At 64.2% G+C, this 55,710-nt stretch carries 53 protein-coding genes, 1 tRNA gene, 1 other RNA gene and 1 riboswitch (1 of these 56 only partly in view); of the genes, 33 read left to right on the plus strand and 22 right to left on the minus strand.

Annotated features, from left to right (window positions below; genetic code table 11):
- Positions 1–348: 348 nt before the first annotated feature.
- The 7 genes from B5E66_RS02100 to B5E66_RS02130 all read right to left on the minus strand — a co-directional run bounded on the left by B5E66_RS02100 (position 349) and on the right by B5E66_RS02130 (position 7,132).
- Complete coding sequence (locus tag B5E66_RS02100) at positions 349–1,143, minus strand: DUF7402 domain-containing protein (RefSeq protein WP_087228330.1); 795 nt, start codon at positions 1,141–1,143, stop codon at positions 349–351.
- A gap of 18 nt (positions 1,144–1,161) precedes the next feature.
- Positions 1,162–3,270, minus strand: a complete 2,109-nt coding sequence (locus B5E66_RS02105; protein ID WP_087228331.1) for a heparinase II/III family protein — start codon at positions 3,268–3,270, stop codon at positions 1,162–1,164.
- Positions 3,271–3,338: 68 nt separating this feature from the next.
- Complete coding sequence (locus B5E66_RS02110) at positions 3,339–4,151, minus strand: PTS system mannose/fructose/sorbose family transporter subunit IID (RefSeq protein ID WP_087228332.1); 813 nt, start codon at positions 4,149–4,151, stop codon at positions 3,339–3,341.
- Complete coding sequence (locus B5E66_RS02115; RefSeq protein ID WP_087228333.1) at positions 4,141–4,914, minus strand: PTS mannose/fructose/sorbose/N-acetylgalactosamine transporter subunit IIC; 774 nt, start codon at positions 4,912–4,914, stop codon at positions 4,141–4,143. The genes B5E66_RS02110 and B5E66_RS02115 overlap by 11 nt, the downstream gene beginning before the upstream one ends.
- Before the next feature lie 14 nt (positions 4,915–4,928).
- On the minus strand, positions 4,929–5,417 hold the full coding sequence (locus tag B5E66_RS02120; RefSeq protein ID WP_087228334.1) for a PTS sugar transporter subunit IIB: 489 nt from the start codon (positions 5,415–5,417) through the stop codon (positions 4,929–4,931).
- Between the two features lie 55 nt (positions 5,418–5,472).
- A complete protein-coding gene (locus tag B5E66_RS02125) occupies positions 5,473–6,663 on the minus strand; it encodes a glycoside hydrolase family 88 protein (protein ID WP_087228335.1) in 1,191 nt (396 codons plus the stop codon).
- A gap of 25 nt (positions 6,664–6,688) precedes the next feature.
- On the minus strand, positions 6,689–7,132 hold the full coding sequence (locus B5E66_RS02130; protein WP_087228336.1) for a PTS sugar transporter subunit IIA: 444 nt from the start codon (positions 7,130–7,132) through the stop codon (positions 6,689–6,691).
- Positions 7,133–7,622: 490 nt separating this feature from the next.
- Between B5E66_RS02130 and B5E66_RS02135 the strand changes: the two genes are divergently transcribed.
- The 11 genes from B5E66_RS02135 (at position 7,623) to B5E66_RS02180 (ending at position 17,872) form a co-directional block, all read left to right on the plus strand.
- Positions 7,623–8,390, plus strand: a complete 768-nt coding sequence (locus B5E66_RS02135; RefSeq protein ID WP_087228337.1) for a peptidoglycan DD-metalloendopeptidase family protein — start codon at positions 7,623–7,625, stop codon at positions 8,388–8,390.
- Between the two features lie 180 nt (positions 8,391–8,570).
- Positions 8,571–9,857 (plus strand): NAD(P)/FAD-dependent oxidoreductase, encoded by a 1,287-nt coding sequence (locus B5E66_RS02140; protein WP_087228338.1) that lies wholly within the window; start codon positions 8,571–8,573, stop codon positions 9,855–9,857.
- Complete coding sequence (locus tag B5E66_RS02145; RefSeq protein WP_087228339.1) at positions 9,854–10,174, plus strand: putative heavy metal-binding protein; 321 nt, start codon at positions 9,854–9,856, stop codon at positions 10,172–10,174. Before B5E66_RS02140 ends, B5E66_RS02145 begins: the two co-directional genes overlap by 4 nt.
- Before the next feature lie 56 nt (positions 10,175–10,230).
- Entirely contained in the window at positions 10,231–10,899 is a 669-nt protein-coding gene (cmk, locus tag B5E66_RS02150; protein ID WP_087228340.1) for a (d)CMP kinase, read from the plus strand.
- Between the two features lie 2 nt (positions 10,900–10,901).
- The gene (locus B5E66_RS02155) at positions 10,902–11,546 is read left to right on the plus strand and encodes a lysophospholipid acyltransferase family protein (RefSeq protein WP_242955938.1); all 645 of its coding nucleotides are present in this window, start codon (positions 10,902–10,904) and stop codon (positions 11,544–11,546) included.
- A gap of 27 nt (positions 11,547–11,573) precedes the next feature.
- Positions 11,574–13,487, plus strand: a complete 1,914-nt coding sequence (locus B5E66_RS02160; protein ID WP_087228342.1) for a bifunctional 4-hydroxy-3-methylbut-2-enyl diphosphate reductase/30S ribosomal protein S1 — start codon at positions 11,574–11,576, stop codon at positions 13,485–13,487.
- Between the two features lie 200 nt (positions 13,488–13,687).
- The gene (locus tag B5E66_RS02165; protein WP_087228343.1) at positions 13,688–14,254 is read left to right on the plus strand and encodes a GtrA family protein; all 567 of its coding nucleotides are present in this window, start codon (positions 13,688–13,690) and stop codon (positions 14,252–14,254) included.
- A 15-nt stretch (positions 14,255–14,269) separates the two neighbouring features.
- On the plus strand, positions 14,270–14,410 hold the full coding sequence (locus B5E66_RS13175; RefSeq protein ID WP_164474857.1) for a hypothetical protein: 141 nt from the start codon (positions 14,270–14,272) through the stop codon (positions 14,408–14,410).
- A 16-nt stretch (positions 14,411–14,426) separates the two neighbouring features.
- A complete protein-coding gene (gene deoC / locus B5E66_RS02170) occupies positions 14,427–15,092 on the plus strand; it encodes a deoxyribose-phosphate aldolase (RefSeq protein ID WP_087228344.1) in 666 nt (221 codons plus the stop codon).
- A gap of 82 nt (positions 15,093–15,174) precedes the next feature.
- A riboswitch (SAM riboswitch) is annotated at positions 15,175–15,273 on the plus strand.
- Between the two features lie 81 nt (positions 15,274–15,354).
- Positions 15,355–16,506 (plus strand): methionine adenosyltransferase, encoded by a 1,152-nt coding sequence (gene metK / locus B5E66_RS02175; protein WP_087228345.1) that lies wholly within the window; start codon positions 15,355–15,357, stop codon positions 16,504–16,506.
- Between the two features lie 205 nt (positions 16,507–16,711).
- Positions 16,712–17,872: a ribose-phosphate pyrophosphokinase gene (locus B5E66_RS02180; RefSeq protein WP_087228346.1), complete on the plus strand. Its 1,161-nt coding sequence runs from the start codon at positions 16,712–16,714 to the stop codon at positions 17,870–17,872.
- Positions 17,873–17,969: 97 nt separating this feature from the next.
- Here the strand turns inward: B5E66_RS02180 and B5E66_RS02185 are convergent, their stop codons facing one another.
- The 5 genes from B5E66_RS02185 to B5E66_RS02205 form a co-directional block, all read right to left on the minus strand.
- Positions 17,970–18,779: a gluconate 5-dehydrogenase gene (locus B5E66_RS02185; protein WP_087228347.1), complete on the minus strand. Its 810-nt coding sequence runs from the start codon at positions 18,777–18,779 to the stop codon at positions 17,970–17,972.
- A gap of 246 nt (positions 18,780–19,025) precedes the next feature.
- Positions 19,026–20,612 carry a mannitol dehydrogenase family protein gene (locus tag B5E66_RS02190; protein ID WP_087228348.1) on the minus strand — a complete coding sequence of 529 codons (1,587 nt, stop codon included), beginning with the start codon at positions 20,610–20,612 and terminating at the stop codon, positions 19,026–19,028.
- A 45-nt stretch (positions 20,613–20,657) separates the two neighbouring features.
- Entirely contained in the window at positions 20,658–21,761 is a 1,104-nt protein-coding gene (uxuA, locus tag B5E66_RS02195; RefSeq protein WP_087228349.1) for a mannonate dehydratase, read from the minus strand.
- Positions 21,762–22,046: 285 nt separating this feature from the next.
- Positions 22,047–22,721: a GntR family transcriptional regulator gene (locus B5E66_RS02200; protein WP_087228350.1), complete on the minus strand. Its 675-nt coding sequence runs from the start codon at positions 22,719–22,721 to the stop codon at positions 22,047–22,049.
- 118 nt (positions 22,722–22,839) lie between these two features.
- Positions 22,840–23,484, minus strand: a complete 645-nt coding sequence (locus B5E66_RS02205) for a phosphatase PAP2 family protein (RefSeq protein WP_206393023.1) — start codon at positions 23,482–23,484, stop codon at positions 22,840–22,842.
- Positions 23,485–23,696: 212 nt separating this feature from the next.
- Between B5E66_RS02205 and B5E66_RS02210 the strand changes: the two genes are divergently transcribed.
- From B5E66_RS02210 to B5E66_RS02235, 6 genes are all read left to right on the plus strand, one after another.
- Positions 23,697–24,542 carry a Cof-type HAD-IIB family hydrolase gene (locus tag B5E66_RS02210; RefSeq protein WP_087228351.1) on the plus strand — a complete coding sequence of 282 codons (846 nt, stop codon included), beginning with the start codon at positions 23,697–23,699 and terminating at the stop codon, positions 24,540–24,542.
- Entirely contained in the window at positions 24,539–25,450 is a 912-nt protein-coding gene (locus B5E66_RS02215; protein ID WP_087228352.1) for an HAD hydrolase family protein, read from the plus strand. The genes B5E66_RS02210 and B5E66_RS02215 overlap by 4 nt, the downstream gene beginning before the upstream one ends.
- A 226-nt stretch (positions 25,451–25,676) precedes the next feature.
- Complete coding sequence (eda, locus tag B5E66_RS02220) at positions 25,677–26,645, plus strand: bifunctional 4-hydroxy-2-oxoglutarate aldolase/2-dehydro-3-deoxy-phosphogluconate aldolase (RefSeq protein WP_087228353.1); 969 nt, start codon at positions 25,677–25,679, stop codon at positions 26,643–26,645.
- A 97-nt stretch (positions 26,646–26,742) separates the two neighbouring features.
- Positions 26,743–27,768 carry a sugar kinase gene (locus tag B5E66_RS02225; protein WP_087228354.1) on the plus strand — a complete coding sequence of 342 codons (1,026 nt, stop codon included), beginning with the start codon at positions 26,743–26,745 and terminating at the stop codon, positions 27,766–27,768.
- A 24-nt stretch (positions 27,769–27,792) separates the two neighbouring features.
- Positions 27,793–28,641 (plus strand): 5-dehydro-4-deoxy-D-glucuronate isomerase, encoded by an 849-nt coding sequence (gene kduI, locus B5E66_RS02230; RefSeq protein ID WP_087228355.1) that lies wholly within the window; start codon positions 27,793–27,795, stop codon positions 28,639–28,641.
- Positions 28,642–28,784: 143 nt separating this feature from the next.
- Complete coding sequence (locus B5E66_RS02235) at positions 28,785–29,585, plus strand: gluconate 5-dehydrogenase (RefSeq protein ID WP_087228356.1); 801 nt, start codon at positions 28,785–28,787, stop codon at positions 29,583–29,585.
- 282 nt (positions 29,586–29,867) lie between these two features.
- Here the strand turns inward: B5E66_RS02235 and B5E66_RS02240 are convergent, their stop codons facing one another.
- Both B5E66_RS02240 and B5E66_RS02245 read right to left on the minus strand, forming a co-directional pair.
- The gene (locus B5E66_RS02240) at positions 29,868–31,196 is read right to left on the minus strand and encodes an MATE family efflux transporter (RefSeq protein WP_087228357.1); all 1,329 of its coding nucleotides are present in this window, start codon (positions 31,194–31,196) and stop codon (positions 29,868–29,870) included.
- Between the two features lie 35 nt (positions 31,197–31,231).
- Positions 31,232–32,143 carry a pyridoxal-phosphate dependent enzyme gene (locus B5E66_RS02245; RefSeq protein WP_087228358.1) on the minus strand — a complete coding sequence of 304 codons (912 nt, stop codon included), beginning with the start codon at positions 32,141–32,143 and terminating at the stop codon, positions 31,232–31,234.
- Positions 32,144–32,404: 261 nt separating this feature from the next.
- Between B5E66_RS02245 and B5E66_RS02250 the strand changes: the two genes are divergently transcribed.
- The 8 genes from B5E66_RS02250 to uvrC all read left to right on the plus strand — a co-directional run bounded on the left by B5E66_RS02250 (position 32,405) and on the right by uvrC (position 38,666).
- On the plus strand, positions 32,405–32,770 hold the full coding sequence (locus tag B5E66_RS02250) for a sigma factor-like helix-turn-helix DNA-binding protein (protein ID WP_087228359.1): 366 nt from the start codon (positions 32,405–32,407) through the stop codon (positions 32,768–32,770).
- A gap of 43 nt (positions 32,771–32,813) precedes the next feature.
- Entirely contained in the window at positions 32,814–34,154 is a 1,341-nt protein-coding gene (gene ffh / locus B5E66_RS02255) for a signal recognition particle protein (RefSeq protein ID WP_087228360.1), read from the plus strand.
- Between the two features lie 109 nt (positions 34,155–34,263).
- Positions 34,264–34,506 carry a 30S ribosomal protein S16 gene (gene rpsP / locus B5E66_RS02260; protein WP_087228361.1) on the plus strand — a complete coding sequence of 81 codons (243 nt, stop codon included), beginning with the start codon at positions 34,264–34,266 and terminating at the stop codon, positions 34,504–34,506.
- 15 nt (positions 34,507–34,521) lie between these two features.
- Positions 34,522–34,755 (plus strand): KH domain-containing protein, encoded by a 234-nt coding sequence (locus B5E66_RS02265; protein ID WP_087228362.1) that lies wholly within the window; start codon positions 34,522–34,524, stop codon positions 34,753–34,755.
- 63 nt (positions 34,756–34,818) lie between these two features.
- Positions 34,819–35,355, plus strand: a complete 537-nt coding sequence (gene rimM, locus B5E66_RS02270; protein WP_087228363.1) for a ribosome maturation factor RimM — start codon at positions 34,819–34,821, stop codon at positions 35,353–35,355.
- A 2-nt stretch (positions 35,356–35,357) separates the two neighbouring features.
- Positions 35,358–36,197 (plus strand): tRNA (guanosine(37)-N1)-methyltransferase TrmD, encoded by an 840-nt coding sequence (gene trmD / locus B5E66_RS02275; protein WP_242958059.1) that lies wholly within the window; start codon positions 35,358–35,360, stop codon positions 36,195–36,197.
- 234 nt (positions 36,198–36,431) lie between these two features.
- Positions 36,432–36,695, plus strand: a complete 264-nt coding sequence (locus B5E66_RS02280) for an HPr family phosphocarrier protein (RefSeq protein ID WP_087228364.1) — start codon at positions 36,432–36,434, stop codon at positions 36,693–36,695.
- Positions 36,696–36,824: 129 nt separating this feature from the next.
- Positions 36,825–38,666 carry an excinuclease ABC subunit UvrC gene (uvrC, locus tag B5E66_RS02285; protein ID WP_087228365.1) on the plus strand — a complete coding sequence of 614 codons (1,842 nt, stop codon included), beginning with the start codon at positions 36,825–36,827 and terminating at the stop codon, positions 38,664–38,666.
- Positions 38,667–38,719: 53 nt separating this feature from the next.
- Here uvrC and B5E66_RS02290 read toward each other — a convergent pair whose 3' ends face one another.
- The 3 genes from B5E66_RS02290 to B5E66_RS02300 form a co-directional block, all read right to left on the minus strand.
- Positions 38,720–39,394 carry an AhpC/TSA family protein gene (locus B5E66_RS02290; RefSeq protein ID WP_087228366.1) on the minus strand — a complete coding sequence of 225 codons (675 nt, stop codon included), beginning with the start codon at positions 39,392–39,394 and terminating at the stop codon, positions 38,720–38,722.
- A gap of 150 nt (positions 39,395–39,544) precedes the next feature.
- A non-coding RNA gene (ssrS, locus tag B5E66_RS02295) (6S RNA) lies at positions 39,545–39,749 on the minus strand.
- 28 nt (positions 39,750–39,777) lie between these two features.
- The gene (locus B5E66_RS02300) at positions 39,778–40,092 is read right to left on the minus strand and encodes a DUF1292 domain-containing protein (RefSeq protein WP_087228367.1); all 315 of its coding nucleotides are present in this window, start codon (positions 40,090–40,092) and stop codon (positions 39,778–39,780) included.
- 229 nt (positions 40,093–40,321) lie between these two features.
- Between B5E66_RS02300 and B5E66_RS02305 the strand changes: the two genes are divergently transcribed.
- Positions 40,322–41,038 (plus strand): peptidylprolyl isomerase, encoded by a 717-nt coding sequence (locus B5E66_RS02305; RefSeq protein WP_087228368.1) that lies wholly within the window; start codon positions 40,322–40,324, stop codon positions 41,036–41,038.
- Between the two features lie 7 nt (positions 41,039–41,045).
- Here B5E66_RS02305 and ruvX read toward each other — a convergent pair whose 3' ends face one another.
- The gene (ruvX, locus tag B5E66_RS02310; protein WP_087228369.1) at positions 41,046–41,477 is read right to left on the minus strand and encodes a Holliday junction resolvase RuvX; all 432 of its coding nucleotides are present in this window, start codon (positions 41,475–41,477) and stop codon (positions 41,046–41,048) included.
- Positions 41,478–41,579: 102 nt separating this feature from the next.
- Between ruvX and B5E66_RS02315 the strand changes: the two genes are divergently transcribed.
- Positions 41,580–44,930, plus strand: coding sequence for a PD-(D/E)XK nuclease family protein (locus B5E66_RS02315; RefSeq protein WP_087228370.1), 3,351 nt, complete (start codon positions 41,580–41,582; stop codon positions 44,928–44,930).
- A complete protein-coding gene (locus B5E66_RS02320; protein ID WP_087228371.1) occupies positions 44,927–48,586 on the plus strand; it encodes a UvrD-helicase domain-containing protein in 3,660 nt (1,219 codons plus the stop codon). Before B5E66_RS02315 ends, B5E66_RS02320 begins: the two co-directional genes overlap by 4 nt.
- A gap of 63 nt (positions 48,587–48,649) precedes the next feature.
- Here the strand turns inward: B5E66_RS02320 and B5E66_RS02325 are convergent, their stop codons facing one another.
- A complete protein-coding gene (locus tag B5E66_RS02325) occupies positions 48,650–49,243 on the minus strand; it encodes a xanthine phosphoribosyltransferase (protein WP_087228372.1) in 594 nt (197 codons plus the stop codon).
- Positions 49,244–49,538: 295 nt separating this feature from the next.
- Between B5E66_RS02325 and B5E66_RS02330 the strand changes: the two genes are divergently transcribed.
- On the plus strand, positions 49,539–50,402 hold the full coding sequence (locus B5E66_RS02330; protein ID WP_087228373.1) for a patatin-like phospholipase family protein: 864 nt from the start codon (positions 49,539–49,541) through the stop codon (positions 50,400–50,402).
- Between the two features lie 73 nt (positions 50,403–50,475).
- Here the strand turns inward: B5E66_RS02330 and B5E66_RS02335 are convergent, their stop codons facing one another.
- Both B5E66_RS02335 and B5E66_RS02340 read right to left on the minus strand, forming a co-directional pair.
- Positions 50,476–50,601 (minus strand): OadG-related small transporter subunit, encoded by a 126-nt coding sequence (locus tag B5E66_RS02335; protein WP_087228374.1) that lies wholly within the window; start codon positions 50,599–50,601, stop codon positions 50,476–50,478.
- A 100-nt stretch (positions 50,602–50,701) separates the two neighbouring features.
- Positions 50,702–51,835, minus strand: a complete 1,134-nt coding sequence (locus B5E66_RS02340) for a sodium ion-translocating decarboxylase subunit beta (RefSeq protein WP_087228375.1) — start codon at positions 51,833–51,835, stop codon at positions 50,702–50,704.
- A gap of 500 nt (positions 51,836–52,335) precedes the next feature.
- On the opposite strand from B5E66_RS02340, the gene B5E66_RS02345 reads away from it, so the two are divergent.
- Positions 52,336–52,420, plus strand: a tRNA-Tyr gene (locus B5E66_RS02345).
- A 250-nt stretch (positions 52,421–52,670) separates the two neighbouring features.
- Here B5E66_RS02345 and B5E66_RS02350 read toward each other — a convergent pair.
- Positions 52,671–53,204 carry a YcxB family protein gene (locus B5E66_RS02350; RefSeq protein WP_087228376.1) on the minus strand — a complete coding sequence of 178 codons (534 nt, stop codon included), beginning with the start codon at positions 53,202–53,204 and terminating at the stop codon, positions 52,671–52,673.
- 268 nt (positions 53,205–53,472) lie between these two features.
- Here B5E66_RS02350 and dctP point away from each other — a divergent pair, with 268 nt between their 5' ends.
- The 3 genes from dctP to B5E66_RS02365 all read left to right on the plus strand — a co-directional run.
- Positions 53,473–54,549, plus strand: coding sequence for a TRAP transporter substrate-binding protein DctP (gene dctP, locus B5E66_RS02355; RefSeq protein WP_087228377.1), 1,077 nt, complete (start codon positions 53,473–53,475; stop codon positions 54,547–54,549).
- A gap of 82 nt (positions 54,550–54,631) precedes the next feature.
- Positions 54,632–55,153 carry a TRAP transporter small permease gene (locus tag B5E66_RS02360; RefSeq protein WP_087228378.1) on the plus strand — a complete coding sequence of 174 codons (522 nt, stop codon included), beginning with the start codon at positions 54,632–54,634 and terminating at the stop codon, positions 55,151–55,153.
- Between the two features lies 1 nt (position 55,154).
- Positions 55,155–55,710 carry the start of a TRAP transporter large permease gene (locus B5E66_RS02365; RefSeq protein ID WP_087228379.1) on the plus strand. Its footprint extends 767 nt past the window's final position, so 556 of the gene's 1,323 nt are visible here — the first part of the coding sequence; the start codon lies at positions 55,155–55,157; its stop codon lies off the right edge, out of view.

Here is a 55,710-nt window from a genome sequence, read left to right on the forward strand (position 1 = left end):
CAGGATCGGAGCGGCGGGAGGCTGGCGCCCGGAAAAAGCGTTGTGCAATTCCTCTAATGCACTCTTACACGCTTTTTCAGCCAGCCGACTAGAGCGACTTCTTCTTTTGGGTCCAGGGGCATACCCTGGTCGTCGAGGGTGGGTAGGGAGTCCAGAGGCCGACGCATTTTAGCGCTTTTTGCCCTCTTGACAAGCCGTGTCGTTTGTTTTGTATCGTACAGAATGCATGATTTGCATGATTTGAATGATTTTCTCAGGGTAGGGAAATCATTCACTTTGTACGACGCCAAACAAAAAGCCCCCGGCGACCGAGCCGGAGGCGATGGCGGGAAACGGGGAAGGCGGGGCTTATACGCCGGTGCTGTCCCGGCCCCAGACCTCAAACTGGGTCAGGGCGGGGAAGGGAGAGGGGTCGTCGGCCTTGATCAGCTGGCCCAGCCGGATCCAGGTGATCCCCTTGCGGGCAATGGACAGACGGTGGGGCTCATAGCTCTTTTCCAGGCTGACGGTCTGGCTGGTGCCGTCCGAGAAGGTGAGGGTGACCTGGGTCCACCAGTTGTCGTGGGGGAAGTCGGCGCGGGTGTACAGCACGATGGTGTCAAAGTCCACCGGCCGGCCAAAGTGCAGGGTCCATTCGGCGTCGTCCTGCTGGTTGATGCCCCAGGAGGAGAAGGGCCACTTGCCGTGGGAGCGGTTGGCCAGCAGGCCGTCGATGGCGTTGCGGGCGGCGAAAACGCTTTCGCCCCGGGTCTCCACATTGGCGGTGGCGTGGGGGTAGCAGCCCTCCACGTCGTGCTGGTCGGCGGGATTGAGAGCCAGATTGCGGTACCCCAGCTCCCAGGGCCAGGCGGGGCGCACCATCAGATAGTGGCGGTCGCCGGCAAAGGCCTTGGGATTGTGGGCGAGCTTCTTTTCATCGAACAGGACCGGATACCGCAGGGTGGTGCCGGTCAGATAGACCAGGGCCTCGTCGATGCAGTCATCCACCCGCACCTTGTAATAGCCGGGCTTCGATACCGTAAAGACGATCACGTCCCCCGGGGCGTATTCGCCGTATTTCCAGCCCAGGACCACTTCGCCGCTGCCGCTCAGCTCGGCTTTGGTCTGGCCGTCGGCGTCCAGAATGCAGATCTTGTTTTCCATATCGTTCCCTCCCGGTGATCAGGTTTTCAGGCGGATGCGCTCCAGCAGGGCGCCGTCGGCGTCCCGGTGCAGCACCACCGCCTTGCCATAGACGGGTATATCGTGGCAGAGGTACATTTTGCCGCCCCGGAAGGTCTCCCGGTGCCAGAGCAGGGCGGTCCAGGTGGTGCCGTCCGGCATCCGGAGATCCCAGGCGGTGAGACAGTCGGGGCTGACCGGCTGCGGTTTGCCGAACTGGAACACCGGAGCGCAGCTGGCCTCGATGCCTTCGGCGGTCAGCAGGGCGGCCCAGGTCTGACGGCCGTCCATCACGCCCCGCTTGCGCAGCACCGGCGCGTCGGTCTTTTCGTTGTAGCGCTTGGAATGGACGGCGGTGCCCAGGGTGAGGGGCGCGTCCGAGAACAGGTTCAGCCGGACGCCGCCGTTTTGCAGGGTGAAGGTCCGGTCTTTGCCCGTGACCTGTACGGCCTCGTCCAGATGGAAGGATTCCTCCAGGACATGGGCTCCGGCGCAGCTGACATCCTGCACCGACAGCCATACGCCCCCCGGCAGGACCAGCACCTTGCGGACGATCAGATAGGGCGTGCCGTCGGCCAGGGTCCCGCGCAGGGGCATTTCGGCATAGGATGCGGCGCCCCGGGTGCAGGCGTAGCTCTTGAGCACCTCGCCGCAGGCGTCGTTGGTCCAGGAGCTGTCCGCATGGCCCCCCGACTGGCCGTCGATGACGCAGACCGAGTGGGCCTGGGGATTTTTCAGGGCCATCCGCAGGGGATCGTCCTCCCGGTAGGTGTAGCGGCCGCTGTCCACCAGGAAGGGCCGGCCCTTGTGGTACAGGCAGAGCTGGGTCTGGTCCAGATGACCGTGACCGCTGCCCAGGGTGCTGTTTTTGAGCCAGGTGAAGTCGGCGTCCTCCTCCCAGCTGCTGCGCCAGAAGAAGTTGCCCGCATGGCCGCAGTCCCATTGCAGATGGCCGGGGACGCAGGCCGCGCGCTCCAGAAAGCGCTGCCGGCCCGGCGCGCCCAGCAGCCAGGCGCTGTCCATGTCCAGACGGCTGCCGGCGGCAAAGCGGTAGATGCCGCCGCCGTCCAGCAGCGCGGCCGACCGTGCCAGCACGTCCCGCACGTCGGTGACGTCGCTGTCGCACTGGGGCAGCTGCAGATGGGCCGGGTCGGCGGTGTAGAGCACATGGCGGCTGAGCACCCGCACGGCGCCCCACAGCCAGCCGGGCTGGCCCCGGTCATAGCCCTGCCCGGGGGCTGCGGCGGCTTCCTCCGCGTCGGTCCACAGGTGGGCCCCGGCCAGGGCGCGCCGGGCCCGGGAACACAGCGGCTGGCCGGCGGCCTGTGCATAGAGCAGGTGGGCCAGCAGCTTGACGCAGGTGTTGAGCACCTCCACATGGTACATGGCCGACTGCTCCCAGTGGGCGCCGTCCTCCAGGATCTGCAGCTCCAGTTCCTGCTCCAGTTCGTCCCAGGCCCACGCCTCCAGCCCGTCGGGCAAAAAGTCCCCGAACCAGGCATAGCCGGCGCAGATGGCGGTGGTCTGCAGCACGCCCCAGTTGCTCAGGGTGTATTTGCCGATGTACCGCGCCCGCATATTTTCAAACTGCCGGGCCATGCAGTCCAGCAGCCGGCCGGCCTGCCCGTCATCCAGGACGTTCCGGGCCAGCAGAGGCAGCAGCAGCCCGCACCAGTTCATGCAGCGGATGCCGGTGTCGATGGTGCGGGTGGCGTCGGTGCCCGCAAGGGTGATGGGGTTTCGCTCCGCCCAGTCCAGCAGGTAATCCCGCAGCGACGCCAGATACCGCTCCTCGCCGGTGAGCTGGGCGGCCTGCCAGAGCTTGAGCAGCAGGTCGTGGCGGTTGAGCATAAAGACCCACTCGGGGTCCCCGTTGGGACTGTACAGCCATTGGCCGGGCTCCAGGGTGTAGGGGGTGGGGCAGGGCTCCATGTCCCATTTGTCCTGGAACCGGAAGGTATGGGCCAGCAGCTGGTCGGCCTGGCGCAGCAGCCCGGCGGCCTCGTCGGGACAGTGGCTGCGGATGTAGCGGGCGGTGCCGGCGGGGTCATAGCACTGGACAAAGCGCTGGCAAAGGGCCCGCAGGGCGGTGAGATCCGGTCGTTCCATGATGTTCCCTCCATAGAAAAAGACGGGGATGCACAGCGCATCCCCGCCCAAAGGTTGGTTTGCAGAGGTCAGGCCAGGATGCCCAGCACCGACAGCAGGACGCCCACGATGATGGTCAGGATGACCAGCTTGTAGGTGGTCCACTTCTTCTTCTTGATGAGATAGAACATCAGAGCGGTGTACAGCACGGGCAGCAGCTTGGGCGCAATGGCGTCCATCATGCTCTGGATCGATACCACCGACTGCTCGCCGGTGGGCATGGTGGAGACGTATTGCAGCGCACAGTTGATCTTGACGAAGTTGACCGCCAGACCCGAGATGACGGCGACGCCGATCATGCTGGCCACGTTGGAGATCTGGGCCATCTTCTCGGACAGGGTGGAAATGACGCTGGTGCCCAGCTTATAGCCCAGATTGCCGGTGAGGAGCTTGATGATCAGCAGGGTGATGTTCATGCCCAGCCAGAAGAACAGGGGTCCCAGCATCAGACCGTCGGCGGCCAGAGACGCGCCGATGGTGCCGAACAGGGGAGCCAGGCAGAACTGGGACAGAGAGTCGCCGATGCCGGCCAGAGGGCCCATCAGGGCCATCTTGATGTTGCGGATCTCAGCGCCGGGGGTCTTGTTCTGCAGCATCACCAGGTGCAGCGAGGTGATGAAGGGGGTGAAGTGGATGTTCGAGTTGAAGAACTCGATGTTGTCCTTCAGGGCAGCCTGCAGAGCGTCATCGTCGTCCTTGTACATCTTGCGCAGGGTGGGGTAGAGCATATTGGCGTAGCCCAGGCCCTGGTAGTTGCCGTAGTTGAAGCCGTTCTGCAAAAAGTAGGAGCGCAGCGACGTTTTGACGATGTCGCCCTTGGTGATCTGATAATTAGATGCCATCTTCGAATTCAACCTCCGATTCTTCCTCTTTGTTGGAGCTGCCGCTGTGCCAGAAAACGATCAGCGCAACGCAGGCGGCCAGGAACGTGACGCCCATGGTGGGCAGGCCCAGGTATGCAATGGCGATGTAGCCCAGCAGCACGAAGGGGATCAGCTCCTTCTTGGCCATGACGTTCAGGATCATGGCAAAGCCGATGGCGGGCAGCATCTGACCGGCGACGCTCAGGCCGGCGTTCAGCCAGTCGGGGATCAGGGCGATGACGGCGCTCAGGCCTTCCGAGCTGAACGCGGCGGCAAAGCCGATGATGAAGCCCACGATGGCAAAGACCGCGACGGTGGCGTTGGCGGCAATGCGGAACAGGGTGAAATTCTTGTTGTCCAGCGCCTTGATGGCGGTGCCGGTCAGGGTGGTGGCAAAGGTGTAAGTAGCGGTGATGACGAACTGGAAGGCCACGGCGAAGGGGATGCTCAGAGCCAGCGCGGTGTTGACGTCAACGCCGGCGGTGATGCACATGATGGCGCCCACGATGCCAGGGCCCATGTGGTTGGGGGGCACCGAGCCTCCCTGGGAGACGCCGTAGCCCATAAAGGCCAGCTCACCCACGGCGCCCATGGCCAGGCCGTTGATGGGGTCGCCCAGGATGATGCCCACGCCGGTGGCCATCACCAGGCAGCGGTTGGTGTAGATGCCCAGCAGGTTGCCGGCCAGGCAGACGGCGGTCCACAGACCGATCAAAAGACATTGTACAATGCTGATTTCCACAAAAGGTTCCTCCCTTACAGATACTGGTTCAGATCGACCTGCTTGCCGCCGTCGTCGCCGGCCGCGGTGGTCTGGGTATTGAAGGTGATGCCGTACTGGTCACGCAGCGTCCGCAGGGCTTCCTTGTCCTCGGGACCCAGAGCGATGTACTTGCTGACCTCCTCCTTGCCGGGCGCGTGGTGGATGTTGCCCACGTTGATCTCCTTGGCAGGCACGCCGCCGGCCACCAGCTTCAGAGCATCCGCAGGGCTCTTGCAGACCAGGAAGATGACCTGCTTGGGCGAAGCCTTGTGGATGATGTCGCAGGTGTGCTGGATCGAGAAGAAGCGCATGGCGATGGTCTTGGGGACCACGGCCTTCATCAGCTGCTGCTGCATCGGATCTGCCGCGGCAGAATCGTTTGCAACGATCACGGTGTTGCAGCCAAGGGCTTTGATCCAAAGCTGCCCCTGCCCGTGGATCAGGCGCTCGTCGATACGGAATGCGACAATGTTGGGTGTCATGACGATTGTTCCTCCTTCATCATAAATCTATTTATACCGGGGACCGCACAGCGGCTCACCAGTACAAATCCCAATCCTTCCAGAACCGGACCAGGGCTTCCATATAATAGTAGTCGCCCCAGATGTTGCCCTCGTCCACGCCCTTGCCGCTGTGCCAGGAGTAAACGCCGTGGTACAGCACAGGGTTGCCGGGGGCAGCCTCATGGCCCTGGTAATTCTGGATCAGAGAGCGCAGGATGCGGTGGGCGGCGCGCTTGTAGGTGTCCTTTTCGGGGTCCACCTCCGGCAGGTATTTGCCCATCTCGTGCATCCCGCATACCGCGATGGCGGCGGCGGAAGAATCCCGCGACTGTCCCGAGCCGTCGCCGAAGATCAGGTCCCAATAGCAGACGTCGTCCTCCGGCAGGCGGTTGAGGAAATAGTTGGTCATCCCCTCGTACAGGTTGATGGATGCGGGGTTGTGGTTCTGGATGTAGTTGAGGGGGATGCCGTAGATGCCCCAGGCCTGTCCGCGGGCCCAGGCGGAATCGTCGCTGTACCCCTGCCGGGTGGCGCCCCGCAGCGGCTCGCCGGTCTTGGCGTCAAAGTAATAGGTGTGGAACGCCGACGCATCGTCCCGGATGACGTAGTTGGCCGCCTTTTCAAAGTGCTTGTCGGCCGCCTGGGCGTACTTGGCATCGCCGGTGATCCGGGTGGCCCAGTACAGCAGAGGGATGTTCATAAAGCAGTCGATGATCAGACGGTAGTTGTCCTGGGCGCCCACAGCGCCCCAGGCCTGGATGAAGCCGTCCCGGGGGTTGTAGCGCTCCATCAGCTTGTCCGCAGCCAGGATGCCGGCCCGCTTGCCCTTTTCCGAGCCCACCAGCTTGTAGCCGGCCACACAGGAGGGCGAATACAAAAAGCCCAGGTCGTGGTGGTCCAGCTCGATGCGGTTCTCCACCCGGTGCAGGAAGGAGTCGATGTTCTCCTCGGCCCGCACCCGGAACGCTTCGTCCCCGGTGTACTCATAGCACAGCCACAGCAGGCCGGTCCAGAAGCCGTCGGTCCACTCGATGTTCTCGATGATGGGGTACTTCAGGCCCTTGGTGGCCGACCAGGGGAACTTTTTGCCAAAGTATTCCATGTTGGCCCGGGTCTGCCGGACCACATAGTCCATGGCCTGCTCCACCTCCGCTTTGGTCAGCAGGGGGGTGGACAGGTACTTGTCACGGAACCGGATGGGTTCCACAGCGATCTTTTTGATCATGATGTTCTCCTTTGTGCACAGGGCGTCAGATGCCGTCCTCGAACGCGGCGGCTTCGGCCTCCTCCTCCCCGGCGCCCAGAGCGTCCAGGTCCACAAAGCCCTCGGTGCCGGTCTGGATCACGTCGGCGGTCAGCTCGTCCAGCTCCATGTCGCCGCTGGAGAAAGCGGCCTCCACCACGGCGGGCATATTGGCGCCTGCCACCACCCGCATCCGCTTGCCGGTATACACGGCTTTGATCTCGGCGGCCGTGCGGAAGGGGGTGCCCCCGGCCAGGTCGGTCAGGACCAGGATCTCCTCCTGCTCCATCCCATCCAGGGCCGCAAGCATCTTGGCCTTCAGCTCGTCGGTGCTCATGCCCTCCACAAAGTCTACGGCGGTCACGTTGCCGGGATTGCCGGCCACCAGGTTGACCGCGCTGAGCACGCCGCTGGGAAAGCCGCCGTGCCCTGCAATCAAGATTCCTACCATGTTATTTCTCCTTCTCCATACTTATTTCCACCTGCGGCCGTCCGGGGGGTGGACCCCGCCCGTCCACAGGAGGTGAAACGTTTTCGAAAAAAGAACAACCACGCGACGGTTTTTCTTTTGGACACAGATTGTTTACAGATCATACAAATTCAATCTATCACGACTATAATTATGCACAGTTTTTTTCTGATTTTCAATAGGTTTTGAGCGTTTGTTACAAATTCAGCGATTCATACAAGAAAACCGAGGGGATTGTAGAATAAATGGAAAAGTGCCACAAGCCGGCCCAGACCGCTTTCGCGTGATTTTGGCTTGTATGCACAAACGGAGACGGAACTTTTGACGGAAATGCCAAAACGCCCCGCCCTTCCTTTTATAAAAGGTTCGCGCGCCCCGTCCCGCTTTTTTCTCCCCGCACGAATATTCCGCCCGCAAGTGTCAAAACTAAGCACAACACCCGTACACAGGTTACCGAAGGAGAAACAAGAGCATGGAGCATATCAGGAATTTTTTGCGGGGCAAGGGCTTTGCGCTGGCCCTGCTGGCCTGCGTGGCGGCGGCTGCGGCCGTCGGCGTGTGGGCCGTGCGGACCGTCCGCGACCAGATGGCAAGGGACCTGGGGCAGGACCCCGGGCAGAGCGTCACCGGGGAGGAGAGCTACCCGGGCGTGGAAGAAGGAATGGACAAGGAGGAAGCGATATGGCAGCAGCAGGCGGCCGACGTGGCCCGGGCGGCGGAGGATGTGCCCGAGCCTGGCACGTCCAAAGGATCTTCTGGTGCGCCGTCTGGGTCTGGTTCGGTGTCCGAACCCTCCGAACTGCAAACCGGATCGCCCGCTGCCAGCGCCTCGGCCGGGCCGGGCTATACGCGGCCTGTCTCTGGACGGGTGCTGGCGGTGTGGACCGGGGACGAACTGGTCTACCATGAGACCCTGGGGGACTGGCGCACCCACAACGGCGTGGATTACGCCTGCGAGGAAGGGGAGGACATCCTCTGCCCGGTGAGCGGCACGGTGGAGAGCCTGGCCGCCGAGGGCAACTGGGGGGTGGTGGCCTCCATCCGTGACGCCGAAGGCCGGCTGTGGCGGATCGCGGCGGTGGAGGACCCGGCCGTCCGGCAGGGCGAGCAGGTGACGTCGGGCCAGCGCCTGGGCCGGGCCGGCTCCATCACCGGCGAGAGCGCCCAGGACCCCCATATCCACCTGGAGGTGCTGGACCAGGACCAATATCTGGACCCGGTCAAGCTGATCGGCAGCTGACAGGGAAGGGCGCGGCGCGCATCCGGGGCGCCGTGCCTTTGTTTTTGTCCCGCCCAAACGGCAGAGCGGGACTTTTTTGCGTCCCGGGGCGGTGGGGGCCGATTTTTCATAATTGCTTTTGCCGCTGGATTCTGGTATTATTAAAAAGTACGGAATCTGACGAAAAAGGGAGTGTCGCCGATGGCACAAATCGTGATCGTGGGTGCGGGGGCCGCCGGGCTGATGGCTGCGGGCGCCGCCGTCCGCCGGGGACATACCGTCACGCTGCTGGAACACGCCCCCCGGCCCGCCCAGAAGATCCTGGTCACCGGCAAGGGGCGCTGCAACCTGACCAATGCCTGCGGCGAGGAGGAATTTCTGCGCCATGTGCGCACCAATCCCCGGTTTTTGTATTCTTCCCTCCACGCTTTCCCGCCGTCCGCGACCATGGACCTGTTCGAGTCCCTGGGGGTGGCGCTGAAGGTGGAGCGGGGCCGCCGGGTGTTCCCGGTGTCGGACAAGGCCGCCGAGGTCCGCCAGGCCCTGCTGGACTACGCCGCCGGGGCCGAGCTGGTGTACGACGGGGCCGCCTCGCTGCTGCTCGAACCGCTGGAGACGGAGCCGCCGCCGGGGAAAAAGAAAGGCCCCGCCTGCCGCTGCGTGGGGGTCCGGGGGGTCTCGGGCCGGCGGTATCCGGCCGACTGCGTCCTGGTGGCCACCGGCGGGGTCAGCTACCCGGGGACCGGGTCCACCGGGGACGGCTACAAGCTGGCCCGGCAGGCCGGCCACACCATCGTGGAGCCGGTGCCCAGCCTGGTCAGCCTGGTCAGCAGCGACCCGGACTGCAAAAAGATGATGGGCCTGGCCCTGAAAAACGTGGTCCTCACCCTCTATGAGGACGGCAAGGCCATCTTTTCCGAGCAGGGGGAGATGCTGTTCACCCACTTTGGCATCAGCGGCCCCCTGACCCTCAGCGCGTCGAGCCATCTGGGGGATATGGACCGGCACCGCTACCGGGTGGAGATCGACCTGAAACCGGCCCTCAGCGACCAGCAGCTGTACGACCGGATCACCCGGGACTTCGCCCTGCTGTCCAACCATGCGGCCCAGGGCGCCCTTGTCAAGCTGCTGCCCGCCAGTATGCAGCCGGTGATGGTCCAGCGGTGGGGCATCGACCCCGCCACCCGCGCCAACCAGATCACCCGGGAACAAAAGCGGGAGCTGGTGCGCCTGTGCAAGCACTGGGCGGTGCCCATCGACGCCCGGGGCGACCTGGCCCATGCCGTCATCACGGCGGGGGGCGTGCCGGTGCGGGAGGTGGACCCCCGGACCATGGCCAGCAAAAAGGCCGCAGGGCTGTATTTTGCCGGGGAGGTGCTGGATGTGGACGCCTACACCGGCGGCTACAATCTGCAGATCGCCTTCTGCACGGCCCAGGCCTTCGCGGCCCATCTGGAACAGGATACCAAAGGAGGAAATGCTGTATGATCGTTACCACTACCCCCTCCATCGAGGGAATGCGCATCACCGAATACAAGGGCGTCGTCTGCGGCGAGGTCATCTCGGGGGTCAACTTTGTCCGGGATATCGCCGCGTCTTTCACCAACTTCCTGGGCGGGCGCTCGGGCAGCTACGAGGATGAGCTGATCGGCGCCCGGCAGAGCGCGATGGAGGAGATGCAGCAGCGGGCCGCCGCGATGGGGGCCAACGCCGTGGTGGGCGTGGACATCGACTATGAGGTCCTGGGCGCCGACAACGGGATGCTGATGGTCACCGTCAGCGGCACCGCCGTGGTGGCGGAATAAAAAGGAAAGTGCGGGCGGGCAGGCCCTCTCTGCCCGTCAAAAGGAGAAATGGGAATATGATATCGGTTGCGATCGACGGCCCCGCCGGGGCGGGCAAATCCACTCTGGCCAGGCAGCTGGCCAGGGATCTGGGCTACATCTATGTGGACACCGGCGCCATGTACCGGGCGGTGGGGCTGTATGCCCTGCGGGCCGGCATCGACCCGGCGGACCAGGCCGGGGTGGATGCCCTGCTGCCCCGCATCCGCCTGCGTCTGGCGGTGCTGGACGGCCAGCAGCATATCTATTTAAATGAGGAGGACGTCAGCGGCCTCATCCGCACCGAACAGGTGGGCATGGCGGCTTCGGCGGTGGGGGCAAACCCCGCCGTCCGCGCCTTCCTGCTGGATCTGCAGCGGGATATGGCCCGCACCGGCAACGTCCTGATGGACGGCCGGGACATCGGCACCGTCATCCTGCCCGACGCCACCGTCAAGATCTTTCTGACGGCCAGCCCCGAGGCCCGGGCCCGCCGCCGCTGGCTGGAATACCAGGCCGCAGGCCGCCCCGACCGCTACGAGGAGGTGCTGGCCGACGTCAAGCAGCGGGACGAGCAGGACAGCGGCCGGGCCGCCGCCCCCCTCCGCCGCGCCGCGGACGCGGTTTTGCTGGATACTTCTGCCATGGACCTGGCCCAGAGCCTGGCCGCCATGAAGCAGATCATCAAAGAGCGTGTGGGGGAATAATCATGTTGTATCCTGTTATCATTGCCGGTGCCTGGCTGATCTGGCACATCCTGTTCCGCATCCAGGTGATCGGGAAGGAGAACCTGAAAAAGATCCAGTCGCCGGGGTTCATCCTGGCCCCCACCCATATCTCGGCCATCGACCCGGTGTTCATCGCCATCGCGCGCTTTTGGGGCAAGCGGATGGTGGTCTTCGGCAAAAAGGAGCTGTTCGAGATCAACCCCGTCGTCACCTGGTTTTTGGGCCAGTGCGGCTGCGTGATGGTGCGGGGGACCAAGGACGAGATGGAGACCCTCAACCACACCATCGAGGAGTGCAAAAAGGGCCGCGGCCTGCTGCTGTTCCCCGAGGGCACCCGGGAAAAGGAGGGCAAACTGCTCCCCCCCAAGAGCGGGCTGTTCGTGGTGGCGGCGGGGGCCGGCACCGACGTCATCCCCTGCCGGGTGCTGTACGATACCCCCGACGGCCGGATGAAGCTGTTCTGCCGGGTGCGGGTCATCTTCGGGGAGCCCATGCCGGCGGCCCAGTTCCAGATGGAAAGCCGGCGGGACATCAAGAAGCTCAAGGCCAACAAGCAGGCCCTCACCGCCGCGTGGGTCGATCTGGGCGAGCGCTACGGCTTTGAGGGCCGCACCGCCAGCGCATAAAACTGCACCAAACAGGAGGGGAACCTTATGGAGATACGTTTGGCCCGCACCGCCGGCTTCTGCTTTGGGGTGGACCGGGCCGTCCAGCTCACCCGCAGCCTGCTGGACCAGGGCGAGAAGGTGGCCACCCTCGGCCCCCTCATCCACAACCCCCAGGTGGTGGCGGAGCTGGCCCGGCGGGGCGCCCTGGTGGCCGACAGCCCGCAGCAGGTGCCCCCCGGCTACAAGGTGGTCATCCGCAGCCACGGGGTGCCCCGCAGCGTCTACGACCAGCTGCAGGCGCTAAACCTGCCCTGGCAGGACGCCACCTGCCCCTTCGTGGCCAAGATCCACGCCATCGCCCGGCGGGCCGAACAGGAGGGCGCGTGCCTGGCCGTGGCCGGGGACAGCGCCCATCCCGAGGTCCAGGGAATCGTGGGACATACCCGCGGGGAGTCCTTCGTCTTTGCCGATCTGGCCCAGCTGCGGGCCTGGAAAGGGCCTGAAAATCCCGAAAAACGGATGTTTGTGGTTGCTCAGACCACATTTCAAGCAACAAAATGGCAAGAATGTTCGGAGTTTCTGAAAAAAGCCTATACAAACGCCGAAATTTTTGATACAATATGTAATGCGACGTGGGCGAGGCAACAGGAAGCGGAAGACCTCAGCCGGCAGTGCGATCTTGTGGTCGTGATTGGCGGTCATCATTCTTCCAATACCCAGAAGCTGGTCGCAGTCGCCGCAAAACATACGCGGGCCGTTACGGTTGAAACAGCAAGCGAGCTTCAGCCCGAGTGGTTTGCAGATGTGAGGACGGCGGGCGTGACAGCAGGGGCTTCAACGCCATCGTCTATTATTGAGGAGGTACTTAACAGTATGACAGAAATCAATGACAGCATGAGCTTCGAGGAGATGCTGAACGCATCCGAGGAAAAACGTGTTCATGCAGGCAGTATTGTGAAAGGAGTCGTGACCAGCATTTCCGCCAACGAGATCCAGGTCGACATCGGTGCCAAGCAGACCGGCGTTGTCCGTCTGAGCGAGCTGACCGACGATTCCTCCGCAAAGGTCGAGGATCTGGTCAAGGTTGGCGATGAGCTGGACCTCATCGTCGAGAAGGTTATGGATCAGGACGGCATCATCCAGCTCTCCCGCAAGAAGCTCGCCTCGCGCAAGGGCATGGAGGAGATCGCCAAGGCCGCTGAGTCCGGCGAGGTCGTCGAGGGCGACGTCACCGAGTACAACAAGGGCGGCGTCGTTGTGAACGTCAACGGCGTCAAGGTGTTCGTCCCCCGTTCCCAGGCCACCATGCGCCGCGACGAGGACTACACCGCCCTGGTGGGCAAGCACGTCCGTCTGGTCGTCACCGAGTGCTCCGGCCGCAAGATCGTGGGCAGCATCAACAAGGTCACCGCAGAGGAGAACAAGGTCCGCCGCGAGGAGTTCTGGTCCAACGTCGAGGTCGGCAAGACCTACACCGGCGTGGTCAAGAGCCTGACTTCCTACGGCGCCTTTGTGGACATCGGCGGCGTGGACGGCCTGTGCCACATCAGCGAGCTGAGCTGGAACCGCATCAAGCATCCCTCCGAGGTGGTCAGCGTGGGCGACACCATCGAGGTGTATGTGAAGGATATCGACCGCGACAACCACAAGGTCTCTCTGGGCTACAAGAAGAGCGAGGACAACCCCTGGGAGCAGCTGCGCAGCAGCTACCCCGTGGGCAGCGTCTTCCACGCTCCCGTGGTGTCCCTGACCAAGTTTGGCGCCTTCGTCCGCATCCTGCCGGGTGTGGACGGCCTGGTGCACATCAGCGAGATCAGCAACGAGCGCGTTGAGAAGGTCTCGGATGTGCTGAAGGTGGGCGACATGGTGGACGTCAAGCTGCTGGATGTGGACTTCGACAAGAAGCGCATCAGCCTGTCCATGAAGGCCCTGCTGAAGGATAAGGACAACGAGGAGTAAGCCCTCCCTTTGTCCGATGGGTCCGACAGGCCCGGGCGCCGGTACCGGGGCGTGTCAACGCGCGCCGGCGGCAGGACCGGACCGTGCCGGAGCCTCCTGGAGTTGAGTAAAAGACTGCCCCGTTGCCGGTAAAAAGGCGGCGGGGCGTTTTTGTTCCATTCCCCCGGCCGCCGGCAGGGAGGATGGGGATCGGGTGCTGTATGTCTGCTGTCAAGAAAGTATGGGCCGGGGCCCGGGCCCACGGCGAGGCGCTGCGCTATCTGGTGTTCGGCGTCCTGACCACCCTGCTGAATATGGTCCTGTACGGGCTGTTCCAGGCCCTGTTCGGCTACCGTGCCGCCAACAGCTGGGGCAATGTGCTGGACAACATCCTGTGCATCCTCTTTGCCTATGCCACCAACCGGCGGTTCGTCTTTGGCAGCCATACCCGCGGCCGGGCCGCCGCCGTGGAGTTCGGCCGCTTTGTGGGCTGCCGTCTGGGCACCATGCTGCTGGATACCGTCATCATGGCGGCGGTGGGCAACGGCCTGGCCCTGTGGGGGCAGGCTGCGGTGCAGACGGTGCTGGACGGCCTGTTCGGCGGGGCGCTGTGGGGGGCCGTGGCCCTGTGGCAGGGCGGCGGCGCCGCCTTGGATCACCCGGCCGCCGCGCTGGCGCTGTGGGGCCTGGGCGTCAAGGCGTTTTCCAATGTGCTGGTCATCGTGCTGAACTACCTGTTCAGCAAGCTGTTGATCTTCAGGGACCCCGCCCGTCGGGGCCCGCAATGAACGGAGGTAACGAGTATGGTTCACAAGTTGAAAGGTTTTGGCTTTCTGGTGTCGGGCCTGGTGCTGGGCATCATCGGGGCGCTGGCGTCCATCGTCGCCATCGTGCTCAGCGGCGTGGGCATCGGCCTGGTGAAGAAGGCCAAAAAGCAGCATTAACAACGGAGGTTGAACAATGGATCACAAGGAAATCCTGTCCCACGTGGACCACACCCTGCTCAAGCCCGAGGCGACCTGGCCCCAGGTGCAGGCGCTGTGCGATGAGGCGGTGGCCTACGGCACCGCTTCGGTCTGCATCAATACCTGCTACGTCCGCCAGGCTGCGGCGTATCTGGCAGGCCGCTGCAAGGTCTGCTGCGTGGTGGGCTTCCCTCTGGGCGCCATGGACACCGCGTCCAAGGCCTTTGAGGCCCGCACCGCCATTGCCAACGGCGCCGACGAGGTGGATATGGTCATCAACATCGGCCGGCTGAAAAACGGCGAGTACGACGCCGTGCGGGAGGACATCCGGGCCGTCAAGGAGGCGGTGGGGGACAAGGTCCTCAAGGTCATCATCGAGACCTGCCTGCTGACCGACGAGGAAAAGCGCAGGATGTGCGACATCGTCTGCGAGGCCGGGGCCGACTATATCAAGACCAGCACCGGCTTTTCCACCGGCGGGGCTACCTTTGAGGACGTGGCCCTGATGGTCAAGGGGGTGGCGGGCCGCTGCAAGGTCAAGGCCGCCGGCGGCATCTCCACCATCCGGGATATGGAGACCTTCCTCGAGCTGGGCGCAGACCGCCTGGGCACCAGCCGCGCCGTCAAGCTGATCCGGGGCGAGCAGGCCAGGGGCTACTGAGCCTTTTGGCCGCAGCGCCGCTTTGCGCTTGACAATCGGACGAAGGGATGCTATACTACCCTTTGCAACAAATTGAATACCGTGCTTATCAAGAGCGGCTGAGGGGACAGGCCCTGTGAAGCCCGACAACCTGCGCGCAAGCGTAAGGTGCCAAATCCTGCGGGAAACCGAAAGATAAGAGTGGGACACTCGGAGCCTTCGGGTTCCGGGTGTCTTTTTGTTTGGGACCGTTTGCGATATACCTGTAAGAGAGGAGCATACTATGGCAAGACATCTGTTTACATCCGAATCCGTCACCGAGGGGCATCCCGACAAGATCTGCGACCAGATCTCGGACGCCATCCTGGACGCCATCCTGGAGCAGGACCCCGGCGCCCGGGTGGCCTGTGAGACCTGCGTGTCCACCGGCCTGGTCCACATCATGGGGGAGATCACCACCAGCTGCTATGTGGACTTCCAGAAGCTGGTGCGGGAGGTGGTGGCCGACATCGGCTACACCCGCGCCAAGTACGGCTTTGACGCCGATACCTGCGCCGTCATCTCCAACATCGACGGCCAGAGCCCCGACATCGCCCTGGGCACCAACGACCAGGTGGGCGGCGCCGGCGACCAGGGCATGATGTTCGGCTATGCCTGCGACGAGACCCCCGAGCGGATGCCCCTGCCCATCAGCCTGGCCCACAAGCTGGCCCGCCGCCTGACCGAGGTGCGCAAGAGCGGCCTGCTGGATTACCTGCGCCCCGACGGCAAGAGCCAGGTGACGGTGGAGTACGAGGGCGACCGCCCCGTCCGTGTGGACACGGTGGTGGTCTCCACCCAGCACCGGGAGAACGTGGATATGGAGACCCTGCGGGCCGATGTGATGGAGCAGGTGATCCGGGCCGTCATCCCCGCCGGTCTGCTGGACGAGAACACCAAGTATTTCATCAACCCCACCGGCCGGTTCGTCATCGGCGGGCCCCAGGGCGACAGCGGCCTGACCGGGCGCAAGATCATCGTGGATACCTACGGCGGCTACGCCCGCCACGGCGGCGGCGCCTTCTCGGGCAAGGACCCCAGCAAGGTGGACCGCAGCGCCGCCTACGCCGCCCGCTGGGTGGCCAAGAATGTGGTGGCCGCCGGCCTGGCACGCCGCTGCGAGGTGCAGCTGGCCTATGCCATCGGCGTGGCCCAGCCGGTGTCCATCATGGTGGATACCTTCGGCACCGGCACGGTGGAGGATGCCCGGATCGAGCAGGCCGTGGAACAGGTCTTTGACCTGACCCCCGCCGCCATCATCCGGGACCTGGATCTGCGCAAGCCCATCTACCGGAAACTGGCGGCCTACGGCCACATGGGCCGCGAGGACCTGGGGGTGCGCTGGGAAAACACCGACCGCGTGGAACAGCTGAAAGCCGCTGTGGCCAGCTTGTGAGAACAACTTTGTGAAAACCGGCCTGCCGGGATTTGTCAATAACGAACAGACCTGGGCGAATTTTGGTATAACTGCTGTGCAAGGCGCAGAAATTTGAAAATCCTGCTGGCAGCAGGGCCAAAATGTGATAAAATGAAAATGGCATGATCCTTTTCGTATGAAATAGGCATAACACTGGTAAAGAGGAATTAAAGGAGCCGTAAAAATGTCCAATGTGATCGAAGCCAAGGATATCTTCGCCCAGGGCGGCAGCGTTGCAGACCTGCGCCTGCTGTGCTGCCCCGGTGCGGAGGAGCTGACCAACCTGATCGACCGCCACCTGATGCGGTGGGCTGCACAAAGCGGCATGGAGCAGGGCAGCTTCATCATCCCCTGCGAGTGCCCCCGCTTCCAGAGCGGCGACGCAAAAGGTCTGGTCAAGGATTCGGTGCGGGGCGATGACATCTTCATCGTGGTTGACCCGGGCAACTACAGCGTCACCTACAAGCTGTTCGGGTATGAGAACCATATGTCCCCGGACGACCACTTCTCCAACCTCAAGCGTCTGATCCAGGCCGTGGCAGGCAAGGCACACCGCGTGTCGGTGATCATGCCCAGCCTGTACGGCGGCCGTCAGCATCGCCGTGAGGTCCGGGAGAGCCTTGACTGCGCTGTGGCCCTGCAGGAGCTGCAGAATATGGGCGTGAAGAACATCATCACCTTTGACGCCCACGACCCCCGCGTCCAGAACGCCGTCCCCCTGCTCAGCTTTGACAACGCCATGCCCACCTATCAGGTGCTCAAGAGCCTGCTGCAGAAGATGCCCGGCCTGTCGTTCGACAAGAACGATTTCATGGTGGTCAGCCCCGACGAAGGCGCCATGAACCGGAATATGTACTTCTCCAGCGTGCTGGGCTGCAACCTGGGTATGTTCTACAAGCGCCGCGACTACACCACGGTGGTCAACGGCCGCAACCCCATCGTGGCCCACGAGTATCTGGGTGAATCGGTGGAAGGCAAGACGGTGTTCGTGGCCGACGATATCGTCGCATCGGGCGACAGTATGCTGGAAGTGGCCCGCGAGCTGAAGAAGCGCGGCGCCGCCCACATCATCGCCGACGCCACCTTCCCCCTGTTCACCGCCGGCCTTGGCAAGTTCGACGCCGCCGTGGAGGAGGGCGCACTGGACTTTGTGGTGGGCACCAACCTGACCTACCGCAAGCCCGAGCTGCTCCAGCGCGACTGGTATCTGGACGTGGACGTCTCGAAGTACGCGGCCTACTTCGTGCTGGCTCTGAACCACGACGTGTCGGTCTCGGCCATCGCGGACCCCATCCGCAAGATCGAGGCCCTGCTGGCCAAGCACCGCGCCGAACAGGCCCAGTGACCTTTTCCCCCGGCCTTATAGGATGCAAAAACGCCCCCGTCTCTCTCACAGCGAGAAAGGCGGGGGCGAGTTTTTTGCTTTTTACAGACGGCTGCGCTTACTGGGGCTGCTTGCCGATGTAAGCCAGGATGCCGCCGTCCACATACAGGATGTGGCCGTTGACAAAGTCGGAAGCCTCGGAGGCCAGGAAGACGGCGGGGCCGCCCAGGTCCTCGGCGTTGCCCCAGCGGCCGGCCGGGGTCTTGGAGACGATGAACTGGTCGAAGGGATGACGGCTGCCGTCGGGCTGACGCTCACGCAGGGGCGCGGTCTGCGGGGTGGCGATGTAGCCGGGTCCGATGCCGTTGCACTGGATGTTGTACTCGCCGTACTCGGAGGCGATGTTCTTGGTCAGCATCTTCAGGCCGCCCTTGGCTGCGGCGTAGGCCGACACGGTCTCGCGGCCCAGCTCGCTCATCATCGAGCAGATGTTGATGATCTTGCCGCCGCCCTGCTGGATCATGTCGGGGATGACCGCCTTGGAGACGATGAAGGGGGCGTTCAGGTCCACGTCGATGACCTGGCGGAACTGGGCGGCGGTCATCTCGCACATGGGGATGCGCTTGATGATGCCGGCGTTGTTGACCAGGATGTTGATGTGGCCCACTTCCTCGGTGACCTGCTTGATGAAGGCGTTGACGGCGTCCTCGTCGGTGACGTCGCAGACATAGCCGTGGGCGTCGATGCCGGCCTCTTTGTAGGCGGCCAGGCCCTTGTCCACCAGCTCCTGCTTGATGTCGTTGAAGACGATGGTGGCGCCGCAGTTTGCCATGGCGGTGGCGATGGCAAAGCCGATGCCGTAAGAAGCGCCGGTGATCAGGGCGATCTTGCCGGTCAGATCAAAGGATTTCGGGGTGCAGACAGACATTGATATTTACCTCCTGTCATGCCCAGGGCCAAACAGGCGCCTGTGCAAGTCGATGTTGCAGCGCTCTGAGCGCCGCTCTTATTTGTATGATACAGCCCCGCCGGCTGGATGTCAAGGCAAAAACGGCACCTTGTATACTAAGTGCACAAACTGCTGGAAAAAAGACAAAAGCCGCCGGCAAAAAAGCCCTGCACTGCGGCAAAGCAAACACAGTGCAGGGCGGCGATCGCGTTGGGTTCGGAGGGATCAGCGGGCGGAAACGTACTTGTGGAGGGTCTTGCGGACGGCGCCGGGGCCGGCATACAGCTCGGCGGCCATCCCCTCGATCTTCTCACCCAGGCCGGCTTCGTACAGGTCCAGGCCAAAGACGTCCTTGCGGGTGTACAGCTGTTTCAGGCAGCTGAAATCCTGCGGGCCTTCCTTGACCTCCAGGGGTGCCACGATGGCGCTCAGCTCGGCCAGCAGCGGGTCGGGAGAGGGCTCGAACGCCTTGCCCGCGTCGTCGATGCCCTTCAGGTAGCGGGCATAGCCTGCCAGCACCAGCGGGATGAGGACCAGCTCATGCAGATCCAGACCCTGGGCGATGTAGGCCTTGATGGTCTCGCCAAAGCGGATGGACAGCTTCTGGGAGGTGTCGGTGGCGATGCGCTGGGGCGCGTCGGGCATGAAGGGATTGGGCAGGCGGCGGTTGAGCACGGCGCCGATGAAGTCGGCGGGTTTCAGCACGCCGGGGTCCACCACCACGGGCATGGCCTCGATGTAGCCCATCTTGGTGATCAGGCCGCGGATATCCTCGTCGGCCATCTCGGCGCTGATGAGGGTGTAATCCAGCAGGCAGCCGTAGATGGACATGGCGGTGTGCAGGGGGTTCAGGCAGGTGCAGACCTTCATCTTCTCCACCTTGTCCACCGTCTCGCGGTCGGCGTACATGACGCCGCCCAGCTCCAGCGGGGGACGGCCGTTGGTGTACTTGTCCTCGATGACCAGGTACTCGGTCTCCTCGGCGTTGACGAAGGGCGCGGTGAAGGTGTGGCGCTCGGTGACGATGGTGTAGTTGTCCTCGAAGCCGTCCTCCTCCAGCATCTTCTGGACCTTGGCGTCGGGGCGCGGGGTGATCTTGTCGATCATGCTCCAGGGATAGGAGATCTTGCTCTCGTCCTTGACGTAGTCCACAAAGCCGGCGGGGACGATCCCCATTTCGGCCCACTTCTCGGCATAGGCCCAGACGCCGGCCTTGACCTTGTCGCCGTTGTGGGAGCAGTTGTCCATGCTCTGCAGCGTCAGAGGCATGGCGCCCGCCTTGTAGCGCTCATACAGCAGGGCCGTGATCTTGCCCATGGCGAACTGTGCGCCCATCCCCTTTTCCAGGTCGGCAGGGGAGAAGCCGTAGCCCTTCTCGGTGATGGTGAAGGACACCATCTCCAGGCTGGGCGCGCAGAATACCTCCACCAGCCGGGCCCAGTCCTCCGCGAACTGGGGGTCGGCCTTGAGGCTCTCGGTCACCGAGGCGATGACCTTTTTCTGGATGCTGCCGTCCGACTGCAGGCAGACCAGCAGGCTCAGGTTGTCGTAGGGGCGGTAGGCCTTGTCGATGATCTCGTAGTCAAAGCTCTCGGCCACGATGACGCCCCGGTCGTACTTGCCCGAATCCAGCACCTGCTGCAAAATGGCCGCAGGGAAGGCGCGGAAAATGTTGCCTGCGCCAAAGTGGACCCAGGTGGGCTGGGCCGCGGTCTTGGCCTTGACGGCCTCCCGGTCGAATTGGGGCAGCTGATAGCCCTTTTCCTCCCACACGGGGCTGATGGGGCCGTGTTCGATGTCAGTCAGTTTCATGGATCATACGCTCCCTTTCCTAGTGCGCGGATGTGCGGACATGGCTCAGTCCTTGCCGGCCTTTTCGGCGTCGAGCTTGTCCAGCATATCCCAGATGCCCCACATATACATGATGCCCAGGGCACGGTCGTACAGGCCATAGCCGGGCCGGACGGTGCCGGGACCTTCGCCCCACAGATGACGGCCGTGGTCGGGGCGGATGTAGCCCTCGTAGTGGCAGTCGTGGTAGGCCTTGAGGATGTCCAGGATGTGGGTGTCGCCGTCGCAGTCCCGATGGCTGGCTTCCGAGAAGTCGCCGTTGGGGAAATGCTTGACGTTGCGGATGTGCGCGAACGCGATGCGGTCGCAGTGCTTGTAGATGATGTCGGCCACGTTGTTGTTGGGGTCGGCGTTCAGGCTGCCCGAGCACAAAGTCAGGCAGTTGTAGGGATCGTCCACCATGGACAGGAACCGGTCGATGTTCTCGGCGCTGGTCAGCAGGCGGGGCAGGCCGAAGATATCCCAGGGGGGATCGTCCATGTGGATGGCCATCTTGATGTCGCACTCGTGGCAGACCGGCATCAGGGCCTCCAGGAAGTACTTCAGGTTCTCCCACAGCTTTTCCTTGGTGACCGGCTTGTATGCCTTGAACAGCTCGTCGAGCTTGGCCATCCGCTCAGGCTCCCAGCCGGGGAAGGTCATGTTGTACTTCTCGGTGAAGCTCATGATGTACTCGGCCATGGCGTTGTAGTCGTCCCGGATCATGTCCTTCTGGTAATACAGCGCCGTGGAGCCGTCCCCCACCGGGTGGAACAGGTCGGTGCGGGTCCAGTCGAAGATGGGCATGAAGTTGTAGCAGATGACCTTCACCCCGAACTTGGACAGGTTGCGGATGGTCTGGATGTAGTTCTGGATGTACTTGTCCCGGGTGGGCAGGCCGATCTTGATGTCGTCGTGGACATTGACCGACTCCACCACGTCCATGTTGAAGCCATAGGGCTCGAGCTGCTTTTGCACCTCGGCGATCTCATCCACTTCCCACACTTCGCCGGGCATCTTGCTGTGGAGCGCCCACACGATGCTTGTCACGCCGGGGATCTGCTTGATGTCGGACAGGGTGATCTTGTCGTTGCCTTCGCCGTACCAACGGAAACCCATTTGCATTGGCATAGTCTTCTCTCCTTTGTGTCTGGATTTGCAAACGCCGCGCCCTGGCCGGGACGCCGCCGGCAAGCGCGGCTTTGCAGCCGCTCCGGACTGCCCTGGGCACAGAGGGACATTCTTGATTGATTTCATTCTAGTATATCAATCCCTTTTTGACAAGTGGTAAACCCTCCATTCTTTTTCCGGGGTTTTTGTGGAACCTTTCCAAAAAAGAAAAACCGTGAGAAAAATTTTATGTTTCTCACGGTTTATTTTACTATTTTGGCCTGATATTTTAAAAAAATGCAGGTCTCAGCCCTCGATGAAATAATCGGGATGGGCCTTGCGGGCCTGCTGCACCGACAGCTTGTAGCGGTCCAGATGTTCCCGCAGCGCCTGGGCCAGCTGCCCGGCGGTGCCGTGTTCGAGGGCTTCCACGATCTGGCGGTGCTGGCTGGGCACCGACTCGTTTTCGCCCAGCATCAGGCTGAACAGGCGCAGCCGCTCGATGTGCTTGAAGGTGGAGATCATATGGTCGAAATGGTCCTCCATGCCGCAGAACGTGAAAGCCAGCCGGTGGAACTGGTTGTCCACTTCCAGCATACGGCTGTTTTTCTGGGGGTCCCGGGAGGCGGCCGCCTTTTCATAGGCCCGGATGTTGGCCTGGTAGGCTTCGATGTAGGCGGGCTGGCAGTGGTCGTAGACTTGCAGCAGCATCTCCTTTTCGAGGGTGAAGCGCGCGAACTGCTCCAGCCGCATCAGCTTCAGATCCATGGGGGCCACATAGGTGCCGCTCTGGGGCTTGATCACCACCATGTGGGCGATGTTCAGCATGATCAGGGCTTCCCGCACGGGGGTGCGGCTGATGCCCATTTCCTCAGCCAGCTGCCGGTCGTTGAGCGGGTCCCCGGGCTTCAATTCCATGGTGACGATCCGGTTCCATAGGGTCTGATAGGCGGCCTCCCGCGCACTGGATGATGCGGCCATAGGGCGCGTCTCCTTTCTTGTTTCCGCCGTGCGGAAGCTTTCTTGAACTTGCCTCTATTGTAGACTGATATTCCAGCTGCGTCAATGGGCCATTTGTTCAAACTTTGACAATGAAATTTTACATTTTGGGGGCTGCGGCGGTTTTCCGGCGGCCGTAGAGGGGGTAATACCACACGGCCACCAGAGCCAGCCCGCAGACGACGTCGATGACCGAGTGCTGCTTGGTGAAAACGGTGGAGATGCAGATGAGCGCCGCCCAGCCGTACGCCAGCGCCTTGAGCCAGGGACGGCCCGCGGCCAGCTTGCTCTTGGCGAAGGCCAGGGCCATGCAGCCCGAGCTCTGGCAGTGGATGGAGGGGCAGACGTTGTTGGAGGCGTCGGCCCGCCAGATCAGCTGCATCAGGTCCATGGCGATGTTGTCCCGGCCCACCTGTTCGGCGGTGGGGCGCAGGTCCACCCCGTTGGGCAGCAGCATATAGAGGATGAGGCAGAAGGTCATGCCCGAGAACATCATCAGGCACAGCTTGTCGTAGGCGGGGGTATCGTACCACCACAGCAGGGCCGTCACCGCGACCAGCAGCACAAACCAGCTGCAATAGGGGAAGATGAACCACTCGCAGAAGGGGATCCGGTCGTCGAGGGGGCTGTGGATGATATAGGCAGGGTCGGTGATGGTCCAGTCCAGGGTGAAAAACCATACCAGGTAGATCACCCAGTACAGCTGGAACCAGAGATGGGGCCGAAGCCGGCATAGTTTCAGCATGGCGTACTCCTTACAATAAAAAACACGGTGGCGCGCCCGGTCCGGCGGGCGCGGGTACCGTATCATTCTACCACATCCGCCGCCCTTGCGCAAACGGAGAAAGTACAGTAAAATAGTGGGGAGCGCCCCGCTTGCTCTGGGACGGCGCGCAAGGCGCCCCGGCGGCCTGTCTGCCGGGAACACAAAAACCATTGGGAAAATCGAGGCTTTTTATGGATACTTCACCCATTCGTCTGATCGCGGTGGACCTGGACGGCACCGTCCTGGACGACCGCAAACAGCTCACTCCGCGCACCCTCGAGGCCCTGCGGGCGGCCGGGAGGCAGGGGGTGCTGATCGTGCCCGCCACCGGCCGCACCCACGCCGGCCTGCCCCCCGAGCTGCTGGCACTGCCGGGGGTGCGCTACGCCATCACATCCAACGGGGCCCGGGTCATGGACCTGGCCGCCGGCAAGGCCCTGCGGGAACTGTACATCCCCCGGGGCACCGCCCTGGCCGCCTACGACGCCCTGTCCGCCTTTGACTGCATGACCGACCTGTTCCAGGACGGCCAGGGCTACACCACCCCCGCCAACCGGGCCGCCTCCTACCGCTTTGTGCCCGACAACCTCCGGGACTATGTCCTGAACACCCGCATCGCGCTGCCCGGCCTGCGCAGCTTCATCGCCGGCCAGAAGCGGGGCATCGAAAAGCTGACCCTGTTCTTTCTGGAGGAGGCCGAGCGCCGGCGCGCCTGGACCGCCATGGAGGACCTGGGCCTGGAGGTGGTGTCCAGCCTGCCCCTCAACATGGAGCTGAACGCCCGCGGCGCCAACAAGGGCGCCGGGCTGCTGGCCCTGGCCGATGCGCTGGGCCTGCCGGTCTCGTCCCTGATGGCCTGCGGGGACGGCGGCAACGACACCGCCATGGTGCGGGCCGCAGGGCTGGGGGTGGCCATGGCCAACGCCTTCCCCGAGGTAAAGGAGGCCGCCGACTACATCACCGCATCCAACAACCAGGACGGCGTGGGCCGTGCCGTGGAAAAATTTGTGCTGGGCATGGAGGAGGAAACGCTATGAACACACCTGTCATCCAAATGGCCGCCCTGGACCTGGACGGCACCCTGCTGGACCGCACCAGCCGGATCACCCCCCGCACCCTGGACGCCATCGGCCAGGCGGTCCGCCGGGGGGTGGTGGTGCTGCCCGCCACCGGCCGGGGCCTGTCCGCCCTGCCCCGGGTGGCCGCCGCCCTCCCCGGGGTCCGCTACGCCATCACATCCAACGGCGCGGCGGTGTGGGACATGGGGGACGACCCCGCCGCCGCCATCCGCAGCTGCTACGGCGACCCCGGCCCCGAGCCGGTCAAGCAGCCGGTCTGCCTCCATTACAGCCCGCTGGCCCCCGCTACCGCCCGGGCCGTCTACGACCTGTTGGAGCGCTGCCAGGGGGAACTGAGCTATTTTGCGCACGGACGCACCTTCAAGACCCCCGCGGGCATGGCCTGGAGCAAGGCCCGGATGGCCCGGCTGCTCTCCACCGAGGCCAAGCAGGCGGATGACGGCCGCTTCACCGTCCTGCCCGACCTGCGCACCTATTTTGAGGCGCACGCCGGGGAGATCGAAAAGTTCTGCATGTTCTTTGATTCCCGTGAGGCCGCCCGGGAGGTGCTGCCCCTGCTGGAGGCCATCCCCGGGGTGGAGGCCACCCAGGGCTCCCCCGACAACGTGGAGGCCACCGCCGCCGGCGTGAACAAGGGCTCCGCCCTGCTGGCCCTGGCCCGCAGCCTCGGCATCCCCCGGGAAGGGGTGCTGGCCGTCGGGGACAGCGAGAACGACCGCCGGATGCTGGAAGCCGCCGGGGTGGCCGCCGTCATGGCCAACGGGATGCCGTCCATCAAGGCCCTGGCCGACATCGTTTCCGACCGGGACTGCGACCACGACGGGGTGGCCGAGCTGTTTGACCGGCTGGGCCTGACGGGGATGTAAAGGCCGGTCCTCGTGCAGTTTTATGCAATGTATACAAGATGTGTTTACAAACATTGTGCTATGTGAGTATTACCAAACGGGCGTCCTTGGTTTATACTAGTAGCATACAACAGTGTGCCTGGACAAGCCATGCCCATGGCTCCAGGGCGCTCCCGAAGGCCCCCTGCGGCGTTCCCGGGCGTCCTGGTCATACTGCGCAAGCCTGAAAGTAAAGGAGAATGCGTTTATGTTTACGAATCCTACCCTGGAGCGTGTTTACGAGATCGGCATTATCCCCGTCATCGCCTTCAACAGCGTGGACGAGGCCCTGCCCCTGTGCAAGGCCCTGTCGGACGGCGGCTTGCCCGCCGCCGAGGTCACCTTCCGCACCGCCTGCGCCGAGGAGTGCATCCGCCTGATCCACAAGGAGATGCCCGAGATGCTGCTGGGCGCCGGCACCGTGCTGACCAAGGAGCAGGTGGACCGCGCCATCGATGCGGGCGCTTCCTTCATCGTCGCTCCCGGCTTCGATCCCAACATCACCCAGTATGTCATTGACAAGGGCTGCCTGGCCATGCCCGGCACCGCCACCGCAGGCGAGATGCAGCAGGCCATGAACATGGGCTGCGAGGCCCTCAAGTTCTTCCCCGCCGAGGCCAACGGCGGCGTGGGGATGCTGAAGAACATCGGCGGCGCCCTCAAGACCGCCAAGTGGATGTGCACCGGCGGCGTCAACGCCAAGAACGTCAACGATTACCTGAACTACGACCAGATCTTTGCCGTGGGCGGCACCTGGATGTGCAAGAGCGACGTGATCAAGGCCGGCGAGTGGGACAAGATCACCTCGATGTGCAAAGAGGCCGTCGATACCATGCTGGGCCTCAAGCTGGTGCACGTGGGCATCAACACCGCCAACGAGGAGGAGGCCAAGTCCACCGCCAACGCCCTGGCCGCCCTGCTGAACATGAAGGTCACCCCGGGCAACTCCAGCATCTTTGTGGGCAACAAGGAGTTTGAGATCATGAAGAAGCCCGGCCGCGGCACCAACGGCCACATCGCCATCGGCACCAACAACGTGGACCGCGCCATCTACCACCTGAGCCGCCGCGGCGTCAAGTTCGACCTCGAGTCCAAGGGCGTCAAGAACGGCAAGACCATGTCCTGCTACATGGCAGACGAGATCGGCGGCTTTGCCATCCACCTGGTCAAGGTCTGATCCGTCCCCCTTTCCGCATTCTCCCGCCGGGGCCCGCGCCCTGCGGCGGGTCGTTTGAAGTCCATCCACAAACCATAGATTGAAGGAGAACAGTACAATGAAAGTCGTTACCTTTGGCGAACTGATGGTCCGTCTGCAGCCGTACAACTACGAGCGCTTCGTCCAGGCAAGCACCCTCGAGTTTACCTTTGGCGGCGGTGAGGCAAACGTTGCCGTTTCGCTGGCCAACTACGGCGTGGACGCCGCCTTTGTCACCAAGCTCCCCGCTCATGCCATTGGCCAGTGCGCCATCAACAGCCTGCGCCGCTACGGCGTGGATACCAGCATGATCGTCCGCGGCGGCGACCGTGTGGGCATCTACTACAACGAGAAGGGCGCTTCCCAGCGCGGCTCGGTCTGCATCTACGACCGCGCCAACAGCGCCATCCAGCTGGCCCAGCCCTCCGATTTCGACTGGGAGAAGATCTTTGAGGGCGTGGACTGGTTCCACTTCACCGGCATCACCCCGGCTCTGGGCGAGAACGTGGTGGAGATCTGCCGTCAGGCCTGCAAGGCCGCCAAGAAGGCCGGGGTCAAGATCAGCTGCGACCTGAACTACCGCGGCAAGCTGTGGACCCGTGAGCAGGCCCGCGCCGCCATGACCGACCTGTGCCAGTATGTGGATGTGTGCATCTCCAACGAGGAGGACGCCAAGGACGTGTTCGGCATCGAGGCCGAGGCCACCGATATCTACGGCGGCACCCTGAACCACGAGGGCTACAAGAGCGTGGCCAAGCAGCTGGCCGACAAGTTCCACTTCGAGAAGGTGGCCATCACCCTGCGTGAGAGCCACAGCGCCTCGGACAACGGCTGGAGCGCCATGCTGTACGATGCAGCCACCAACGATTACTGCTTCTCCAAGAAATATGAGCTGCGCATCATCGACCGCGTGGGCGGCGGCGACAGCTTCGGCGGCGGCCTGATCTACGCTCTGCTGAACGGCAAGAGCACCCAGGATGCCGTGGAGTTCGCAGTGGCGGCTTCCGCCCTGAAGCACTCCATCGAGGGCGACTACAACATGGTCACCGTCTCCGAGGTGGAGAAGCTGGCCGGCGGCGACGGCTCCGGCCGGATCCAGCGCTGAGCTGCGTTCCACAGGAGGCAGAATATGGAGATCCGTTATTCCTGCAACCAGAAGGACTTCAAGCGCTACACCACCGAGGAAATGCGGGACGAAATGCTCATCACCGGCCTGTACAAGGCGGATGAGGTGGTGGCCGTTTACAGCCATGTGGACCGGATGGTCACCCTGGGCTGTATGCCGGTGCACGAGGTGGTGCCCATCGACAAGGGCATCGACGTGTGGGCCAACTTCGGCACCCACTATTTCCTGGAGCGCCGCGAGATCGGTATGTTCAACATCGGCAAGGGTTCCACCGGCATCGTGATGGTGGACGGCGTCCGGTACGAGCTGGGCTACAAGGACTGCCTGTACATCACCCAGGGCACCCGGGAGGTCACCTTTGCGTCGGCCGACCCCGCCTGCCCCGCCAAGTTCTACATGGTGTCGGCCCCGGCCCACTGCGCCTATGAGACCCGCCTGATCAAGATGGCGGACGCCAACCACCGGCCGCTGGGCAGCACCGAGACCTGCAACAAGCGCACCATCAACCAGTTCATCCACCCCGACGTGCTCAAGACCTGCCAGCTGAGCATGGGTATGACCGAGCTGGAGCCCGGCTCCAACTGGAATACCATGCCCAGCCACACCCACGAGCGCCGGATGGAGATCTACACCTATTTTGAGCTGCCCGAGGGGCAGGTGGTCTTCCATATGTGCGGCGAGCCCACCCAGACCCGCCACATCGTCATGCACAACGAGGACGCTGTCATCAGCCCCTCCTGGAGCATCCACAGCGGCGTGGGCACCTCGAACTACACCTTCATCTGGGCTATGGGCGGCGAGAACATGGAGTTCGACGACATGGACAACATCGCCACCACCGACCTGCGCTGAGCCCCGGCGCCGGACAGGCCTGTAACTTTGGATGACAAGGCCCCGCATCTGGTCCACTGGGCCGGGGGCGGGGCCTTTTGTTCAGGCTGCAACTAGGATACAACATAGGATACATCTGTGCATCGGATAGAAAGGAGCTTCCCATGGAACTTTCTGCATTTGACCTCCACGGCAAGGTCGCCCTGATCACCGGCGGCGCCCACGGCATCGGCTTTTCCATCGCGGAGGGGATGGCCCGCTGCGGGGCCAAAGTCTGCTTCAACTGCTCGTCTCAGTCCAGCTATGAGAAAGGCGTGGCCGCCTACCAGGCCGCCGGCATCGACGCCCACGGCTACATCGCAGACGTCACCGACTGGGCGGCGGTGCAGGCCATGGTGGCCCGGATCAAGCAGGATGTGGGCCCGGTGGATATCCTGGTGAACAACGCCGGCATCATCCAGCGCAAGCCCATGCTGGAGACCGACACCGAGGATTTCAGGAAGGTGCTGGACGTCCACATCGTGGGCGCGTTCAACTGCTCCAAGGCGGTGCTGCCCGACATGATCCAGAAGCGGGCGGGCAAGATCATCAACATCTGCTCGATGATGAGCGAGCTGGGCCGCGAGACCGTCTCGGGCTATGCGGCGGCCAAGGGCGGCCTGAAGATGCTGACCAAGAACATCGCCTCGGAGTTCGGCGGGTACAACATCCAGTGCAACGGCATGGGCCCCGGCTACATCGCCACCCCCCAGACCGCGCCTTTGCGTGAGCGCCAGCCCGACGGCAGCCGCAGCCCCTTCGACGCCTTCATCATCTCCAAGACCCCGGCCGGCCGCTGGGGCGAGGCCGAGGATATGGTGGGCCCCTGCGTCTTTTTGGCGTCGGACGCCTCCAACTTCGTCAACGGCCAGATCCTCTATGCCGACGGCGGCATCCTGGCCTACCTGGGCCATCAGCCCCAGTAAACCATACCCATAAAAACGAAGCCCTCGTCTCTCTTTGAGGAGAGGCGGGGGTGAGCGTGTCGAAAAACGACACGCTTTAGGGGGAACCCATTTCTGCCTGCTGCGCAGGTCAGAAATTCTTTCCCCCTAATATCCCCCTTGGGACAAAATTTAACGCTGAACCGCGCACTCGGCCTTTCGGCCTCGCACACTCTCAGCGCTAAATTTCCCTGTATGTGTCCTGTCCATCCGCACATGTCGGCTGGACAGGACTTTTTTGATAGTCTGTTTTGCGCCGGCCGGTCAGAATTCGCCGTCCTTCATGAGACGCGCCAGCAGGGGCAGCTCGTAGATCAGCATACAGACCCAGCCCACGGCGTAGCTCCAGGGCAGGGCCTCGATGTCCATATGGAACACAAAGACGAACAGGGCCGCCGCAGCCACCCGTCCGCCCATGTTCAGCAGGCTGCTGTTGAGGGTGACCTGCAGCCGCTCCACCCCGCGGAAGCCGCCCTGGATGCCGTTGGTGGCCGAGGGCAGCAGGTAGAACAGGGACACCAGCCGCAAAAAGCGCACCCCCAGCCCGATCACTTCGGGCTCGTCCACAAAGAGGCGCATGATGGGCTCGGCCCCCCAAAAGCAGACCGCCATGATGAGCAGGCCGTACACCGCCTCGATGCGCATCCCGGCAAAGAAGCCCTGCCGGACCCGGTCCCGCTGGCCGGCGCCCCGGTTCTGGGCCATCAGGGTGGTCATGGCGTGACCGATGTTCTGCTGGGGGGTATAGGCAAAGTCATCCACCCGGCTGGCCGCCGTGAAGGCCGCCATGGCGCTGACCCCCATGGTGTTCACCACGGCCTGGATGGCGATCTTCCCCAGCTGGACGGTGGCCTGCTGCATGGCGCTGGTCCAGCCGTACCGGACGGTCTGGCGCAGCATGGAAGGCTCGAACACCAGCCACTTGCGCCCCAGACAGAGCACCGGCACCCGGAGCCGGATGTAGACGGCGCAGCACAGGCAGCACAGCGCCTCGCTGAGGACGGTGGACAGGGCCGCGCCCCGCACCCCCCAGCCCAGGACCGCCACGCACAGCAGGTCTCCAAAGACGTTGAGCAGGGCGCTGAGCATCAGGAAATACAGGGCGCTTTTGCTGTCGCCCAGGGCCCGCAGGGTGGCCGCCAGGAAGTTGTAAAAGAAGGTGAAGATCAGCCCTGCGAACACCACCTGCAAATAGGCCACCGCGATGGGGAGAACTTCGTCGGGCACCTGCATCAGCCGCAGCAGAGGGGTGGCCAGCAGGATGCACAACAGCGAGAAGGCCAGGGAGAAGGCCCCGCCTGCAATGGCGGTGGTGGATACCTGCTTTTCCAGCCGGTCGGTGTCCTGGGCGCCAAAGGCGTTGCTCACCAGGATGCCTGCCCCCAGGCACATCCCGTTGATAAAGAGGATGGCCAGGGTCATCAGGGGGTTGGAGGTGCCTACGGCGGCCAGGGCGTCCTCGCCCACAAAGCGCCCCACGATGACGCTGTCGGCGGCGTTGTAGGTGAGCTGGAACAGGTTGCCCAGCACCAGGGGGATGGTGAATCGGACCAGCAGCGGGGTGATGGGCCCGCTGGTCATGTTGTGGGTCATGCAAAAACGCTTCCTTCTGTTTGGATTTGGCAGGTTCAGGCGAGAAGGCCGGTCCGGCCGGGGATCAGGCAGAGGGCGGCCCGGCTGCGGCCCTGGGCCAGGAACCGTGCCGCCGCCGCGATGGCAGCCCCGCCGCTGGGCGAGGCGGGCACGGCGTCGGTCAGCAGGACGGTGCGGGCGGCCCGGGCGGCCTCGGCGCTGGTGACGGCGGCGATCTTGTCCACGACGTAGGGGTTATAGTTGTCGGGCACCAGGCCAAAGCCCATGTCGGGGATGCCGTGCTGCCCGATGAAACCGCCCCCCAGGGCCTGGCATTCATAGGGCTCCACCGCGATGATCTGTACGTCGTTGGTCCAGGCCTTGATGCATTCGCCCACCCCGGTGATGGTCCCGCCGCTGCCCACGCTGACCGCAATGGCGTCCACCAGGCTTTCCCCCTCCCGCACGATGGCCTGGGCAATGGCCGGGCCGGTCACGCGGCGGTGGTATTCGGGGTTGTCGTCGCAGGCCAGCCAGTCCGTGTAGTACCAGCCCCGCTTCCCGGCCCAGGTGCGCGCCAGGTCCCGTGCGCCTGCCGGCCCCTCCCGCGCCGGGGAAAAGAGCAGCTGCGCCCCCAGCTCCGACAGCAGTTCCTGGCGGCCGGCGGGGGTGTTGTCGGGCATGGCCAGACAGACCGGGTGGCCGCTGGTCCGGCCCGCCAGGGCCAGGGCGGCCGCAAAGGCGCCGCTGCCCGCTTCGATCAGGGTCTGGCCGGGCGCCAGTACCCCGCGCTGGGCGGCCAGGGCCAGCATCCCTTCGGCCAGGCCGTCCCGGGCGGTGCCGGTGGGGCCGCTGTAATCCAGGCAGGCATACAGCTTGCCGGGCAGCTTGCAGGCGCAGGCGTAGCCCCGCAGCTCCACGATGGGTCCGGGGGCGATGCTCTGGTAGATGTTGGGGTAGACGGTCATGGCTGCGGCTCCTTTCTGTGAGGGATACATCATGCGGAATCTACCTTATCCTAACGCAAAGCGGGCCGCCCGTCAAGCGGGCAGGGGAAGGGGGAACTATCTGCACAAAAATCAGAGCAAAAAATCTCTTTCTTCCACAAAAAAGATGTCCCTTCCCGGTTGACAGCCGGCCGCAAGTCTGGTATAATCATCTGCGTCCGTAAAGCAAAATGCCTTTACAAAGACGCTGGAGGGAGAGCGGTGGCGTCAAAGAATCTGGAGATGGGCTACCTGCTGGACTTTTACGGCGAGGTGCTGACAGACAAACAGCGGGAGATGATGTCCCAGTATTACCACGACGATCTGTCGCTGAGCGAGATCGGGGAGAACTTTGGCATCACCCGCCAGGGCGCCCGGGACGCCATCAAGCACGGGGAGAGCGCCCTGCTGGAGCTGGAGCAGAAAGTCGGGTTCGCGGCCCGCTACCGCCGGGTGCAGCAGACGCTGGAGCAGCTGGAACAGCTGGTCATCGACGCCCGGTTCGAGTGCACCGGCCCCCACGCCCGCCTGACCACCAGCGAGTATGTCAAGACCCTCAACAAGATCCTGGCCCTGCTGCGGTCGATCGATGAGGTGAACGAGAGCTGAACCGGGCCGCGGCCTGCGGACCTGGTAGAAAGGACAGCCGAACATGGCATTTCAATCCCTATCCGAGCGCCTTGCCGGCGTGTTCAAAAAGCTGAAAGGACACGGCAAGCTCACCGAGGCCGACATCAAGGCCGCCATGCGGGAAGTGCGCATGGCCCTGCTGGAGGCCGACGTCAACTATAAGGTGGCCCGGGACTTCTGCAACAAGGTGTCCGAGCGCGCCATGGGCCAGGAGGTCATGGAGAGCCTGACCCCGGCCCAGCAGGTGGTCAAGATCGTCAACGAGGAGCTGACCGCTCTGATGGGCGGCGAGGAAGCCCCCCGCCTGAACATCAAGAACAAGGGCCAGACCGTCCTGATGCTGTGCGGCCTGCAGGGCAACGGCAAGACCACCCACGCCGCCAAGCTGGCCAAGTACTACATCAAGCAGGGCCGCCGGCCTCTGCTGGTGGCCTGCGACATCTACCGCCCCGCTGCCATCGAGCAGCTGAAGGTGGTGGGCGGCCAGGCCGGCGCCCAGGTGTTCACCCTGGAGGGGGCCAAGCCCCCCGAGATCGCCCGCAAAGCCCTGGCCCACGCCCGCGACTATGGCAACGACATCGTCATCCTGGATACGGCCGGCCGCCTGCAGATCGACGAAGTGCTGATGGACGAGCTGGTGGACATCAAGAAGGCGGTCCCGGTGGACGAGACGCTGCTGGTGGTGGACGCCATGGCCGGCCAGGACGCGGTGAACGTGGCCCAGACCTTCAATGAGAAGGTCGGGGTGGACGGGATCATCCTCACCAAGACCGACGGCGATACCCGGGGCGGCGCGGCCCTGTCGGTGCTGGCTGTCACCGGCAAGCCCATCAAGTTCCAGGGCACCGGCGAAAAGCTGGACGACCTGGAACCCTTCCATCCCTCCCGGATGGCCAGCCGCATTTTGGGCATGGGCGATGTGCTGAGCCTGATCGAAAAGGCCCAGGAGGCCGCCGACGAGAAGGTCGCAGAGGAGACCGCCCGCCGGATGATGGAAAACAAGTTCGATATGAACGACCTGCTGGCCCAGTTCGCCCAGATCCGCAAGATGGGCGGCGCCTCGGCCATGCTGAGCATGCTGCCCGGCGGGGCCAACATCGACCCCAGCCAGGTGGACGAGAAGGGCTTTGCCCAGATCGAGGCCATCATCTACTCGATGACCAAGGAGGAGCGGGAAAAGCCCTCCATCATCAATCCCAAGCGCAAGCGCCGCATCGCGGCAGGCAGCGGCACCCGGGTGGAAGACGTCAACCGGCTGCTGCGCCAGTATGAGACCATGCAGAAGCTGATGAAGCAGATGCGCAAAAGCCCCAAGGGCTTTGCCCGGAGGCTGGGCGGCATGCTGGGCGGCCTGCGCGGCTGAGAACGATCAAGGTACAAATCCAACCGCCCCGGCGGCATGGCTTTGGCATAGAATCACACGCCCCCGACCCGGGCGGCGTACAATCCAATGTTCAGGAGGAAAATTTATTATGGCAGTGAAGATCAGACTGCGCCGTATGGGCGCCAAGAAGTCCCCGTTCTACCGTGTGGTGGTGGCTGACAGCCGCTTCCCCCGCGACGGCCGTTTCATCGAGGAGATCGGCACCTACAACCCCATGCGTGACCCCGCCGAGATCAACATCGACGCCGAGAAGGCCAAGGCATGGATCGCCAACGGCGCCCAGCCCACCGATACCGTCCGCTACCTGCTCAAGAAGTCTGAGATTCTGTAAGCGGAGGGCGGTCACATGCAGGAGCTGTTGCTGACAGTAGCCCGCGGCCTGGTTGAGGACAAGGATGCCGTCACCGTAACGGTGGATCCCCCTCGTGAGGATGGCACCGTCGTCTACCACCTGCGGGTGGCAGAGGGTGACATGGGCCGCGTCATCGGCAAGCAGGGCCGGATCGCCAAGGCCATTCGCGTGGTCATGCGCGCCGCTGCCGTGCGGGTCGATGAGAAGATCCTTGTGGAGATCGACTGAACCGCTTTTCTGGGCCGTCCGCCGCTTTGGGCCGGGCGGCCCCTTTTTTGCAAAGGAGTAACTATGCAGCAGTATCTGGAAGCCGGCCGGGTGGTCACCACCCACGGCGTCAGGGGCGAAGTAAAGATGGAACTGTGGTGCGACGGGGTGGACTTCCTGCGGCCCGCAGGCAAGCTGTATCTGTCCCCGGCGGGAGGCCGCAGCCTGGCCATCGAGAGCATCCGCCCCCAGGGCCGGATGGCCCTGGTCAAGTTTGCGGGGGTGGATGACATGGACGCCGCCCGGGCGCTGCGGGGCCAGGCCTTCTATTTTGACCGGGACGATGTGCAGCTGGCCCCCGGCCGGTGGTATGTGGCCGACCTGATCGGCTGCGAGGTGCGGGATGCGGACACCGGCAAGGTGTACGGCGTGGTCACCGGGGTGGACCGCCCGGGTCCCCAGGACATCTATACCGTCAAGGCGCCCAATGGCAAGGAGTATATGTTCCCCGGGGTGGATGCCTTTTTGAAGGAGCGCAACCCGCCCGAGGGCTATATCACGGTGACGCCCATCCCCGGCCTGCTGGATGACGGCACGGTGAGCGAGCGGGAGGACGGCTGACCATGGGGATGCGCGTGGACATTGCGACCCTGTTTCCCGAGATGTGCCAGCGGGTGCTGGATGAGAGCATTTTGGGCCGGGCCGCCCGGCGGGGGCACATCGAGACCCACTGCCACCAGATCCGGGATTACACCCTCAACCGTCAGAAACAGACCGACGACTATCCCTACGGGGGCGGCTGCGGAATGGTGCTGTACGCCCAGCCCATTGCCGACTGCATCCGGGAGATCCGGCGGCAGGTGGAACAGCAGGGCCGCCCCGCCCCGCATATCGTGTTTATGACGGCGGGAGGCCAGCGCTACACCGAGGAGCACGCCCGCCGCCTGGCCCAATACGACAGCCTGCTTTTGGTGTGCGGCCACTATGAGGGGATCGACGAGCGGGTGATCGAGGCGTTTGCCGACGAGGAGATCTCGATCGGGGACTATATCCTCACCGGCGGCGAGCTGGCCAGCCTGGTGGTGGCCGACAGCGTGCTGCGGCTGCAGCCGGGGGTGCTGGCCGAGCAGAAGGGCTACGAGGAGGAGAGCTACTGGAACGGCCTGCTGGAGTACCCTCAGTACACCCGGCCCGAGGTGTGGGAGGGCCGCGCCGTGCCGCCCATCCTCCTCAGCGGCAACCACAAGGCGGTGGACGACTGGCGGGCCGAACAGAGCCGCCAGCGCACCCGCCAGCGCCGGCCCGACCTGTGGGAAGCTTATCTGGCGGCCGGCGGCTGGGACGGCACCCCGCCGCCCAAAAAGCCCTCCCGCCGGCGCAGAAAGAAGCTTGCAGAAGAGCCTCTTTTGCCCGGAACGGACGGCGGACAGACCCCGCCCGACGCCCCGCAGAAAGAGGAATGAACTCCCTTGCCTGTCTGAACGTGTTGAAAACTTTTGTATGTACAACCAATAGCAATGGATATGTTTTATGAAAAGGGTACAAATTGTAAAAAATGTCCCTGTTTGGATTGGGAAAACCGCCAAAATTCCAAAAAAGGCTGTACAACCATGTCCCCTTGCGATAAAATAAGAAAAGACAGCAGGTGTTAATGCATTGCATCATTCCATTACGACAATAGATAGGAGCGTTTTACTATGTATGTAAAAGAAGTTACCGTTGAAAATCAGGTCGGTCTGCATGCACGCCCCGCCACCTTCTTTATCCAGAAGGCCAATGAGTTCAAGTCCTCAATCTGGGTCGAGAAGGAAGAGCGCCGTGTGAATGCAAAGAGCCTGCTGGGTGTGCTCTCGCTGGGCATCGTGGGTGGCACCACCATCCGCATCATTGCCGACGGCGCAGATGAGCAGGCCGCTGTGGAGGCTCTGATCAAGCTGGTGGAGTCCGGCTTTGCAGAGTAAGCGGCATTTTGCTGGATCGGATTTGAGGGACGATCGAAGGACCCCTATCTCGTTGGAGGGTTTTCAGATGCACCCTTGGGGCGGACGCAGGTTCCGCCCTTTTTGTTTGCCCGTACAGGAGGTGAGACGATGACCAAAGCGGAGCTGTACCAAAAGGCCTGTATGCTGCCTTTGCTGCCGGGGGTGTATATCATCCGGGACAAGGCCGATACCATCATCTACATCGGCAAGGCCAAGCGGCTGCGCACCCGGGTCAGCCAGTATTTCCGGGAGGGCGTGCCCCATGACAACAAGGTCAGCCAGATGATCGCCCATGCCTTCAGCTTTGACGTGATCGTCTGCCAGAGCGAGTTTGAAGCCCTGGTGCTGGAGGCCAGCCAGATCAAGGCCCATACCCCCAAATACAACATCCTGCTGAAGGATGACAAGGGCTATTCCTATATCAAGGTGACCAAAGAGGACTGGCCCCGGCTGTCCTTCACCCTGCAGAAAGAGGAGGACGGGGCCGAGTACATCGGGCCGTATACCTCCAGCTTTGCCGCCCGCGAGATGGCCGAGAGCGCCCAGGACGCCTTTTTGCTGCCCCGGTGCAGCCGCCGTTTCCCCCAGGACATCGGCAAGGGGCGGCCCTGCCTCAACGCCCACATCGGCAAGTGCATGGGGGTGTGCAGCGGCAAGATCAGCTGTGAGGCGTACAACCAGGCGGTGAAAGGGGCGGTGCACCTGATCCGCTACGGCAAAAAGGACATCCTCAAGACGCTGACCCGCCGGATGGAGGAGGCCTCCGAGCGGCTGGAGTTCGAGACGGCCGCCCTGCTGCGGGACCAGATCGCCGCCATCACCAAGGTGACCGAAGGGCAGAAGGTGGTGGTGGACGAGGAACTGGAGATGGACGTGGTGGCCCTGGCAGGCACCCCGGACAGCGTCTGCGCGGCCGTGCTGCGCTACCGCCGCGGCCGCCTGACCGACAAGCGGGAATTTGTGTTCCACGACCGGTCGGACACCGACGGGGTGCGGGAGGAATTCCTGCCCCGCTATTACCTGGATGACGAGGAGATCCCGCGGATCATCGCGGTGGACGCCCTCCCCGCCGACGCCGACGCCCTGCGCCAGGCCCTGAGCCAGAAGCGGGGCAGCGAGGTGCAGCTGTACCAGCCCCAGCGGGGGGACAAGGCCCGCCTGGTGGAGATGGCCCACACCAATGCGGTGGAGCGGCTGGCCCGGGAACGGGGCCGCACCGCCCGGGAACAGAAGCTGCTGGACGAGCTGGCCCAGGTGCTGGGGCTGCCGGCTGCGCCCCGCCGCATCGAGAGCTACGACATCTCCAACTGGGGGGACGGCACCAGCGTCTGCGGCATGGTGGTGTTCCGGGACGGCAAGCCCAGCAAGGCCGATTACCGCCGGTTCAAGATGCGGACGGTGGCGGGCACCGACGACTACGCCTCCCTGGCCGAGACATTGAGCCGCCGGGCCGGGGAATACCAGACCCGCACCGGGGCAGGGGAGAGCACCGGCTTTGCCGAGAAGCCCGACCTGCTGCTGATGGACGGCGGCCGGGGCCAGGTGAACGCCGCCCGGGCGGCCCTGGCCGGCACCGCGCTGGCCGATGTACCCCTCTACGGCATGGTCAAGGATGACCACCACCGCACCCGGGCCATCGTGGACGGGGATGGCCGGGAGATCGCCATCCAGATGAACCGGGGGACCTTCACCTTCATCACCTCCATCCAGGACGAGACCCACCGCTTTGCCAACGCCTACCGCAAGCAGCAGATGCGCCAAAAGAGCTACTCCTCCACCCTGGTGCAGATCCCGGGGGTGGGGCCCAAGCTGGCCAAGGCGCTGATGACGCAGTTCGGCAGCGTGGGGGCGGTGCGCCAGGCCAGCTGCGAGGCCCTGGCCCAGACCCCCGGCGTAGGCCCCAGGCTGGCCGGGGAGATCTACGCCTGGTTCCGCCGGGAAGAAACCTGACAAACAAAAACCGCCCGGACGCATTGGCATCCGGGCGGGATCTTTTTGCGGGGTCAGTCGAACAGCTTGGACAGGGCGTCCTCCTCTTCCTCCAGGCCGCCGGCCAGGTCGGGCAGGGTGAGGGTCTCGTCCGAGTGGGGGCCGGCCTTGGCCTTTTGGGGGGCCTGCTGGGCCTTGCGGGTCAGCTCGCACACCTCGTCGCAGAGGGTGTAAATGGCCCCGCAGTCCCCGGGCATATCGGTCAGGTTGCGCCCGTAGTGGGTGAACAGGATGGCCCCTTCCTCCCCCAGCACCAGGGTCAGCGGGAGCAGCTGGGGGGCCTTGTGGTTGTAGCGCATCCCCTTGGCCTGGGCGCTGCGCAGGATGCGCTGGGCCTCAAAGCTCCAGTTCAGCAGGCCGGCGGTCTCCACCCCCATAAAGTTGTACAGCACCCCCGGCTGGTCGCAGATGAGGTCGAAGGGCAGCTGCCGGCCCTCCAGGGCCTGGGCCACCTGACGGGGCCCGCTGCGCACCACGCAGGCCAGCTTGACCCCTTTCAGGTCGTCCAGGGTCTTGAGGTAGCGGGAGATGTAGGTGCGGGTGATGGGATGGTCGAATGCGGGCAGGAAGATCATGGCCAGGGGCTTGTCCCCGGCGCACAGCCGGTAAAAGTCGTTGCCGGGGGACGAGGGGGTGTCGTAGGTGAAACGTGGGATGGAAGTCCCCACCAGGTGGTCTTCGGTCCGCATACTGCACACATCCTTTCCGGTTTTCGGGCCAGGATGCATCTGAAAACGACCGCCGTTCGGCAGATCTTCCCCCTATGCTGCATTTTCAGATACACCCCGGCAAGGGGGTAAACAAAAAAGCCGGACCAAAAGTCCGGCTGTTATCATAAAAAAGATCCCGCCCGGTCGTCTGCGGATGAATCAAACCTACCCTTACGGACAGGTGGGTGCCCTGCCAATGGTTTCATGCTCCCGCATCGATCCTCCAGGGTGGACCCTGACGGGGCGGTCTGCAATCCCCCACCGGACTCCAGGCTCCCGATGGATGATTAGTAGGATCATATATTCCGCAACAAATCGTGCCGGGCAGGATACTGCCGGTTTGGGGGCCGGCCCGCAAAGGGTCAGCCGATGTCGAAGTTGTCGCTCAGCCGCTTTTCGAACAGAGCGCCCACTTCCATCAAGGTCTCGTCGTCATCGACCACGTCCAGGTACTCGCCTTCGGCGTCCTTGCCAACGCTCAGGATCACCAGCTGGGCGTCCTCGTCCAGGTCTTCTTCGTCCTCGACGTATTCGACGACGGCCAGATAATGCACGCCCTTGTGGTCCAGCGCGTCGATCACCTCAAAGGTGATCTCGTTGCCGTCCTCGTCCTGCAGTGTCATCAGGTCGGGCTGGTATGCATTTTCTTCCTGAGGGATCTTGTTTTCGTCTGCCATCGGTATAACTCCAGTCTGTTTCACATCTGGGGGCCGGTGCAGGCCCTCGTCTTGCCTATAGTGTAGCGTTTTTTTGCCGCCTCGTCAAGATGCTAAATCAGGAAAAAGCGTTTTTTGCAGTTTTCACTTCTCTTCCCTCGCCTGGCAGGCGGTTCTGTGGTATACTGAACGATGAACCCCATGCCCGCCCGGCGGGTATGGTATAGGATATGATACAAGGAGAAGCAATATGTCTGGTAAATTCAAACGGGCCGCGCTGGTCCTGGCGGCGGCCCTGGCCCTTGCGCTGGCCGGATGCCTGGGGGGCGGCGCGCCCTCCGGCGGCAGTGTCAGCCGCCCCGAAGCGGTCCAGTCGGCCGAACTGCAGTTCACCCACCCTGCGGCGGGGGATACGGTGGCTGTGTTCGATACGTCGGCGGGGGTGTTCCGGGCGGTGCTGTTTCCCCAGCAGGCGCCCCAGGCCTGCGCCAACTTTGTGGGTCTGGCGCAGGCGGGCTATTACAACGGTCTGACCTTTACCCGGGTGGAACAGGGCTTTGTGGTGGAGGCCGGCCAGGCCGCCGACGGCAGCGCCGCCACCATCTGGAACGGCAGCGGCTATCCCGCCGAGTATACCGACCAGCTGCACCACTATTCGGGCGCCCTGTGCGCCGCCATGAGCGAGGAGGGCCAGGGGGCCAGCGTCTTTTACGTCATGCAGACCGCCCCGGGCCTGGAACAGGAGCTGGCCGATCGGATGGCGGCCCAGGGCTGGCGGCAGGAGATCATCGACGCCTACGCCGCTGCCGGGGGCGCGCCTTATCTGGACTACACCGACACCGTCTTTGGCCAGGTGTACGAGGGGATGGACGTGGTGGACGCCATCGGCGCCGCCCAGGTGGACGAGGCCCTGGCGCCTGTGGAAGCCATCACCATCCACAGCGTCACCATCGAGACCTATCCGTGAGGGCCGCTCACCGTTCGCCGGGATGGTTTTTGCGCCAGGCCAGGTAATTTTCCAGGATCACCGAGGCGCTCACCGCATCCAGCACAGCTTTGCGCTTTTTGCCGAAGGTGCCGCTCTCGCTCAGAAAGCCTGCGGCGGTGATGGTGGTCTGCCGCTCGTCCCACATACGGACGGGCAGGCCGCTGGCCTGCTCCACCAGGGCGGCCAGCTTGCGGCTTTTCTGGGCGCGGGCCCCCTCGGTGCCGTCCATGTTCCGGGGCAGCCCCACCACGATCAGTTCGGCGCGGTTGTCCCGGGCGGCCTGGCAGATCCGGTCGGCCACCTTGGCCATGGCCTTTTCCTCGATCTGGGGCTTGAGAGGTGTGGCCAGGATCTCGCCGGGGTCGCACACCGCAAGACCGGTGCGGCTGTCGCCGTAATCCACTGCTAAGATTTTCATACAAACGCTCCTTTGCTTTTGCTTTACAGGCTCATTCTACCATATTCCCGGTCCAGAGCGCAATGGGGCGTATTTTTTCTGCACAAAGGAGGGAGTCGATCCATGCTGAAACTGGTCCTGGGAGGCTCCGGCAGCGGCAAGACCAGCTGGCTGTACGATCAGCTGGCCCAGCGGGCGGCCCAGGGGCAGCCCAGCATCCTGCTGGTGCCGGAGCAGTTCACCTCGTCCACCGAAGGGCGCATCTACCGCCAGCTGAGGGATCGGGGCTCGGGCTGGGTGGAGAGTTTTTCCTTCACCAGCCTGGCCGAACGGATCCTCTCGGAGGAGGGGGGCGCGGCCATCCAGACCCTCACCGACGCGGGGCGGGTGGCCCTGGTGCGCCGTGCCCTGGAGGAGCTGCAGGACAACGTCCGTTTTTATTACCGCCACCGGCATTCGGCCGCCTTCTGCCAGCTGGCCGCCGAGACCATCGACGAGCTCAAGAGCGCCGGCGTGACGTGGGAGGAGCTGGCCCGGCTGGCCGGAGGCTGCGGCCCCGAGAGCGGCCGCCTGTCCGAGCTGGCCATGATCTACCAGGGCTATGAGACCCTGCTGGCCCAGACCGGCATGGACCCCTCCGACCGGATCAAGCTGGCCGCCCAGCGGCTGGAAGCCGCCCTGGCCCAGGGGCGGGTGCCCGCTTTCCTGGAGGGCCGGGCGGTCTTTATCGACGAGTTCGATACCTTCAACGCCCCCAAACAGCAGCTGATGGGGGCCATGCTGGCCGCCCTGCCCCAGGTGACGGTGGCCCTGTGCGACGACGGCGCGCCCGCCCGGCCGGGGGATCTGGGGCTGTTCGCAGGGGCCAAGGCGGTGGGCGCCCAGCTGCGCCGTCTGGCCCGGAAAAACGGGGCCGAGGTGGCGGCGCCCCTGCTGCTGCGCCGGGACCTGCGCCATCGGGACGCCCCCGGGCTGGCCCGGCTGGAACAGCTTTTGGCCGCCGGCAGCTGTGACCCCGGCCCGGCGGCGGAGATCCGGCTGTACGCCGCCCCCAGCCGGGAGGAGGAAGCCCGGGCCGCCGCGGGCGCCATCCGCCGGCTGATGGCCCAGGGGGTGCGCTGCGGCAAGATCGCGGTGGTCTGCCGGGACCTGGACCACTACCGGGCCGCCGTCCGGTACGAGTTCCGGATGGCGGAGATCCCCCTCTGGTGCGATGAGTCCACCACCCCGGCGTTCAGCGCCCCGGCAGCGGCGGTCACCGCCCTGCTGGAACTGGTCCGGGGCGCGGACTACACCGAACAGCTGTCCGCCCTGGTCAAGACCGGCCTGACCGGCCTGACCGAGGCCCAGGTGTGCGCGCTGGAGAACTACGCCTATACCTGGTCCCCCCGGGCCGCCGAGTGGCGGCAGCCCTTCACCAAGAGCCCCCGGGGCTTTGGGGGCGGCGAGCTGACCGAAGAAGAACGGCAGGCCCTGCACGACGCCGAGGAGGCCCGCGCTTTCCTGATGGGGCCGCTGGAGACCCTGCGCAGCCGCTGCCGGGAGGCCGGCGCGGAACAGATCAGCCGGGCGCTGTGGTTCTGCCTGGACGGGCTGGGGGCCGAACAGGCCCAGCAGGAGCAGGTGGAAGCCCTGCGCGCCGCCCGCGGCATCCCCGCCGCCGAGGAGGCCGCCCGGGAGTGGAACGTGGTGATGGACCTGCTGGACCAGATGGCCCGGCTGCTGGGGGACGAGACGGTCCCGCCCGCCGAATACGCCGAACTGTTCGGCCTGCTGCTGCGCTCGTCCGATCTGGGACACATCCCCCAGACCCTGGACGCAGTGATGCTGGCCCCGGCAGGCAAGATGCGGCTGGACCAGCCCGACTACGTCTTTGTGCTGGGGGTGGCGGAAGGGGAATTCCCTGCCGCGCCGGGCCAGGCCGGCCTGCTGACCCATGCCGACCGGGACGCCCTAATGCGCCAGCAGGTGGACCTGCCCGACTGCTTTGAGAACCGGGTGGTCCGGGAACAGGTCTGCTTTTACAAGGCCATGACCGCCCCCGCCAAAGGGCTGTGGATTAGCTGGCCCGCAGGGGCCGGGCTGACGCTGTCGGCGGCGGCCCAGCCCATCGCCGACCTGCTGGCCCCGCCCCCGCCCGACCTGACGCTGCTGGATATGGCGGCCACCCCGGGCAGCGCGCTGGACTGTCTGGGGGGCGGCTGGACCCTCACCGGGACCCAGCGCTCCAGCCTGACCCGGGCTCTGGAGGGGGAGGGCGGACCGGGCCTGGCCCTGCTGGACCGGATGGCCCAAAACCCGCCCCACCATCTGGAGGACCTGGAGGCCCTGGGCAGCCTGCTGGGGCGGCAGCTGTGGATCTCGCCCAGCCAGATGGAAGCCTACGCCAACTGCCCGTATGGATATTTTCTGCGGTATGTGCTGGGGCTGCGGCCCCGCAAAAAGGCCCGTCTCACGGCGGACCAGAGCGGCACGCTGATGCACTGGGTGCTCCAGATGGCCCTGGACCCCGATCCCGGCCCCGACAACCCCTGCAAAGGGGTCATGCCGGCCCCCTTTGCCCGGCTGACCGACAGCCAGCTGGCCGCCCTGGCGGCCGGCCTGGTGGACGAGTACGCCCGGCGCTTCCTGCCCGAGAACACCGCCCGGCTGCGGTATCTGCTGTCCCGGCTGAAAAAGAGCATGGCCGCCCTGCTGTGCTATCTGCGGGACGAGCAGGCCCAGAGCAGCTTTGCCCCCGCCGCCTGTGAGCTGAAGATCGGCCCGGAGCCCGACGCAGTCCGGCCGCAGGTCTACCGCCTGTCGGATGGGCGCACCGTCCGGCTGGTCGGCACGGTGGACCGGGCCGACGAGTGGGTGGAGGACGACGGCACCCGCTGGGTGCGGGTGGTGGACTACAAGACCGGGACCAAAAAGCTGGACCTGAAAGAAGTCTATTGCGGGCTGGACTGCCAGATGCTGCTGTATCTGTTCAGCCTGACCCGGGACAGCAAAGGCCGCTTTGCCGGGGCGGAGCCGGCGGGGGTGCTGTACCTGCTGGCCGATCCCAACCCCGCCACCACCGCCCGGGCGGCGGCCGGGCAGGCGGCGCCCTGCCAGCTGGACGGCCTGGTGCGGGACGACGAAAAGCTCTTTGAGGCGATGGACCCGGGCAAGACCGGGCGGTATCTGCCCTTTGGCTGGGTGAACGGCAAGCCCAGCCCCTATCAGAAAAACCGCCGGGCCGACGCGGACAAGCTGGGCCGCATCCAGGCCCATCTGGACGGTCTGGTGACCGGCATGGGGGAGCGGCTGTGCCACGGCGCGATCGAGGCCGCTCCCCTCATCTCGGGGCGCACCCCCTGCCAGTGGTGCGACTACGGCTTTATCTGCTGCCACGAGGCGGGCAGCGGGGAGCGTCTGGTCCGGGAGCTGGCCCCCGAACGCCCCTTTGAGGCGGAACCGGAGACCGGCGGGAAGGAGGAACAGCCATGAGTACGACCAACTGGACCCCGGCCCAGCGGGCCGCCATCGAGGACCGGGGCGGGGGATTGCTGGTCAGCGCGGCGGCGGGCAGCGGCAAGACCGCCGTCCTCACCGAGCGGGCGGTGCAGCTCATCACCGACCCGGCAAAGCCGGTGGACGCCGACCGTCTGCTGATCGTTACCTTTACCAATGCGGCCGCCGCCGAACTGCGGGCCCGCATCGGGGAAAAACTGCTGCGCCTGAGCCGGGAGGACCCGTCCAACGGCTGGCTGCGCCGCCAGCGGGTGCTGTTGCAGCGCGCCCCCATCTGCACCATCGACGCATTCTGTCTGGACCTGCTGCGGCGCCACTTTGAAGCTCTGGACATCCCCCCCGACTTCATCCCGGCCGACGCGGGCAGCGTCCAGATGCTGCGGGAGGCCGCCCTGGCCGACACCCTGGAGTGCGCCTGCCAGGACCCGGACTTCTGCGCCTTTGCGGACCTGTACGGCAAGGGCCGCAGCGACGACGCGGCGGGCCGGGCCATCCTGCAGGTCTACGATTTCCTGCGGGCCCTGCCCGACTACGACCGGGAGATCGACCGGATGCTGGAGCCCTGGCAGCGGGAAAACAGTTTCCCCGCATCCCGGTGGCACGATCTGCTGCTGGAACAGGCGGCCCGGCGGGCGAAGGCAGCCTGCGGATTGCTGGATGCCGCCAGGACCGACTGCCAGCTGGATCTCGCGGAGGAGCGGGCCCGGGCGGAAGAAAGCAAAAAGACCGCCGCCGCACGGGCCGCGGCGGCAGCCAAGGTGAACGACCGGTTTGCCGAGCCTCTGGAGCGGCTGGAGACCGCCCTGACGCTGCTGCGGCGGGTGGAAGCGCTGGCCCGGGAAAGGGCCTGGGAGCCTCTGTACGACCTGCTGACCCCCTATGTGCTGGGGGCGGAGCCGATGCCCGGGTTCAAGGGGATGAAGGCGAGGCTGGCCGGCCCCCGTAAGTCGGCGGTCAGGACCCGGGCGGGGGAGGCTGCCGGCCTGTTTGAGGAGATCCTGGACCTGATCCCCTGCAGCGAGGCGGAAGCGGAGGCGGACCGGGCCCTGGCGGCCCCCCGGCTGGCCGCCCTCTTTCGGGCGGTGCGGGATTTCGACGCCCGCTTTGCCGCCAAAAAGAAGGAGCGCAAGCTGCTGGAGTTCAGCGATTTCGAGCACCTGGCCCTCAAGCTGCTGCGCGGGGCCGACGGCCGGCCCACCGCCCTGTGCCAGGGACTGCGGGCCGGCTTTGGGGCGGTGATGGTGGACGAATACCAGGACACCAACGCCTTGCAGGACGCCCTGTACGCCTGCCTGGCCGCCCCCGGCGGCAGCAACCTGTTCCTGGTGGGGGACCTCAAACAGAGCATCTACCGGTTCCGCCAGGCCGACCCGGCCATCTTCCGGGAAAAGCTGGAGAGCTGGCCCCCGCTGCCCGGCGGGCAGGCCCGGCCCGCGCTGCCGGACCAAAGCGCCGGGCAAAACGCCATGCTGGCTCTGGACGCCAACTTCCGCTCGGCTCCGGCGGTGGTGGAGGGGGTCAACTTCTTCTTTGAACAGCTGATGAGCCCCGATCTGGGGGACACCGCCTATGGACCGGGCCAGCGGCTGGTCTGCGGGGCCCCGGGTCAGTACCAGGGGGCGGTGGAAGCCTGCCTTCTGCCCGACGACGAGCAGGAGACGGACGCCGCCTGGATCGCCGCCCGGATCCAAGCTCTGGTGGCCGAAAAGGCCCCGGTGCGGGACAAGGACGGCACGCGCCCGGTGCAGTACGAGGACTGCTGCATCCTGCTGGCGGCCCGCACCAGCTTCCCGGTGTACACCCGGGCGCTGGCCCAGCGGGGCATCCCGGTGTACGCCGATGCCCGGGAGAACCTGTTTGAAGCGCCCCACATCCGGCCCCTGGTGGCGCTGCTCAAGATCATCGACAACCCTGCCCAGGACATCTGCCTGGCGGCGGCCATGCTGGGGCCGGTGTTTGGCTTCACCGACGACGAGCTGGTGCGGCTGCGGGCCCGCAGGAAAGGGGGCAGCCTGTACGGCGCGGTGGTGGCTGCCGCGTCGGAGCCGGGAGACGACCCCTTCACCGGCCGGGTGAAGCGGTTTTACGCCCATCTGACCGAGCTGCGGCGGCTGGCCCGCAGCCTGCCCGCCGAGCGTCTGCTGGAGGAGATCTTTGCGTCCACCGGCTATCTGGCGGCCCTGGGCGCGATGGAAAACGGCCAGCGCCGCCGGGAGGATGCCCGCCGGTTTGCCATCTTCTGCGCCGGGGCGGGGGCCGGGGGCATCTCGGCCCTGGTGCGGGCCATCGACGCGGCCAGCGCCGCCGGAGGCGAGACAGGGGACACCACCCCCGGCGGGGCCCGGCCGGGGTGCGTCACCATCATGACCATCCACCGCTCCAAGGGCCTGCAGTTCCCGGTGGTGTTCCTGGCGGATACGGCACGCCGCTTCAATGCCGCCGACCTGCGGGAGCCGGTGCTGCTGCACCGGGTATGGGGCGCCGGGCTGCGGCTGCGCCAGGAAGGGGGAGAGCTGTACAAGACCGCCCCCTATACCGCCCTGGCCGCCGTCCATGAGCGGGAGATGCGCAGCGAGCAGATGCGCCTTTTGTATGTGGCCCTGACCCGGGCCCAGGACCGTCTGATCCTCACCATGCCGCTGGGCGTCAGCCGCACTTCCAACCCGCTGGAAAAGGCTGCGGCCTTTTTGGCGGCCGGGGCGGGGCAGGTGCTGTACAGCCAGTGCAATTCCTTCGGGGCGTGGCTGCGGGCGGCGCTGCTGGTCCATCCCAACGGCGGCCCGCTGCGGCGGCTGGCGGGGGACCTCCAGCTGCCCTTTGTCCGCACCGGGAGCACCCTGACCCTCTGTCTGCCCGACGCGGCCCAGCCGCCCGAAGCGATCGAACCGCCCGCTGCGGCCCCCGCCGACCCGGCGCTGGTGGAAGCCCTGCGGGCAAACTTTGCCTGGCAGTACCCGGCGGCGGGACTGGCGGAGGTGCCGGCCAAGGTCAGCGTCACCAGCATCGTTCACAAGGCGGGGGACGTCACCCTGGAGCGGCCCGCCTTCCTGTCCAGGGACGGCCTGTCCGCCGCCGAGATGGGATCTGCCCTGCACGCCTTTCTGGAGCACGCCGATTTTGCCGCACTGGCCGCCCCGGCCCGGCAGGGCGGCGCTGCCCTGGAACAGGCCTTGGCCGACGAACGGGACCGCCAGGCTGCCGCCCGCCTGACCACCCCCCAGATCGCCCAGAAGCTGGATCTGGGCCGGCTGGCCCGGTTCTTTGGAGGAGAGGCGTTCCGGCGGGTGCTGGGGGCCCGGCAGGTGCTGCGGGAATACGATTTCATCACGGCGCTGCCCGCCGCCGCTGTGCTGGCGGCCCAGGGGCAAAGCCCCGAAGAAATGCCCCCCGCCGCCAAAGGGGAGCAGGTGCTGGTGCAGGGCATCGCCGATATCCTGCTGGTGTTTGAGGACCATCTGGAGCTGCTGGACTACAAGACCGACCGGGGCAAGACCGAGGCGGACTTCCTGGCGGCCTACCGGCCCCAGCTCAACCTCTATGCGCTGGCCATCGAAAAGCGCTTTGCCCCCAAAAAGGTCACCTACAAGGGGATCTATTCCTTCAGCCTGGGCAGGCTGATCGACGCGAACTGAAACAAAAAAGCCGCCCGCGGAGTGTTCCGCCGGCGGTTTTCTTTAAGACAGATACAAAAAACTTCAGCTCTGGTGGGGCTGGGGGCGGAAGGTGATCTGGCCGGTGGCGGCGTCCATCGAATCCACGATGGCCAAAGATTCCAGCTGGATGCCCCGGGCGCGCACCAGGTCGCCGCCGTGCTGGAAGCCTTTTTCCACCGCGATGCCGATGCCCTCCACCGTGGCGCCGGCCCGGTCGGCCAGCTCCAGCAGGCCCATCAGGGCGCAGCCGTTGGCCAGGAAGTCGTCGATGATCAGCAGGTGGTCCTCAGGGCCGAGGAACTTCTTGGAGACGATGACGTTGTAGATCTTTTTGTGGGTGAAGGACTGGATCTGGGTCTCGTAGTTGTCGTAGTCCAGGTTGATGCTCATGGCCTTTTTGGCAAACACCACCGGCACGTCCCACTCGCTGGCCACGATGGCCGCAATGCCGATGCCGCTGGCCTCGATGGTCAGCACCTTGTTGATGGGCTTGCCTGCAAACAGGCGCTTCCACTCCCGGGCCATCTGACGGAACAGGGGGATGTCCATCTGGTGGTTGATAAAGCTGTCTACCTTCAGCACGCCGCCCTCGCGCACGATGCCGTCCTTGCGGATGCGATCTTCCAAAAGTTTCATGGCTGATTCCTTCCTCCGCCCTGGGGCGGCTCACAGATGTTATTATCAAACAGTATAGCGGCAGGGGCCGCCGTTGGCAATATCTTTGGGTCAAAAATTGTAAAAAGAAGGGGGAAGGAGACCGGGGCCGCGGACAGGTTTTTTCCTGTTTCCCCTTGTGCTTTTGCCGTTTTTTGATTATACTTTGTGGTACGGGGCCCGCAGGGGCGGGCAGCCACACCAGCCGCCGGGCGTGCCGGGCGGCCGTATACGAGCCGGCGGGCAGCACCGCCGCGACCGAGGGGGAGGGCAGATCATGAAAACCGGATTGATTTTGGAAGGCGGCGCCATGCGCGGGATGTTCACTGCGGGCGTCACCGACGTACTGATGGAACAGGGCGTGACCTTTGACGGTGCGGTGGGGGTCTCGGCAGGGGCCGTGTTTGGCTGCAATTACAAGTCCCACCAGCCGGGCCGGGCCATCCGCTACAACCTGGCGTACTGCAGCGACAAGCGGTATGCCAGCTTTCACAACCTGGTGCACACCGGCGATTTGTATGGCGAGCAGTTCTGCTACCACGACATCCCGGAAAAGCTGGACCCCTTCGACGCGGAGACTTTTGCGGCTTCGCCCATGGAGTTTTTTGTGGTCTGCACCGAGCTGCGCACCGGGGACCCGGTCTACCACAAGTGCCGCACCGGCGGCCCCGAAGACCTGAAATGGATGCAGGCTTCGGCCTCCATGCCCCTGGCAGCCAAGACCGTGCGGATCGGTCCCCACAGGCTGCTGGACGGAGGCATCGCGGACTCGATCCCGGTGCGCTTTCTGGAGTCCATCGGCTATAAGCGCAACCTGCTGATCCTGACCCAGCCCAGGGACTACCAGAAAAAGAAAAACAAGCTGCTGCCCCTCATCCGGGCCCGCTATGCCCGCTATCCCGCCTTTGTGGCGGCGGTGGCCGACCGGCATGAGCGGTACAACGAGACCCTGGCGTATATCTCGATGCTGGAGGAAGCGGGGGAAGCCTATGTGATCCGCCCGCCCATCCCCCTGGAGATCGGCGCCATGGAGCGGGACCCCCGGGAACTGCAGCGGGTATACGACACCGGCCGTGCGGTGGCGGAAAAGCAGCTGGACCAGATCCAGCGCTTTCTGGCCCAGGCGAAGGCCGAGGTCTGAACGACAGCCGGAACTATAAAAAGCCGGCCTGTGCATGGAGCACGGGCCGGTTTTGTTTTGGTCAGAAGATGGTTCAGCGGTTGTTGGTCATCTTGCTCAGCAGCATGACCACCAGGATGATGACCGCGATGACCAGGAAGATGCCCACCATGCCGATCAGCATGATCGGCAGAGTCTGGGCCAGAGAAGCGATGTTCATAGCAAAGCCCTTTCTACACAGCAGTAAGGGTCCCATGGGGCGTTGTGCCCGCAGGAGGGACCGTTTGAAATAACGTCCAAAAGCAGGCCAGGCCGTGCGCTCAGGCGCCCATCAGGGTCAGCAGCAGGCCGCCCGCGATGACCGAGGCGATCTGGCCCGAGACGTTGACGCTGATGGAGTACATCAGCAGGAAGTTCTGGTTGTCCTCTGCCAGGCCCATCTGGTTGACCACGCGGCCGCTCATGGGGAAGGCCGAGATGCCGGCGGCGCCGATCATGGGGTTGAGCTTCTTGCCCTCGGGCAGGAACAGGTTGAGCAGCTTGGCAAACAGGACGCCGCCTGCGGTGTCGAACACGAAAGCGAACAGGCCCAGAGCCAGGATCAGGATGGTGTCGGGACGGACGAATTTGTCTGCGGTCATCTGGCTGGCGACGGTCATGCCCAGCATGATGGTGATCAGGTTGGCCAGGACGTTCTGGGCCGTCTCGCTCAGGGAGTTCAGCACGCCGCACTCACGCAGCAGGTTGCCGAACATCAGGAAACCGACCAGGGCCACGCTGGCAGGGGCCACCAGGCCCGCCACGATGGTGACCACGATGGGGAACAGGATGCGGGTGGTCTGGGTGACGCTGCCCTTCTGGTAGGCCATCCGGATCCGCCGCTCCTTCTTGGTGGTGATGGCGCGGATGACGGGGGGCTGCACGATGGGGACCAGGGCCATATAGCTGTAAGCCGCCACCATGATGGCGCCCAGATACTGGGAACCCAGGGTGTTGGCCACGAAGATGGCGGTGGGGCCGTCGGCGGCGCCGATGATGCCGATCGAAACGGCGTCGTTCAGGTCAAAGAAGATGCCCGCCAGGCAGACCGTGAAGAAGATGCCGAACTGGGCGGCTGCGCCGAACAGCATCAGCCAGGGCTTTTCCAGCAGGGGGCCAAAGTCGATCATGGCGCCGATGCCGATGAACAGCAGCAAGGGGAACAGCTCATTGGACATACCTGCCGCAAACAGTACGGACAGGGGCCCTTCGGTGTCCCCTTGGGTGATGGCGCCCGACAGGGGCAGGTTGACAAGGATGGCGCCGAAGCCCATGGGCAGCAGCAGGCTGGGCTCCATTTTCTTGGCGATGGCCAGATAGATCAGCAGTCCGCCTACGATCCACATGACCAGCATCTGCCAGGTCAGGTTCCCGAAGTTCGAGAACAGACTTGTAAATTGTCCGATGATATCCATGATTTGTAAAATACCTCCTTCACAGGTTTGGCCGGACCGCGGCCCGCAGATCCTGCCCGAAAGGTCCGCTGCGCTGTTGTCTGTGCCGCAAAGCAGCCGCTTTGGGACAAAAAGTCCAGCCGGACGGGTCGGATGGATCGGCCAGAGGCCGCTTGGCGAAGGCCGGGCCGGCGCACAAAAGCCCCTTGCCCCACCCGTGCCAATGTCACTATTATAAAATACAGCCTGAAAAAAGACAAGAGGAATAAAAAAATTTGTCACAGAACCACACTCTTGGCCGCAAAGCGAAAAGAATGGAAATTGGCCGTTGACAAAACCCCATCGGGATGATACAATAAGCAGGCGGTCGAGGCCAGGAGCCCGGCGGCACACAGCAGCCAGGCGGTGGCCGGCGGAAAAAAGCTTCCAAAAAATCCGAAAAACCGGTTGACAAACCCCGGACGCTGTGGTAAAATAAACAAGTCGCCAGCCGATACGGCCGGATGACAAAAACAAAATAAGGGCGTGTTCCCGAGTGGCCAATGGGGACAGACTGTAAATCTGCTGCTTAATGCTTCGGTGGTTCGAATCCACCCGCGCCCACCAAAAGGACCGGATCTTCCCAGTGGAAGGTCCGGTCCTTTTTTGTCTGCAAAAAGTGCGGCGCGCGGCACGAAGAAAACCGGACTTGCCCTGCGGCAGGTCCGGTTTTTGCAGGGGAGCGGCGGGGATCAGGCGCCGAAATAATCTGCGATCTGGCGCATCCGGGCCATCTGGTCCACATGGAAAGGAGGCGGCGGGGCCGCAAATACCTGTTTGGTATGCGGCTGCATACGTTTTTTCTATGGGCCGCCGGTCACAGGGTGTGCAGATGCTCCGGGGCCAGGCGGCGCTGCAGCATGGCCCACAGGGCGTCGGCGCCCTCCCGCACCTGGCTGTGGGGCAGCAGGTAGGCATGGTCCCCTACATAGAGATAGGTGATATCGCTGCGGCGGTAGACTTCGGTCACGTCGGTCCAGGGCACCAGGGTCGAGGTCTTGCCCAGGTCCTGGCTGACCTGGATGCCGTCCTCCTGAAAGACCAGGGTATAGACCCGGCGCGGGCTGCGCAGCAGCCCCATCCGTTTGGCCTGGGTGTGCAGGCTGTGCTCGTAGCTCAGATACCACACCAGCGGCATACCCAGACCCAGCACCACCAGGACGGTGCCCAGCAGCAGCGCCCCCTCCTGGGGATAGCGGGAATAACACAGCACCGAGGAAAGGGTGAGGATGGCGGCGAACAGGATGGGCCGGCGCCACAGCTTCTGGCGCCGGAAGGTGTCAAACAGGGCAAAGCTGCGGAATGCGGCCCCGTCCAGCTGCACCGGAACATAGATGGAAGCTTGTTTCATGGGGGTTCTCCTTACAGGCTGCGGCCCGCCGGCGCGCAGCGCAAGATGTATCTTTTTAAGAGTAAACGCAAACGGAAGAATTTGCAAGTCCGTTCCGGGAGAATTAGGGATGTATACAAAAATTGGCCATAAAATTGGTGAAAAAACTCAATAGTTTTGAACAAAGAAATGTGATATATTACTAGCAGAACACAGGGGCGGCAGTGCGGCCGCCTGCCTGAAAGGAAAAAAGTCCACTTTGTTGGAAAGAGAAGGAGGAACTTATCCTATGAAAAAGATCTCTCGTCGTTCGTTCCTGGCAGTTTCTGCAGCCCTGGGCGCAGCCGGCGTCCTGACTGCCTGCGGCGGCGGCACCTCGTCCAGCACCGCAGCCAGCACAGCCACCAGCACCGCTGGCAGTGCAGCCGCCGGCGACGCTGCATCCGACCCCAAGGTCACCCTAGTCTATGCGGAGGTCAACCCTCTGGACACCATCGTGGGCCAGACCGCCTCTTACTTTAAGGAGCAGGTGGAATCCCTGTCCGGCGGTTCGATCCTGATCGACCTGCAGGCTTCCGGCGTCCTGGGCTCCGAGAACGACGTCCTGGACAACATCCTGGCGGGCGGCGACACCATCGACCTGTCCCGTATCTCCGCATTCGCTCTGACCAGCTATGGCTGCAAGAAGTCCATGCTGCTGAGCCTGCCCTACACCTTCGTCACCCGTGAGCACTGGTGGAACTTCGCCAACAGCGACCTGGCCCCCGACTTCCTGAACGAGCCCCAGGAGCTGGGCCTGCCCGTCCGCGGCATCTTCTACGGCGAGGAGGGCTTCCGCCACTTCTTCACCGTTGAGCCGGTGTCCGGCATCGAGGACCTGGCCGGCATGAAGCTGCGCGTGTCCAACGACCCCGTCATGAACGGCCTGGTGGAAGGCCTGGGCGCCACCCCCACCGTCGTCTCGTTCAATGAGCTGTACAGCGCGCTGCAGACCGGCGTCGTGGACGGCGCCGAGCAGCCCATCGCCAACTACGCATCCAACGCCTTCCCCGAAGTGGCCAACAACCTGATCCTGGACGGCCACACCCTGGGCGCCGTGCAGGTGGTCATCACCGACAACGCATGGGCCAAGCTGACCGCCAACCAGCAGAACGTCATCCTGGAGGCCGGCAAGGCCGCCCAGGAGTTCAACGCGGGCCTGTCGGAGGACGAGGAGAACCGCGTGCTGGAGGAGCTGAAGGCCGAGGGCTGCAACGTGGTGGATGTGCCCGACAAGACCGCATGGCAGGAAGCCTGCGCCCAGGTCATCACCGACAACACCGCCGGCCTGGAGGACCTGTACCAGCAGCTGGTGGATATGGCCTGAGGACCAGCCTGACGATCCGATGAGTGGGGCGGGGCAGCCCGCGGCGCTGCCCCGCCCATTTTGATAAAGGGGGGAATCCTGCATGAAAAACTTTTTTGCTACCATGGATAAGCTCCGCCCCATCTACGACGTGACGGATAAGATCGTGATGACCATCTGCAAGCTGCTGCTGATCGCGGATATCATCATCACCGGTTATTCGGTGCTGGGGCGCTATATCCCGTTCATCACCTCCCCGTCCTGGACGGAAGAAGTGGTGCTGACCCTGATGAGCTACATGGCCGTGCTTTCGGCGGCCATCGCCATCCGCCACAAGGAACATATCCGGATGGACGCCTTTGACCGCTACATCCCCAAGCCCATGCTCCATTTCCTGAACCTGCTGTCGAATGTGGCAGTGCTGGCTCTGGGTGTGGTCATGCTGGTGATCGGCCTGCAGTACGCCACCACCATCGGCGCGCGCGGCACCTACGTTTCGATGCCCAACGTCTCCCGTTTCTGGATGTACTTCCCGGTGCCTCTGGCCGGCCTGGCCATGATCGTCTTCGAGCTGGAGTGCATCTACGAGGAGATCCGTGATATTCTGTTGAAGGAGGATGTGTGATATGGTCATCAATACGCCTGCGATCCTGATCCTTCTGCTGTCGTTCCTGGCGATGATCCTTCTGCGCTTCCCCATCGCCTATTCGGTGGCCCTGTCCTCCATCTTCTGCCTGATGTACCAGGGCCTGAGCCTGGCGACCGTCTGCCAGCAGATGGTCAAAGGCATCAGCTCTTACAGCCTGATGGCCGTGCCCTTCTTCATCACCATGGGTATGCTGATGGGTTCGGGCGGCCTGTCTGACAAGCTGGTCGCCCTGGCCAACGCCTGCGTCGGCTGGATGCGGGGCGGCCTGGGCATGGTCAACGTGCTGGATTCCTACTTCTTCGGCGGCATTTCCGGTTCCGCCGCCGCCGACACCGCTTCGCTGGGCGCCATCCTGATCCCCATGATGGTGGACCAGGGCTACGACGCCGACTTCTCCACCGCCATCACCATCACCTCCTCGGTGGAGGGCATCCTGGTGCCCCCCAGCCACAACATGGTCATCTACGCCACCACAGCCGGCGGCATCTCGGTGGGCAGCCTGTTCCTGGCTGGCTACATCCCCGGCGGCGTCC

This window comes from Faecalibacterium sp. An121, from assembly GCF_002160915.1.
Classification (GTDB): Bacteria; Bacillota; Clostridia; order Oscillospirales; family Ruminococcaceae; genus Faecalibacterium; species Faecalibacterium avium.

Excerpts from the sequence above, each read along its gene's own strand:
- eda (WP_087228353.1), top strand. The coding sequence starts at position 25,677 with ATGTTTACGAATCCTACCCTGGAGCGTGTTTACGAGATCGGCATTATC.
- B5E66_RS02100 (WP_087228330.1), bottom strand. The coding sequence starts at position 1,143 with ATGGAAAACAAGATCTGCATTCTGGACGCCGACGGCCAGACCAAAGCC.
- trmD (WP_242958059.1), top strand. The coding sequence starts at position 35,358 with ATGGGGATGCGCGTGGACATTGCGACCCTGTTTCCCGAGATGTGCCAG.
- B5E66_RS02125 (WP_087228335.1), bottom strand. The coding sequence starts at position 6,663 with ATGATCAAAAAGATCGCTGTGGAACCCATCCGGTTCCGTGACAAGTAC.
- B5E66_RS02160 (WP_087228342.1), top strand. The coding sequence starts at position 11,574 with ATGGAGATACGTTTGGCCCGCACCGCCGGCTTCTGCTTTGGGGTGGAC.
- B5E66_RS02330 (WP_087228373.1), top strand. The coding sequence starts at position 49,539 with ATGAAAACCGGATTGATTTTGGAAGGCGGCGCCATGCGCGGGATGTTC.
- rpsP (WP_087228361.1), top strand. The coding sequence starts at position 34,264 with ATGGCAGTGAAGATCAGACTGCGCCGTATGGGCGCCAAGAAGTCCCCG.
- B5E66_RS02320 (WP_087228371.1), top strand. The coding sequence starts at position 44,927 with ATGAGTACGACCAACTGGACCCCGGCCCAGCGGGCCGCCATCGAGGAC.
- B5E66_RS02110 (WP_087228332.1), bottom strand. The coding sequence starts at position 4,151 with ATGGCATCTAATTATCAGATCACCAAGGGCGACATCGTCAAAACGTCG.
- B5E66_RS02140 (WP_087228338.1), top strand. The coding sequence starts at position 8,571 with ATGGCACAAATCGTGATCGTGGGTGCGGGGGCCGCCGGGCTGATGGCT.
- B5E66_RS02105 (WP_087228331.1), bottom strand. The coding sequence starts at position 3,270 with ATGGAACGACCGGATCTCACCGCCCTGCGGGCCCTTTGCCAGCGCTTT.
- B5E66_RS02215 (WP_087228352.1), top strand. The coding sequence starts at position 24,539 with ATGAACACACCTGTCATCCAAATGGCCGCCCTGGACCTGGACGGCACC.
- B5E66_RS02300 (WP_087228367.1), bottom strand. The coding sequence starts at position 40,092 with ATGGCAGACGAAAACAAGATCCCTCAGGAAGAAAATGCATACCAGCCC.
- B5E66_RS02130 (WP_087228336.1), bottom strand. The coding sequence starts at position 7,132 with ATGGTAGGAATCTTGATTGCAGGGCACGGCGGCTTTCCCAGCGGCGTG.
- B5E66_RS02360 (WP_087228378.1), top strand. The coding sequence starts at position 54,632 with ATGAAAAACTTTTTTGCTACCATGGATAAGCTCCGCCCCATCTACGAC.
- uxuA (WP_087228349.1), bottom strand. The coding sequence starts at position 21,761 with ATGCCAATGCAAATGGGTTTCCGTTGGTACGGCGAAGGCAACGACAAG.
- B5E66_RS02145 (WP_087228339.1), top strand. The coding sequence starts at position 9,854 with ATGATCGTTACCACTACCCCCTCCATCGAGGGAATGCGCATCACCGAA.
- B5E66_RS02340 (WP_087228375.1), bottom strand. The coding sequence starts at position 51,835 with ATGGATATCATCGGACAATTTACAAGTCTGTTCTCGAACTTCGGGAAC.
- B5E66_RS02165 (WP_087228343.1), top strand. The coding sequence starts at position 13,688 with ATGTCTGCTGTCAAGAAAGTATGGGCCGGGGCCCGGGCCCACGGCGAG.
- B5E66_RS02280 (WP_087228364.1), top strand. The coding sequence starts at position 36,432 with ATGTATGTAAAAGAAGTTACCGTTGAAAATCAGGTCGGTCTGCATGCA.
- deoC (WP_087228344.1), top strand. The coding sequence starts at position 14,427 with ATGGATCACAAGGAAATCCTGTCCCACGTGGACCACACCCTGCTCAAG.
- B5E66_RS02245 (WP_087228358.1), bottom strand. The coding sequence starts at position 32,143 with ATGACCGTCTACCCCAACATCTACCAGAGCATCGCCCCCGGACCCATC.
- B5E66_RS02250 (WP_087228359.1), top strand. The coding sequence starts at position 32,405 with ATGGGCTACCTGCTGGACTTTTACGGCGAGGTGCTGACAGACAAACAG.
- dctP (WP_087228377.1), top strand. The coding sequence starts at position 53,473 with ATGAAAAAGATCTCTCGTCGTTCGTTCCTGGCAGTTTCTGCAGCCCTG.
- B5E66_RS02350 (WP_087228376.1), bottom strand. The coding sequence starts at position 53,204 with ATGAAACAAGCTTCCATCTATGTTCCGGTGCAGCTGGACGGGGCCGCA.
- B5E66_RS02305 (WP_087228368.1), top strand. The coding sequence starts at position 40,322 with ATGTCTGGTAAATTCAAACGGGCCGCGCTGGTCCTGGCGGCGGCCCTG.
- ruvX (WP_087228369.1), bottom strand. The coding sequence starts at position 41,477 with ATGAAAATCTTAGCAGTGGATTACGGCGACAGCCGCACCGGTCTTGCG.
- B5E66_RS02210 (WP_087228351.1), top strand. The coding sequence starts at position 23,697 with ATGGATACTTCACCCATTCGTCTGATCGCGGTGGACCTGGACGGCACC.
- B5E66_RS02290 (WP_087228366.1), bottom strand. The coding sequence starts at position 39,394 with ATGCGGACCGAAGACCACCTGGTGGGGACTTCCATCCCACGTTTCACC.
- B5E66_RS13175 (WP_164474857.1), top strand. The coding sequence starts at position 14,270 with ATGGTTCACAAGTTGAAAGGTTTTGGCTTTCTGGTGTCGGGCCTGGTG.
- B5E66_RS02200 (WP_087228350.1), bottom strand. The coding sequence starts at position 22,721 with ATGGCCGCATCATCCAGTGCGCGGGAGGCCGCCTATCAGACCCTATGG.
- rimM (WP_087228363.1), top strand. The coding sequence starts at position 34,819 with ATGCAGCAGTATCTGGAAGCCGGCCGGGTGGTCACCACCCACGGCGTC.
- B5E66_RS02240 (WP_087228357.1), bottom strand. The coding sequence starts at position 31,196 with ATGACCCACAACATGACCAGCGGGCCCATCACCCCGCTGCTGGTCCGA.
- B5E66_RS02225 (WP_087228354.1), top strand. The coding sequence starts at position 26,743 with ATGAAAGTCGTTACCTTTGGCGAACTGATGGTCCGTCTGCAGCCGTAC.
- B5E66_RS02315 (WP_087228370.1), top strand. The coding sequence starts at position 41,580 with ATGCTGAAACTGGTCCTGGGAGGCTCCGGCAGCGGCAAGACCAGCTGG.
- ffh (WP_087228360.1), top strand. The coding sequence starts at position 32,814 with ATGGCATTTCAATCCCTATCCGAGCGCCTTGCCGGCGTGTTCAAAAAG.
- B5E66_RS02235 (WP_087228356.1), top strand. The coding sequence starts at position 28,785 with ATGGAACTTTCTGCATTTGACCTCCACGGCAAGGTCGCCCTGATCACC.
- uvrC (WP_087228365.1), top strand. The coding sequence starts at position 36,825 with ATGACCAAAGCGGAGCTGTACCAAAAGGCCTGTATGCTGCCTTTGCTG.
- B5E66_RS02325 (WP_087228372.1), bottom strand. The coding sequence starts at position 49,243 with ATGAAACTTTTGGAAGATCGCATCCGCAAGGACGGCATCGTGCGCGAG.
- B5E66_RS02185 (WP_087228347.1), bottom strand. The coding sequence starts at position 18,779 with ATGTCTGTCTGCACCCCGAAATCCTTTGATCTGACCGGCAAGATCGCC.
- cmk (WP_087228340.1), top strand. The coding sequence starts at position 10,231 with ATGATATCGGTTGCGATCGACGGCCCCGCCGGGGCGGGCAAATCCACT.
- B5E66_RS02135 (WP_087228337.1), top strand. The coding sequence starts at position 7,623 with ATGGAGCATATCAGGAATTTTTTGCGGGGCAAGGGCTTTGCGCTGGCC.
- B5E66_RS02155 (WP_242955938.1), top strand. The coding sequence starts at position 10,902 with ATGTTGTATCCTGTTATCATTGCCGGTGCCTGGCTGATCTGGCACATC.
- B5E66_RS02190 (WP_087228348.1), bottom strand. The coding sequence starts at position 20,612 with ATGAAACTGACTGACATCGAACACGGCCCCATCAGCCCCGTGTGGGAG.
- B5E66_RS02120 (WP_087228334.1), bottom strand. The coding sequence starts at position 5,417 with ATGACACCCAACATTGTCGCATTCCGTATCGACGAGCGCCTGATCCAC.
- B5E66_RS02180 (WP_087228346.1), top strand. The coding sequence starts at position 16,712 with ATGTCCAATGTGATCGAAGCCAAGGATATCTTCGCCCAGGGCGGCAGC.
- B5E66_RS02335 (WP_087228374.1), bottom strand. The coding sequence starts at position 50,601 with ATGAACATCGCTTCTCTGGCCCAGACTCTGCCGATCATGCTGATCGGC.
- metK (WP_087228345.1), top strand. The coding sequence starts at position 15,355 with ATGGCAAGACATCTGTTTACATCCGAATCCGTCACCGAGGGGCATCCC.
- kduI (WP_087228355.1), top strand. The coding sequence starts at position 27,793 with ATGGAGATCCGTTATTCCTGCAACCAGAAGGACTTCAAGCGCTACACC.
- B5E66_RS02265 (WP_087228362.1), top strand. The coding sequence starts at position 34,522 with ATGCAGGAGCTGTTGCTGACAGTAGCCCGCGGCCTGGTTGAGGACAAG.
- B5E66_RS02205 (WP_206393023.1), bottom strand. The coding sequence starts at position 23,484 with ATGCTGAAACTATGCCGGCTTCGGCCCCATCTCTGGTTCCAGCTGTAC.